Source organism: Flavobacterium solisilvae (genome assembly GCF_012911605.1).
In the GTDB taxonomy this organism is placed as follows: domain Bacteria; phylum Bacteroidota; class Bacteroidia; order Flavobacteriales; family Flavobacteriaceae; genus Flavobacterium; species Flavobacterium solisilvae.
The window spans coordinates 1-42711 of the sequence record NZ_JAAMPT010000192.1; the positions used below are offsets into that span (position 1 = coordinate 1).

The window sequence follows — 42711 nt, forward strand, 5'->3', positions numbered from 1 at the left end:
CCTAAAATCTCCGCTATTTTGGTCGTTAAATTGAAACTCTCATAACCTACTGCACCTGTGTAATCACATAAATGGTAATCTGTTGGCTCGGTCGCTTCTGGCGTTGGGTTGACGATTAATTCTAGTTCGACAACTTCAAAACAACCAGAAGTAGCAGATTCTACTCTAATATAGATTGTTTGATTCCATGGATTTATATTAGGATAACTCGTTGGACTTGGGATAATTGTTCCATCGATAATAGCATCTGTTTCGGTTTCGTGATAAGTTACTGTATAAGTATTACTTCCTATTATAGAAGAAATAGCACTTGTCAAATCAAAAACAGAAAAACCATCATTATTTGGATCACATAATTCTAACGGTAACGGATTTGGGTTAACTACAACATCATTTACAAATGGATTAACCACAAAGTTAAACGGTGCTGACGTACAATTTCCAACAGTTTGAATAGCAACAATAGTATGATTTCCTGCTGATAAATTATTAAAAACAGGGGAAATTTGAGGTGTTGAACCATCCAATGAATATACAAACTCATTTCCTAAAGGACTAGTTACAACAACTTGGTTTCCACTACAATTTTCGATAATATCAATAGCCACAACAGGTTCCGGTATAATTGTTACCTCAACGGGTTGAATAGTTGAACAACTTCCATTAGTCAATCGAATATAATAAGTTCCATCAGTATCAACCGCATTGGGGTTATTCAAAACCACTGTTCCAGCTGAATCTTGCCAATACGTTAGTGTTCCTGTTGAGCTTCCTGCGGTAACCGAAGCTACTGTTAAATCTACTGTTACAGGAGAACAAACGGTTGAAGGATTCGTAATTACCAAAGTTGGATTTGGATTAACCGTTACCACAACTGGTTGAATAGTTGAACAAATTCCATTAGTTAATTTAATATAATAAGTTCCATCTGCTGTAATTGCATTTGGATTATTCAAAACAGTGGTTCCTGCAGCATTTGTCCAATAAGACAATGTTCCCGTAGAACTTCCAGCTGTAACCGAAGCTAATGTCAAATCTACCGTTGATGGTGAACAAACCGCTGGTGGATTTGTGATTACCAAAGTAGAACTTGGATTAATAGTCACAACAACAGGCTGAATAGTAGAACAACTTCCATTAGTCAATCTGATATAGTACGTTCCACTACTTGTAACAGCATTTGGATTATTCAAAACAGTAGTTCCTGCTGAGTTTGTCCAATAAGTCAATGTTCCTGCAGAACTTCCTGCGGTAACAGAAGCAACTGTTAAATCTACTGTTGCAGGAGAACAAACCGCTGGTGGATTCGTAATAACTAAAGTTGGACTTGAATTAATTGTTACCTGAACTTGTTGAATAGTTGAACAACTTCCATTAGTCAATCGAATATAGTAAATTCCATCCGTTGCAATTGCAGTTGGATTATTCAAGACTATCGTTCCTGCCGAGTTTGTCCAATAAGTCAATGTTCCTGGAGAACTTCCCGCTGTAACCGAAGCTAATGTTAAATCTACAGTTGATGGTGAACAAATCGTTGGTGGATTTGTGATTACCAAGGTTGGTGAAGAAGTAACAACAATTGTCATTGAAGTTCTTGAAGCACACTGCTCAGGATTTGGTGTAAAAACATAGGTACCAGTATTCATATTATCAACAACAGCTGGCGACCAAGTACCTGTTTTACCATTCAAAGAAGTTAAAGGTAAGTTAGGTATAGTTTGTCCAGCACAATATGGTCCTAATTGAGTAAAAGTAGGTACTGTTGTAGATGCTGTTAATGAAGCACCGCAAACGCCATTCCATGTTAAAGAGAAAGTAACGGTTTGTCCTGGAGCAACTCCTGGAACAGAAAAATTTGAAGGTGAAACATGTGTTCCTATTACAGGTGTTCCACCATCTATAGAATACGAATAGGTAAAATTAGTTTGCCCTATATTATTAAAATCAAATGCTACACTGGTTGGAGTAGAATTAGCTACATCACAAAATAATTGTGGTGCTTGTGAAGGCGGTGTATTACTAACAATAACAACAATTGCTACCCTAGGACTTTCACATGCTCCAATAGTTTGACTTACATAATAAGTTGTTGTTCCATTAGCGGTAGTTGATGGAGTTGGCGCTGTACTTGAAACTGTTCCACCAGTAGCATTAGTTCCATACCAATTTAATGTTCCTCCTGCTGATGGAGTTGCTGTCAATGCTGATGCTGTAGCATTTTGACAATAAGTTATTGGTGATACAACAGTAGGTGTTAACGAAGTTCCAATACTAATTGTAACAGAAGAACTTATTGAAACATTACAAACATTCGTGGCTGTCAAAGTCAATGTAATAGTTCCAGTTGCTGTTGAAGGAACATTATAATTAGAATTTAGCGCTGTTGGCGCACTAAATGTTCCTCCAGAATCAGAAGTCCATTGTAATGACTGATATCCTTGCGCTGTTCCTGTCAAATTAACAACAGAACCTGGACTAACACATGATGTTGGAGAAGCAGTAGCATTAACTGTAAAAGGCGGAACTGGAGCAGTACATCCTTCGTTTACATAAGTTGGAACTCCCGAAGGACTAAAATTAACAGCAGCTCCATCTTGCTCCGCTAATGTTCCTCCTGAAACTCCAAAAATATTAACCAAATTACTTCTTTCATAAGTTACAGTATCTGAACAAGTTCCTCCAAATGATATCGACAATGTTCTAGTTCCTGGTGTTGGATTATAATTACCAAAATGACCTCCAGTTACTGAATTATTATTTTGAAAAATAATGTATAAAGTACTAGTTAATGAATTAAAAGAATTGTAGTTTATCGTAAAATTTTGACTAGTAACAAGTAAAACAGTTGAGTTGGCCGGTAAAACTCCACCTGTAGGTTCTAAAACTTGACCACAATTTCCTGCTGCAATAATAGAAGCATTTATTGAAGCTACTTTTGCCGCAGTTGTTGCATTTTGAATGACACCTGTCCATGCATTAGATGGCCAATTTACACTCAAATTAGCAACATTTAAAGGGTTTGGTCCTACTCTAAACCTAACCATCTCATTAAAACCTTCATCATTTGAAGGGGAAGTTGCAGAACAAGCATCAACCAAAATAGTTTGAATATCAACGCACTGAGCGTTTATATTTCTAACAAAAATTAAAAGTAATAATGTTATTAAATACTTTGAAGTAAATTTAATTTTCATGAAATTCATTATTTAGTGCTTTTTCTTCTATCGCGTTCTGCTTTCAACAAATTTAGTTCTCTGCTGGTTTGTCCAGCTACTGATGTATTTTCTTCAGCACGACGAATTAAATAAGGCATAACATCGCGAACTGGTCCAAAAGGTAAATATTTAGCAACATTATAACCGTTTTGAGCAAGATTGTAACTGATATTATCGCTCATTCCATATAATTGTCCAAACCAAATTCGATTATCATTTTTTGCAATATTCATTTTTTGCATTAAATCCATCAAATTATACGAGCTTTCTTCATTGTGTGTTCCTGCAAAAATGGACATCTTTTCTAAGTTTTCCATCATATAAATTACGGTTGTGTCATAATTTATATCGGTTGCTTCTTTTGAGGCACAAATTGGTGTTGGATAACCTTTTTCTTCCGCACGCTTATTTTCTTTTTCCATATAAGCACCGCGAACCAATTTCATTCCAATGTGGAAATTCTCGGTTTTAGCTATGTTGTGTAGTTTTTTCAAATAATCCAATCTATCCCAACGATATAATTGCAATGTATTGAAAACAATAGCTTTATCTTTATTGTATTTGCGCATCATATCGGTTACTAAATCATCGGCTGCATCTTGCATCCAACTTTCTTCACCATCAATTAATAATGCTACATCTTTTTCGTGAGCTGTTTTACAGACAATATCAAATCGTTCTACGACTCTATTCCATTCTACTTGCTCTTCGGGAGTTAACGGTTGTTTTTCTCCTAATTTTTCATAAAGATAAAAACGACCAAAACCTGTAGGTTTAAACACGGCAAAAGGAATAGCAAGTCGTTCTTTGGCAAACTCAATGGTTTTCAACGTCATTTCCAAAGCAGCGTCAAACTGTTCTTCTTCTTCTTTTCCTTCCACCGAATAATCCAAAACAGACGAAACGCCTTTAGTAAACATTTTATCTACAACAGTTAAACAATCATCTTCGGTCGTTCCGCCACAAAAATGATCAAAAACCGTAGCTCTAATCAATCCTTCAACAGGTAAATGTGCTTTTAAAGCAAAATTAGTTACCGCAGTTCCAATTCGAACAAGCGGTTCATTAGCAATCATTTTAAACAAAAAGTAAGCTCTATCTAATTCGGTATCAGTTTTTAGCGCAAAAGCAACTTCGGTATTATTGAAAATCTTTTCCATATTTGTATAATAATGCCGCAAATATAAATAGTATAAAGTGATAATAAATTAAAATTTACGTTATTTTTGGAGCATAATTTAAAGATAATGCAACACATAGAAGCAAACGGTTACTCCGTTTTTTTTAACGAAAAAGGATATACTTCTTTGAACCATTTTATCTCTCAAAGAAACTATTCCAATATTTTTATAATTTCGGATACCAATTCAAATGAAAATTGTTTGCCTAAGTTTCTTTCTTTGCTTGAAACGGACAAAAACAATGAGATTATTGAAATTGAACCAGGCGAAACCGAAAAAAACATCACAACTTGTGTTGAAATTTGGTCTATACTAACTGAACTTGGTGCTGACAGAAAATCGCTTCTAATCAATATTGGCGGCGGAGTTATTACAGATATTGGCGGATTTATTGCTTCTACATTTAAAAGAGGAATTGATTTTATAAATATTCCAACTACGCTTTTAGCTATGGTTGATGCGTCTATTGGCGGGAAAAACGGCGTGGATTTAGGCAATTTAAAAAACCAAATTGGCGTTATTAATGTGCCAAAAATGGTTATCATCGACACCGATTTTCTTTCAACTTTACCCCAAAACGAAATGCGTTCAGGATTGGCAGAAATGCTGAAACACGGATTAATTTTTGATGAAAAATATTGGAACGAATTCAAAGATTTAAACCAAAAAGATTTTGCCGATTTTGACCAATTAATTCATCGTTCGGTTGAAATTAAAAACGAAATCGTGATGCAAGATCCAACCGAAAACGGAATTAGAAAAGCACTAAATTTTGGTCATACACTTGGTCATGCTATAGAAAGTTATTTTCTTGAAAACGAAAGCAAAAAAACCTTACTACACGGCGAAGCTATTGCCATTGGAATGATTTTGGAAAGTTTTCTTTCCTATGAAAAAGAACTTATTTCAAGAGAAGAATATCAAGAAATAAAGTATGTTCTAAAAGAAATCTATCCATTTATAGAATTCGATAAAAATGATATTGAACAAATAATAAAACTATTATCTTTTGACAAAAAAAATGAATACGGGAAAATTCTTTTTGTTCTGCTTGACAAAATCGGAAACATAAAAATCAATCAACAAATCAACAACGAATCAATTTTTAAAGCATTCGAAGACTATCATTTATAAATCTCCTGTTTTATTACTTTCTATTTTAGAAAGCACAAAAAAATGCCTAACTTAAAATTAAGTTAGACACTTTCCTACTTATTAAGTAAACTTAACTATTGCTTAACAATTTTTTTAGTAAAAACTCCTCCGTTATTAGAGTAACTTTTCACAAAATAAACTCCTGAATTCAAATCAGAAATATTGATTTGAGGAATATTATCAGAAGAAGTTATGTGTTTTACAGTTCTTCCGTTAATATCTACAACAGAAATAATTTCTACATCTACAGAACTAACAATATTTAATACATCTTTTGTAGGATTCGGATACAACGAGATTTCATTTTTAATATTATTATCTATTCCTAAATCATCTACACAAGTAACCTGAGTCGGAATATTACTATTTGTTGTTGTACCATCTCCATTTCCTAATTGATATAGGTTATCTGTTCCCCAAGCCCAGATTGAAGTATCATCTTTTACAGCTCCAAAATGAAAACCACCAACTCTTAATGTTAAAGTTTTCCAATCATCATCTGTTCCTACTTGCTGTGGAGCTAAATCATTTGTATTACCAGCAGTTCCTCCTGTAATACCGCCATGATTAACACCAAAAGCATAAAGTGTATTATCACTTTTTATAACAGCAGAAGCATCCCAAGATGTAGCAATTTGCTTATAATTAGAAGCCGATTCTATAGCTTGCGGAGTTCTAAAATATTGTGCTCCAGCATCAACAATTCCTAATCTTCCATGTCCACTATATCCCCATCCAAAAAGCTTTCCTGTTGTTTTTAATCCTAAAACATGATAAACACCACAAGAAACATCACTCCAATTTGTGTCTGTTCCTATTTGAACAAAAACAGTAGATTCTCCACTTATAGCACCCGTTCCTGTTTGCCCTTCTATATTAGTTCCTGTAGACCATAATGTTCCATTTGTTTTAATTCCAAATGAGTTATAATATCCAGCAGATGTTTTTGACCAATCTGTAGAAAGAGAAGATTCCTGTTGCCAAGTATTATACCAACCTACACTTGTTCCCATACCTAGACAACCCCAGTCATTATAACCTGAACCCCACATTGTACCATCATTTTTAACAATCATTGTATGATGATAACCTGCAGAAAAAGATGATACGTTTGATTGCATCAAAACTGGAGAATACTGATCTATGTTGTTTCCGTTAGCCAAATTACCGTATTGGTTATCTCCCCAACCATAAAGATCATTATTAGTTTTTTTTGCTAGAACAAACCAACGCCCAACAGAAATATCCGTCCAATCTGTATCTGTTCCTATCTGTGTAGGATGTTGTACAATTGTTGTTACTCCTGATCCATTACCAAGAATCCCATTAATATTTTGTCCCCACATCCAAAGTGTTCCATCTTCTTTCAAAGCAACACTAAAAGTTTCTCCTTGTGAGAATTTTTTCCATCCTGAAATGGAACATTGTGCATTTGCATTTGTATATACAGTTGCAAATAAAACCATTGTTAAAACCAACTTAAATGTCTTAACTAAAGACAAAAAATAGTAAAAATGCTTCATAATTATAGGGTAATTTAAAAGTTAATACAACAAATTTAATTAGTCTCTACTCTACTTACAATCACAAAGCGTAAGGAATTACATAAAAAATAACAGTGGGGATTTATTCTTTTTTTATTACATTCTAAGTTTTAAAAGAAATAAAAACATCTATTAAAAAAAAGGATGAAATAACACCCAAAATATTAAAATACAAATAGTTAACTAAAAAAAATAAAGAGAGTAATTCATAATTAATTACATTTGATTTAAGGTATGCTTTATTCAAATCCCTACATTTACTCCTACAAATTTAATCTCATAATATGAAACGACATTACTTACTTACACTCTTTTCAATTTTTGTTTCATTTTATACAAACGCTCAGAAATCAACACAAGAAATTGATAAAGTATTACAAGAAATAACAAAAGAGAGTAATCTTTTAAAAAGAATTGAAGAAATAGAAAACATATTCAATATCTCACAAAAGATAGGATATACAGATGGAATGATTATAAGTGGAAGACTGTTGATGTTGAACGCATCTAGAATGAGTGATTATGAAAATGTGATAAAAACAGGAGATAAAATAAAAAACTTAAAACCTGTAACAAACAAAAATCTAAATGCTCCTTTTTCAGATATCTTTCGCATGAACGGGTTAGCTAAATCGTATTTAGGATTTAGTGATATTGCTTTTCAAGAATTTAAAAAAGCTTTGGAATATGGAAATAAAATAGAATCTTATAACTCTAGACATTACAAACTGTCTTTGATTTATGAAAATATCACGATCTGCTACGAAAACGAAATAAAAAAAGAAGACAGTATTAGGTATTATCTTGAAAAAAGTATTGAAAAATCAAAAATGATAAAAGATGATGGTATAGACATTTCTGTAAATCATAAATATGACGCAATCGCAAATACTTATAATTTACTAGGTGATTTCTATATGAAGGATGGAAAGCATAAAAACATAAAAAAAGCCGGGGAATATTACAAACTTTGTGTTAACCTTCATGAAAAATATGAAACTCTTTTGACAAATAAAATTTTCTCTCTGTTATCTTTAGGAGAATATTATCATAAAGTGGGTAAATATAAAGACGCAACTGAAACATTAGAAAAATCTTTACAATTAGAAAAAGGCGCTTCCAACCCTTTGAACAGACTATTGGCTTTTCGGATTCTAACAAAATCTTATATTGAGTTAAACCAACCTGAAAAATCCAAAAAGTTTTTAGATGATTATACCACACTCCGCGACAGTATTGAATACACAAAAAAAAAATCAATTAACAAAATTATTGATACTATTTCTTTAAAAGAACATGAAAAACATAAGACATCTTTAAACAATATTTTAATTACAAGTACAATATTTTTCCTTATATGTGGACTGATTATATTCATTTCCTGGAAAAGACATAATAAAAAACTACATAACAATTACAAAAAACTGATGAAAAAAATAAAACAGGAGAACAAATTTGACAAGAACAATTTATTAGATAACACTATTATTTCAGAAGGAGAAAATATAAAGAACAATATTTTTTCTATTAATAAAAAATCAAACCTATATTCAGGGAATTTCCAAAATAACACCACAAATATTGTAAATGAAACCGTTAACAGCATCTTAAAAAAACTGGAAAAATTTGAAAAACAAAAAAAATATATTAAAAAAGATGTCAACCTAGCAAGTCTTGCCACATATTTAGGTACAAATACAAAATACTTATCTGAAATTATCAAATTACATAAAGAGAAATCGTATAGTTCTTATATCAACGGTTTAAGAATAGATTATATTGTGTCTCTATTGTATGAAGAGCCAAAATACAGAGAATACAAAATTAGCTATTTGGGAGAATTATGTGGATTTGCTTCTCGGGAAGTTTTTAGTATAGTATTTAAAAAAGAAACAGGAATTACTCCATTTTATTTTATTGAAAATCTAAAAAAGAAGATATAGTAACATGTCTATAAAGTGATATTGAACAAATATAAAGCTATTATCATTCAACAAAAAATAATGCAAAAAAATCTAATTTGCTTTACTTACCAAAATCGAAAAAGAGGAAAACAACTAAACAATTAATAATCAAATAATTACATTCATTTTTAAAAACCATAAATCTTAATATATTTTTCATATCAATAGTTGTAATTCGATTTAATATTTTTTTACATTTGCCGTAATGAAAAAATCGGTTAAGACTTCTGATTACAACAACTACGAAAAAGAAATTAACATAAATTTCTCCGTTTTCATTACACATTTTTTTAGTGTAAAAAATGTTGTTAGTTCATTATGCTCAGAAATTGCTTTCCTTTTTAATGAAAAACTACCCATTATCTATGCAAACATTAGAGTTTGAATAATGGATTATTTTGTTTTATTAAAATATCATAATCCTTTAAAAAATTCAAATTACACTAATGAATACTAAATATTTTGACCTTATCAACCAAACGTATTATTTTCCACAAGAAGAATTTACATTAAATAAAGATAGTGCGTTACTTTTTCACAATATCGATTTAATGAAATTGGTTGAACAATATGGAACACCATTAAAATTCACTTATTTACCTCAAATTTCCAATAACATAAAAAAAGCCAAAAATTGGTTTAGAAATGCTATGGAAAAAAATGCTTATGAAGGTAAATACTACTACTGTTATTGCACAAAAAGTTCTCATTTTGAATATGTCATGAATGAAGCTTTCAAAAACAATATTCACGTAGAAACATCATCAGCATTTGACATTAATATTGTTGAAAATTTACTCGAAAACGGTAAAATCAACAAAAGCACTTATATTATTTGTAACGGTTTTAAAAGAGATCAATACATTACCAATATTGCTCGATTGATAAACAATGGTCATAAAAATACCATTCCAATTATCGATAATTATGAAGAACTTGATTTGCTTCAAGCGGAAATTAAAGGAAAATTTAAAATTGGAATTAGAATTGCAGCCGAAGAAGAACCAAAATTTGAGTTTTATACTTCTCGTTTAGGAATTGGTTACAAAAACATTTTAGCTTTTTACAAAAAACAAATTCAGGAAAATGATAATTTGGAGTTGAAAATGCTTCACTTTTTTATCAACACCGGAATAAACGATACGGCTTATTATTGGAACGAATTGGTAAAATGTATTAAAGTTTACATCCAATTAAAAAAAGAATGTCCTTCGCTGGATGGTTTAAATATTGGCGGCGGATTTCCAATAAAAAATTCTTTGGCTTTTGAATATGATTACCAATATATGATTGACGAAATTATCAATCAAATAAAAATTGCGTGTGAAGAAGCAGAAGTTGATGTTCCAAATATTTTTACCGAATTTGGTTCCTTTACCGTTGGCGAATCAGGCGGCGCAATTTATCAAGTTTTATATCAAAAACAACAAAATGATAGAGAAGCTTGGAACATGATTGACAGTTCATTTATCACTACTTTACCTGATACATGGGCAATTAACAAACGATTTATCTTGCTTGCTATTAATAGATGGAACGATACGTATGAACGCGTTTTATTGGGTGGAATGACTTGTGATAGTGATGATTATTACAATTCTGAACAAAATATGAATGCTATTTATTTGCCAAAATACAACAAAGAAAAACCTTTATACATTGGATTTTTCAATACTGGTGCTTATCAAGAAACGATTGGTGGATACGGTGGTTTACATCACTGTTTAATTCCACAACCCAAACATATTTTGATAGATAGAGACAAAAACGGAATTTTAGCAACCGAAGTTTTCTCTGAACAACAAACTGCCGATGATGTGTTAAAAATATTAGGTTACAACAAAAAATAATTCATTAAAAAACTATTATTTTTAACAGAATTAAATTAAAAAAACTGTTTGCGGTTATAGAAAAAAAGATTTTCTTTGAGCCATAAACTAAAAACATCCGAAGCAATCCTAATAAATTAGAATACAACGGAATAAATAAAAAGAAGATGAGTAAAGGACCAATTAGTCAGTTTATAGAAAAAAATTACCTTCATTTCAACGCTGCGGCTTTAGTTGATGCGGCAAAAGGATATGAAGAACATTTGCTTGACAACGGAAAAATGATGATTACATTGGCTGGAGCAATGAGTACAGCCGAACTTGGAAAATCATTAGCCGAAATGATACGTCAAGACAAAGTGCATATTATTTCGTGTACAGGAGCAAATTTAGAAGAAGATATCATGAACCTTGTTGCTCATAATTCTTATAAAAGAGTTCCAAATTACAGAGATTTATCGCCTCAAGAAGAATGGGATTTATTGGAAAACCACTATAATAGAGTTACCGATACCTGTATTCCAGAAGAAGAAGCTTTCCGTAGATTACAATCACATTTATATGACATTTGGAACAATGCCGATTCAAAAGGAGAACGCTATTTTCCACATGAATTTATGTACCAAATGATTAATTCAGGCGTTTTACAACAATACTACGAAATCGATCCAAAAGATTCATGGATGGTTGCAGCAGCCGAAAAAAATCTACCAATTGTAGTTCCAGGATGGGAAGACAGCACAATGGGAAATATTTTTGCTTCCTATTGTATCAAAGGCACTTTCAAACCTACTACAATGAAAAGCGGAATTGAATACATGATGTGGTTAGCTGATTGGTACACAAACAATTGTGAAGGAAAAGGAATTGGTTTCTTCCAAATTGGTGGTGGAATTGCAGGTGATTTCCCAATTTGTGTTGTTCCAATGCTTTACCAAGATATGGAAATGCACGATGTTCCATTTTGGAGTTATTTTTGCCAAATTTCCGATTCAACCACAAGTTATGGTTCTTATTCTGGAGCAGTTCCAAATGAGAAAATCACATGGGGAAAACTAGATATTACAACACCCAAATTCATTGTAGAATCTGATGCAACAATCGTTGCACCATTGATTTTTGCATACATACTAGATTTATAAAAGATTTTTTTATGAGAAGAATTATTGTAGATTATGCTAAACTAACTGGTGATATTCTTAACCTATTAGTAGAAAAATTTCCAGAAGGATATGACGATTCAGATATCATTCGTTTTAGAAATGCACAAAACGAATTGATTGAAGCTGTTGAAGTTAGAACCGAAGACACTATTTATTTAGTAAAAGTAAGTACTAAATTGGCAAGCCGAATGGAAAAATTTGATGAAGAAGACGATCTTGATTCAGTAGTGGAACCAATCGAACCAATCAAAGGATTAGATCTTGATGACGACGATATGGCTTCTGACGATGATGATGTGGAAGTTGATCCGTTAAAAGACAAAGGCGGTTCTGATGACGACGATGACGATGCCGATGATGATGATTTTGCTGATAGCGACAATTTTGACGACGAAGACGACGAAAAATAAACGTTAAAATTCTAATATTTTAAATCCCAAATTCCAATTGATAATTTCTTGGAATTTGGGATTTTTATTAACCTAATTTTGGAGTTTGGAATTTATTTTTTGGAATTTCACAAAAGATATCTTTCTTCAAAAACCTTTTGATGATGATTTTGATGACCAATAATAATAAATCCCAAAGCACGAACTGACATTGGATTATTGGACGCAATTCCTTTTCGCAGCAATTGTTCTCCCGAAAAAGATTTAAACAAAGACAAACTAGCATGTCGAACAACCAATAATTCAGTTAACAAATCCTGAATGCTTCTTTTATTGGCATTCGCTTCATCAACATAACTATTTTCTTCAAAACCTGGCAATTCGGTTTTATCGTTTCGGGCAAAACGCAAAGCTCTGTAGGCAAAAATTCGTTCGGCATCAATTAGATGTAACAATATATCTTTGATAGTCCATTTTCCTTCAGCATAGCGGTAATCAAATTTGTCCATAGGAATTTCTCGAACAAATTTCACCAATCGATGTACCGAAATTTCGAGTTCTTCAACTAAAGTATATTCATCTGAAACTTGTGCTAAATAATTAGCATAAAACTGACCGTATTCGTTAGGTTGTAATTGGGATATTTTCATAAATTAAATTTTAAGCCGAATTTCTACTCGCATTTGTATTTCCAAATAACGAACGTGTTACTAACTTTTCATAAACTTCATTCAACGCTGCGTTGTTTCCATTGCGGATTTGAGTTAAAGCATATTGCTGTATCGTCAATAAAGGTCGGACAATTTGTTCTCGCATAACAATAGAAGCTTTTCCATCTGGATAGTTTTCCATCAATTCTTGATGACCAGCAATTTTGAGTAATAATCGTTTGGTTTCCAAAAACTCATCATAAATAATCTGCCAAAAATCACCAAAAACAGCGTCATCTTTCATGTATGAAGTCAATGGAAAAAATGATTTTGCCAAAGACATCATACTGTTTTCCAATAGTGTTTTAAAGAAAAGTGAGTTATCATACAACGACTGAACTTTTTCCCATTGATTGGTTTCTTCAAAATGTTTTAAAGCCGTTCCAACACCAAAAAATCCGGGAACATTTTGTTTTAATTGGCTCCACGAACCCACAAAAGGAATAGCACGCAAATCAGCAAAATCTAATTTATCATCTGCGTTTCGCTTTGATGGACGACTTCCAATATTGGTTTTTGAGTAATATTTCAGCGTACTCATTTGCTCCAAATAAGGCAAAAACTTCGGATGGTTTTTAAAATCAATATATTTTTGATAACCAATAGTTGCCAATTCATCAATTATTGCTTTATCAGAAATAGATAAATTATTTTCGTCTTTGTTAAAAATTTGATTAGTAACTCCAGCACTTAAAAGATTTTCCAAATTGTGTCGGCACGAATCCAATGTTCCAAAATTAGAACTAATCGTTTGACCTTGAACCGTTAACTGAATTTCTTGATTTTCAATCGTTGAACCTAATGAAGCGTAGAATTTATGCGTTTTTCCACCACCGCGAGCTGGCGGTCCGCCGCGACCATCAAAGAAAATTACTTTTATACCATATTTTCGAGAAACTTCGGTGATGGTTTCTTTGGCTTTAAAAATACTCCAATTCGCCATCAAATAACCGCCATCTTTTGTCCCGTCTGAAAAACCTAACATCACTGTTTGTTTGTCTCTTCGTTGTTTCAAATGATTGCGATAGCTTTCATTGGTATAAAGTTGTTCCAAAACCAAATGTGCTTTTTGCAAATCATCCACCGATTCAAAAAGCGGCACAATATCAACCGAAGGATTTTGCCAACCCGACAGTTTGAACATCGCAAAGGTTTCCATTACGTTCAAAGCACTTTCATTATTGCTGATAATGTAACGATTTGCGCCAAGTTCGCCATTTTTTTCCTGAATAGTTTTTATTGCTCGAATGGATTCTAAAGTAGAAATAGTCAATTCATCCTGAAAAGCATTCGGCTGTAAATCGCAATTTACTTTTTCTAAAACCTGAAACTTTTCGGTTTCATTCAATTCAGAATAATTACTCGGAAAATCACTTTTAGCATTGGTAACAAAATGATTTACAACATCTTTAAAAACTTTGTTGTGAATTTTACTATTCTGACGAATGTCAAGCGATGCAAAATGAAAACCAAAATTATTCACTTTTTGCAACAACGAATTCACTTCATCAATATACAACGATTGATGATGATTGATGATGATTTCTCGTATTTTAAACAGCTTGCTTTTCAATTCATTAATCGTGATAAATATTTCGCCTTGTGAGTAAAAAACCGAACGATACAATTTGTTTTCCAGTTCAAAAACCAAAGTATCAACACCATTAAATGTCAATTTTCTTCTTAAACTTCTAATTTCAAAATAGTAACATTTCAAAATAGATGTTCGAAGTCTTTCGGCAACTTTTAGTGTAATTTCGGTCGTTACAAACGGATTTCCATCGCGATCACCACCAGGCCAAAAACCCAAACTAATGATTGAATTATCTATAATTTTGTTGTCGTAAATGTTCTTTTGCAAATATTGCATCATTTCGCCAACAGTTTTATAAAACACGTTTTCAAGATACCAAATCAAACTCACCGCTTCATCAAAAGGCGTTGGTTTTTCTTTTTTAATAAAAGGAGTTTTTCCTAATTGTGCCAAAAGCTGCTTGATTTCAATTAAATCATTTCGGCGAACGGCTTCGGTTAAATCAGTGATAATTCCAAGAACTGAACCAGGATAGAACTGCGTTGGATGTGCTGTTAAAACCGTTCGAACTTTAAAATCTTCAAGAAAAGTGATTAGTTCTTCACGTTTATTTTTGGCTTCCGTTTTTTCTTTTACATCTCGAAGCGAACCTCGACCTTCCATATTATTCACGACAGGAAAAGCGGCATCTTCAATCGCATCAAAAAGTACAATTTGTCGTTCTACATATTGTATAAAACGAAACATGAGATTGATTTTTTCTTCTTCGGAAGCGTTGTCCAAATATTTTTCGGCAAAAAAATCTACTATTTGCTTTGGTGTCCAATTATTCTTAAAACCATTGTCGCAAACTTCTGCAAACAACGGTAGCAAAACTCCGGTATTATCAATAGCATCAAAAGGCAATGTGATAAATACACTATTGTAAATATGATATTTAGACAATACATTCTGATTGAAACGCTCGATTTTTGGTAACGTGTACATGGAAAATAATTTTGGCTTAAATTAATAAAAAAATCAATACTTATAGGTTTAAAGTTTGTTGTCGAAAACATTTTTTAACCACATAGATACATAGTTATAATTTTCTTAAAAATCGTTTTACTCTACATAGAAATATACAGTATGAAAAACGAGATTTCTATATGTCTTAAAATAAAAAAACTCCCAAGCTTTCACTTGGGAGTTTTGTATATTAATTGTACATTTTCTTTCTCAATTCTTGAACTTTTTCATCTTCAAGATATTCATCAAATGTCATATATCTATCGATAACTCCGTTTGGTGTTAGTTCCAAAACTCTATTAGCAACGGTTTGCGCAAACTCGTGATCGTGTGTTGTAAACAAAACCGAACCTTTGAAGTTTTTTAACGAATTATTAAACGCTGTGATGGATTCCAAATCTAAGTGATTGGTTGGTTCATCAAGCATTAAAACATTGGCACGAATCATCATCATACGAGATAACATACAACGTACTTTTTCTCCTCCGGAAAGAACGGTACATTTTTTCAACGCTTCTTCTCCAGAGAAAATCATTTTTCCTAAAAATCCACGAACGTAAACTTCATCGCGTTCTTCTTCGGTTTTCACAAATTGACGTAACCAATCTACTAAATTCAAACTTCCGTCTGTAAAAAACGAACTGTTATCATTTGGTAAATAAGACTGTGTTGTGGTAATTCCCCAATCAAATGTTCCTTCGTCAGCAGTCATATTTCCGTTTAAAATTTCATAAAAAGCTGTTGTTGCACGAGAATCTTTGGAAAAAACAACCACTTTATCGCCTTTTGCCATATTCAAATCTACATTTTTGAACAATACTTCGCCATCAACAGATGCCGCCAAGTTTTGCACATGTAGAATTTGATCTCCAGCTTCACGTTCTACATCAAATATAATCGCTGGATATCTTCTACTTGACGGTTTAATTTCATCAAGATTTAATTTTTCAATCATTTTTTTACGAGAAGTCGCTTGTTTTGACTTTGCCACATTCGCACTAAAACGACGAATAAACTCTTCCAATTCTGCCTTTTTTTCTTCTGCTTTTTTGTTCTGTTGTGCTTTTTGACGCGCTGCTAATTGACTTGACTCGTACCAAAAAGTATAGTTTCCAGAGTAATGATTTATTTTTCCAAAATCGATATCAGAAATATGCGTACAAACCGAGTCTAAAAAGTGTCTGTCGTGAGAAACTACAATTACTGTGTTTTCATAATTTGCCAAGAAATTTTCTAACCAACTGATGGTTTCAAAATCCAAATCATTTGTTGGCTCATCCATTACCAATACGTCAGGATTTCCAAAAAGCGCTTGTGCCAAAAGTACACGAACTTTCATTTTTCCTTCCATTTCACTCATTAAAGTATAATGAAAATCAGGAGAAATTCCAAGATTTGATAACATTGCTCCAGCTTCAGATTCAGCATTCCAACCGTTCATTTCTTCAAACTGCACTTGCAACTCACCTATTCTATCGGCATTTTTATCATCATAATCGGCATACAAAGCATCCATTTCTGTTTTTACAGCATACAAAACTTTGTTTCCCATCATAACCGTTTCTAAAACCGTATGTTCGTCAAACATATTGTGATTTTGGTTTAAAACCGACATACGTTTGCCTGGTTCAAGAATAACTCGTCCCGAAGTTGGATCAATATCACCAGCTAGAATTTTTAAGAAAGTAGATTTTCCGGCACCATTTGCACCAATAACTCCATAACAATTACCTTGCGTAAAGGTGGTGTTAACTTCGTCGAACAAAATTCTTTTACCAAATTGTACCGATAAATTAGAAACTGTAAGCATGAATAGTAATTTTATTAAATTTGGTGCAAAAGTAAGCATTAGTGATTAGTTTTTAGTGATTAGCGATTAGTTTTTTTAGGTTAATTTGTGACTTATGCTATATAACTTTAACTAATGATTAACAGTAAAATCCATTTGGTCTGGATATTTTTGTTTACTTGAATCTATTGGAATGAAAATTGATTTTCTTAAAAAATATTTGTGTTTCACCACGATACTAGCAAGTTTAATTTCTTGCAACAGTAATAAAGAAGGCGAATATGTTGCCTATTTTGGTGGTGAAATCATCAATCCAAATAATCCTTATGTACTTTTTTGTAAAGACAATGAAGTCATTGATTCTATTAAATTAGATGATAACAATCGTTTCTTTATAAAATTTGATTCGTTGGCACCAGGATTATACAGTTTCAAGCATGAACCAGAATACCAGTATGTCTTTTTTGATAAAAACGACAGTATTATGGTTCGAGTAAATTCAAGAGATTTTGACAATTCGGTTGCATTTTGTGGTCGCGGTGATTTAAAAAACAATTTCCTGATGGATTTGTATTTAAAACAAGAAAAAGACAGAAATAGCACTTTTGATGCTTTTGATTATGATTTGAATAAATTCAGTGAAACAGTTGATTCTTCTTATGAAAAAATGCAAGTTTTCTATAGTAATAAGAAAAATGAAATCAAATGGAGTGATGAATTTGATGTAATTGCAAAAGCTGCCGTTGATTTTAACTATTATTCTAAAAAAGAATTATATCCAATGATTCATAAAATCAGAACTGGAAATGATGCTTATGAATCTATTCCGAAAGATTTTTACAATTTTAGAAAAAACATAGATTTTAACACCGAAACTTTATCGAGTTATTCGCCTTTTGTAATGTATTTGTCTCACATGTTGAACAACATGGGAACAATTAATTATCATAATCATTTTACCGAAGCTGATTTGGCTTTAAAAACCAATATCAACAAACTAAATATTGCCGATACGTTAATTAAGAACGAAAAACTAAAAAATGTTATCCTAAACAATATTGCTTTTACTTATTTATTGGAAGATCAAAATATGGCGTACAACCAAGAATTTTTGAAAACCTACCACAAATATTCTACCGATAAAAGTCAGAAAAACGAAATCAATAAAATTGGAAATGCCATCCAATCTTTGAAAGTTGGAAATGATTTACCCGAAGTTGAATTACTTGATGCCAATGGAAAAGTAGTTTCTTCTAAAAACTTTGCAGCAAAAAACACCGTAATTTTCTTCTGGACTTCAAGGGCAAAATCTCACTTTGAAGCTGTTCACAAAAAAATTGTAAATTTCAACAAACAATATCCTAACTATCAATTTATTGCTATTAATCTAAATGACTCGGAAGAACAATGGAAAAAAATACTTTCAAGTTATAAATTCGTTGGAACAACCGAATTACACGCTTCAGATTTTGAAAACATAAAATACAAATGGGCAATCAACAAAATTCATCGAACCATTATTTTGGATAAAAACGGTAAAATTAAAAATGCGTTTGCCAATATATTTGATTCTCAATTTGAAGATAATTTGAAATAACATTATCATTTTATATAAAAAAACGGCTTCCAAAATTGAAAGCCGTTTTTTTATTTATAATTATCTTATTATTGATTTCCTTTAGCATAATCAGCTAAAAACTGAGCTAATCCAATATCAGTTAAAGGATGTTTTAACAATCCTAGTATTGATGATAATGGTCCAGTCATAACATCAGCACCTATTTTTGCACAATTTACAACGTGCATTGTATGACGAACAGAAGCTGCTAAAATCTGCGTTTCAAAACCATAGTTATCATAAATATCTCTGATTTCTTGTATCAAATTCAAACCATCGGTAGAAACATCATCTAATCTTCCTAAAAATGGAGAAACATAAGTTGCTCCAGCTTTTGCAGCCAATAATGCTTGACCAGCAGAAAACACCAAAGTAACGTTGGTTTTAATTCCTTTATCAGAGAAATATTTACATGCTTTTACACCTTCTTTTGTCATTGGTAATTTAACCACGATTTGCTCGTGCAATTCTGCCAATTCTTCACCTTCTCTAATCATTCCATCAAAATCGGTAGCAATAACTTCAGCACTTACATCGCCATCTACAATATTACAGATGTCAACATAATGTTTCAGAATGTTATTTTTTCCTGTAATTCCTTCTTTAGCCATCAACGAAGGATTTGTTGTTACGCCATCCAATACACCAAGTGCTTCTGCTTCTTTAATGTCATTCAAATTGGCTGTGTCAATAAAAAATTTCATAGTTTGTATTTATATAAAAGTTGTGTTTACGTTTTTTAACGGTGCAAAGTTATGAATTTTAAATTCCAATATCAAAATACCAAATTCCAATATTAATATTAAAAACTAATCACTATTTACTATTCACTAATTACTTCAATCCATAATGGTTCATCAGCATTTTTTCATAAATTCTATCGGGTAAAACACGTTTTAGAACAATAGAAAACTTCTGCATAAAAGCACCAACTTTGTAATGCAGTTTTGGGTCTTTATCGTTGATAATTCGGTAAATTGCCATCGCCATTTCATCAGGATTACTTCCACTATCAACGTGTTCGTCCATTTGTTGTAGCGTATTTCCATACGGAATTTCATAAGCCGAACCTTGAATAACTGGCGCATGATAACGTCCAGAAGCAATATTGGTAGCAAAATCGCCTGGAGCAACATTAACTACGTTAACACCAAAGTTTTTCACTTCCATACTAATCGCTTCGGTGATGATTTCAAGCGCACCTTTTGACGCTGAATAAACGCCGCGATAAGGCAAACCCATATAACCCGCAATGGAAGTAATATTGATTATCAAACCTGAGTTTTGCTCACGCATTTGTGGTAAAACCGCTTTGATAACTTCAATTGGCCCAAAGAAATTGGTTTCAAAATTATTTTTGATTTCTTCTGATGGAATTTCTTCAATTGGTCCAGTTATTCCAACACCAGCATTGTTGATCACAACATCAATTCGCTTAGAAATTGAAATTACTTTTTCAACCGCATGAACGATACTTTCAGTATTTCGAACATCCAATGCTATCAAAGGAAATAACGAATTGGCTATTTTTTCGGGATTTCTACTCGTTCCATAAACGGTAAAACCTTTGTGAAACAAAAACTCACCAATGGCTTTTCCTATTCCGGATGAACCGCCTGTAATTAAAACTACTTTACTCATAAAAATTGTGTCATATCTTGCCCAAATTGAAGCATATATCCGTTATTATCATAAATGGCAAACTCTCTCATTCCCCATTCAAATGTTTCTATCTCGTAACAAACTTTTACATTATCCTTCAATGAATACCAAAGTTTATCCACATCATCAACTTTTATATAAAATGAACCCGAAAAAAACGGTTTATCAAATGGTGTATGTTCATTAGGATTAGCAATCATTATTTCGCAATCATCTTTATGCAAAGATGCCCATTTCCAATCATTATTCCTTTCACCACAAATGAATCCCAAAGTTGTACAATAGAAATCAATCGTTTTATCAATTTTATGTGTCCAGATTATGGGTGTTATCGGTTGAAATTTCATTATAAAAATTTAAAGTGTAAAGATAACTTAGTAACCGAAACGAAAGTAGTAAAAACAAAAAAATCTTCCTTTATTTGGAAGACTTCGTTTTATAAAAAAATGGCAAGCGACCTACATCGCACCGCTCAACCACATACCTTTGCTATGTTCCCATCCTGGAGGATTTTGCAGGAGCTGGTCGTGTAGGACTTGCCGGTGCAAATATACAATCTTTTTATTTTTTTGCAAGAATTTAAGAGCTTTATAAATATATTTGTGTGGATTAAATTATTTAACAAAAAATGAAAAAACATAACCTACTAATAACCATTTTATTAGGATTAACATTAGCCAATTGTGGCGATGACCGAAAAACAAAAGAAGGTTATTTTAGCTTCAACGAAACCACTTTAAAGCCAAAATATACCCAAAACGACAAGGTTGATTTAGAAATTTTAAATGCCAAAGAAAAATCGATTGATAGCATTATCTTTTATGCTAATGATGAAAAAGTTTTTTCGGTAAAAGGAAACACAAAATCACAATTGGATTTAAGCGGAAAAAAATTGGGTTATCAGCACTTGAAAGCTTTAATTTATTTTGAAGGCGACACTATTTCTACCAAAACGCGTATTGAATTGGTTGCTTCAAATGCTCCAAAACTATTAAAATATGAAATTGTTAATACCTTTCCACATGACGTTGGCGCGTTTACACAAGGGTATGAATTCTACAAAGACACTTTGATTGAAAGCACTGGTCGAGAAGGAACTTCTTATGTGGCAAAAACCGATTTTAAAACGGGAAAAGTTTATAAAAAAGTAGATTTAGACCAACGTTATTTTGGCGAAGGAATTACGGTTCTTAATGACAAAATTTATCAGTTAACATGGCAAAATGTTGAAGGTTTTATTTATGATGCAAAAACGATGAAAAAAATAAAATCGTTTCAATATGATAAAAAAATCGAAGGTTGGGGTTTGACCAATGATGGAAAATATCTTTATCAATCGGATGGAACAGAGAAAATTTGGAAAATGGATCCAGAAACCTTAAAACTGATTGATTATGTTAACGTTTACACGAATGACAGTAAAATAAAAAGCGTAAACGAAATTGAATGGATTAACGGAAAAATCTATGGTAATATTTGGCAAAGAGATGCAATTGCTGTGATTAATCCATCAAATGGTGCTGTTGAAGCGGTTTTGGATTTATCAGCTTTACGTGCAAAAACATCCGCTAAAATTGAGGATGTCTTAAACGGAATTGCCTACAATCCAAAAACTAAAACTATTTTCGTTACTGGAAAAAATTGGGATAAAGCATTTGAGATTAAGGTTAGTGAGTAATTTTTCTGTTTAGAACACAGATAACACTGATTTAAAAGATTGTCACAGATTTTCATAATAAAAGTCCCGAATTTCAACAGTTAAATTCGGGACTTTTTTATTCATTATTTTTAATTTCTATTTCTTTTTCTTAGCATCAACAAATTCTTGTTTTGCAACATCATACGTCCATTTATTTTCTTGGTTTTTACTTTTTTGCGTAACCGAACCATCAGGATTTAAAACAAATTCAAAACCTTCTCTTCTCACCTTTTCCTGTGTTTCAGAAGCGGTTTTGTTTCTATCTAAAAAAACTTTCTCAACAATATTAGTCGTTTTTTGATAGTTTGAAAATACTTGTTTTTTATTAGGAATTTCATAAATAACCGAATAAATCATCGTGATATCTTCTGTTTTCAAATCGGTTTTAGTATTACTTTTCTCTGTCCATTGCAATAAATACAACTTCGTTCCATTAGCTGTAAATCCGGTTAATTTTATATCTGTTGGTTTTACATCATCCGTCAATTCTTTTACCGTGATTGCATCGGCGGCTTTTCCTTTTTCGGCAATGGTCAGTTGAAATGTTTTTCCTTTGATTTCGGCAGTAAGGTTATCCACTTTAGCTGTTGAAGATGTCGTAGCGGTTTTGGTCGATTTTACTGGTGCTTTTTTCTTTTGTGCAAAACCTGTAGTTGTTGATAATGCAATGGCTAAAAGAATTAGTAGTTGTTTCATAAATGGTTTTTATTTTAATAGGTTGCCAATATACAAAAATATCTTTTCGACTATTGTTAAAAATTTATTCTGTTCTAGACTGCGCTAAAACTGACATAAATTTTAGAAATAAAAAAACCGAAAACATAATGTTTTCGGTTTTTGCCTATTATCTAAAAGTCTATTTTCTTTTATCTAAAAAAATTATTTTACTTCTTCAAAATCTACATCTTGAGTTTGATCTCCTGAAGCATCAGCTTGTGGTTGAGCTTGTTGTGCACCAGCATCACCTTGAGCATACATTGCTTCTGTAGCCACTTTCCAAGCCGCATTTACATTGTCAAGACCTTTTTGAATTGCTTCTAAATCTTGATTTTGATGTGCCATTCTCAATTCGGTTAAAGCCGCTTCGATACCAACTTTATGGTCATCAGACAACTTATCACCTAATTCTTTTAATTGGCTTTCCGTTTGGAAAATCATACTGTCAGCTTCGTTGATTTTATCTGCTTTTTCTTTAGCAATTCTATCATTTTCAGCATTCATCTCAGCATCTTTTTTCATTCTTTCGATTTCTTCTGGAGTTAAACCAGATGAAGCTTCGATACGAATATCATGAGATTTTCCTGTTCCTTTATCGGTTGCAGAAACTTTGATGATACCATTGGCATCGATATCAAAAGTTACTTCAATTTGAGGAACACCTCTTGGTGCTGGCGGAATTCCATCTAAGTGGAAACGACCGATTGTTTTATTATCTGCAGCCATCGTTCTTTCACCTTGTAACACGTGAATTTCCACGCTTGGTTGATTGTCCGCAGCTGTTGAGAATACTTGCGATTTTTTAGTTGGAATTGTAGTGTTAGACTCGATTAATTTAGTCATTACATTACCCATAGTTTCAATTCCTAACGATAAAGGTGTAACGTCAAGTAACAATACATCTTTTACATCACCAGTTAAAACACCACCTTGAATTGCAGCTCCAATCGCTACAACTTCATCAGGATTTACTCCTTTTGATGGTTTTTTACCAAAGAATTTTTCTACTTGTTCTTGAATAACTGGAATACGAGTTGAACCACCAACTAAGATTACTTCATCAATATCAGAAGTTGACAAGCCTGCATCTTTCAACGCTTTTGCAACTGGTTCCATTGAACGTTTCACTAAAGTTTCAGCTAATTGCTCAAATTTTGCACGAGTTAAAGTTTTCACTAAGTGTTTTGGTCCAGAAGCCGTAGCGGTTACATAAGGCAAGTTGATTTCTGTTTGTGTGGAAGAAGACAATTCGATTTTTGCTTTTTCAGCAGCTTCTTTTAAACGTTGTAATGCCATTGGATCTTTACGTAAATCAACACCTTCTTCAGCATTAAATTCGTTTGCCATCCAATCGATGATTACTTGGTCAAAATCGTCACCACCTAAATGAGTATCACCATTTGTTGACAATACTTCAAAAACACCATCACCTAATTCAAGTACAGAAATATCAAAAGTTCCACCTCCTAAATCGTAAACAGCTATTTTTTGATCTTTACCTTGTTTGTCCAATCCATAAGCCAAAGCCGCAGCAGTTGGTTCGTTGATGATACGCATTACTTTTAAACCTGCAATTTCCCCAGCTTCTTTAGTAGCTTGACGTTGAGCATCATTAAAATATGCTGGAACAGTGATAACTGCTTCAGTAACTGTTTGACCTAAATAGTCTTCAGCTGTTTTTTTCATTTTTTGAAGTGTCATTGCTGACAATTCTTGTGGTGTGTAAAGTCTTCCATCGATATCAACACGTGGTGTATCGTTGTCACCTTTTACCACTTTATATGCTACAGTTGATGCTTCTTTTGCACTTTCTGTATATTTATTTCCCATGAAACGTTTGATTGACGCTATGGTTTTTGTTGGATTAGTCACAGCTTGTCTTTTTGCTGGATCACCAACTTTGATTTCGCCACCTTCTACAAACGCAATTACAGATGGTGTTGTTCTTTTTCCTTCTGCATTAGCAATTACAACTGGTTCTCCACCTTCCATAACTGCTACACAAGAATTGGTTGTACCTAAGTCGATACCAATAATTTTTCCCATTTTTATGTTCTCCTTTTTAATTTTATTTTTGATTATTCCTCTACGAGTGAATAGTACATTGTGTTGTACGGTTTCGTTTATGACAACTTTTGTGCCAATAAGGAAATCCTAAAAAAATGTCAGTTTTTGATAAAATCAGTATGACAAGATGACATTTTTGAAATTAGAATTCAGAATTTAGATTTTAGAATTATTTCTAACGGATTACTTTTCTCTTAAACAAAACTCTTTCGTTAAAAATAACAATCGAAATCAGAATTAAAACATAAGAAACAATATGTGCCGAAGTGATTTTTTCATGAAAATAGAATATTCCTAAAAAGAAGTTAATCAACGGATTGGTGTACATTAAAATTCCAACTGTTGACGAATTCATTCCTTTTAAAGCATATAAATTCAAGAATAACGGAATGATGGTAAACAAAACCACAATGACAATCATTAAAATGTAAAATAATGATGCGCTTGGAGTTGTTCCGCTGTAAACTGGGAAAAATGGTGCTAAAACAATCGACGCAATCACCATTTGAATAGAAAGCACGATGAATTTATCAAACAAATTATTTTTTCGCTGACTAATTAAATACAAAGCAAATGTTGTTGCAATAATCAAACTGTAAATCAATCCTGTCAAATCGCCATAAGACAATATTGCACAACTGATTAAACACAAAACCACCGAAAACCATTGCCAAAAACTCAGCTTTTCTTTTAGTATAAAAAAAGCCAAAATAGTCGTTACAATTGGGCAAATTAAATAGGCAAACGAAGCCGAATTCAAACTCACATGATTTACGGCAAACATAAAAAGATACCAATTCAAGACTAATAAAAATCCGCCGAGAATGGTTAGCGATAAAAATCGGGTTTTCTCTTTTTTACTCAGTGATTTGAAAATAGTGAGATTTGTTTTTAGTATATCAAAGCGAATGGAAACATTGATGACCAAAAGTAAAGCCGTTGCCAAAAAAACTCGGTAAAACAAAATATCCAACGATGGATAATCGTGAAGCGGTTTTAGCGCCAAACTGAAAAATCCCCAAATGATAAAAGCCGATAATGCCGAGAGATAATATTTATTGATTTGCACAGAGTTAATTTTGGTGCAAATGTAAAGATGAAAATATTGATTAATGATAAATTTATACTAAAAAAAATCCCAACCGTTAAGCTGGGATTGTATCTTTAATCATTCATCGAAATTAAGAACTCTTCGTTGTTTCGTGTTTTCTTGATTTTATCATTTATGGTATCCATTGCTTCTACTGGGTTCATATCGGCAAGGAATTTGCGTAAAATCCACATTCTTTGAAGTGTTTTCTCGTCAAGAAGTAAATCATCACGACGCGTACTTGAAGATGTTAAATCGATTGCAGGGAAAATTCTACGGTTAGCAATTTTTCTATCTAATTGTAACTCCATGTTTCCTGTTCCTTTAAATTCTTCAAAGATAACTTCGTCCATTTTGGAACCTGTTTCGGTTAAAGCTGTGGCAATGATGCTTAACGAACCGCCATTTTCAACATTACGCGCAGCACCAAAGAAACGTTTTGGTTTTTGTAACGCATTGGCATCAACTCCACCCGAAAGTACTTTTCCTGATGCGGGTTGAACTGTATTGTAAGCTCTTGCTAAACGCGTAATTGAATCTAAAAGAATAACCACATCGTGACCACATTCTACCAAACGTTTTGCTTTTTCCAAAACAATATTGGCTACTTTCACATGTCGATCTGCTGGTTCGTCAAAAGTTGAAGCAATCACTTCACCACGAACGCTGCGTTGCATATCAGTAACTTCTTCTGGACGTTCGTCAATTAGTAAAACTAACAAATATACTTCCGGATGATTAGCCGCAATTGCATTGGCTATATCTTTCAGCAACATGGTTTTACCCGTTTTTGGTTGTGCTACAATCATTCCACGTTGACCTTTTCCTATTGGCGAAAACAAATCAATAACTCGTGTTGAAATGCTAGCTTGTTTATCGGCAATGTTGAATTTTTCTTGTGGAAATATTGGCGTCAAATGTTCAAATGAAACTCTATCGCGAACGACTTGTGGATCATGACCATTAATTTTCAAAACTTTTACTAATGGAAAGAATTTTTCACCTTCTTTTGGCGGACGAACAACACCTTTTACAGTGTCACCTGTTTTTAAACCAAATAAACGAATTTGTGATGTTGATAGATAAATATCATCTGGCGAAGCCAAATAGTTATAATCAGAAGAACGAAGGAAACCATAACCATCGGGCATCATTTCAAGAACGCCTTCGCTTTCAATAATTCCGTCGAATTCATAATCGGCATCGCGGAAATTATTGTTCTTTTTTCCTTTATAGTTTGGGTTATTGATATTCGCATTGTGATTGCCGTTACCATTTCCATTGCCATTTTGGTGTTTTGGTTTTGGCTCGCGATTATTTTCGGTATTTTGATTGTTTTTTGTTTCAGAAACAGTTGCTTCTTCGGTAGTAGTTGAAACAGTTGCAATTTCTTCTGTTGCAATTTCTTCTGTTGCAGTTTCTTCTGATGCAATTTCTTGCTTGGTTGGTTCAGGAGTATTTTTGTTCTTTTTTTCGAACGGTTTCTTGAACTTTGGATTTTTATTTTGAACTGGTTGCTTTTCTTCTTCAGCTACTTCAACTTTTGCTGGTTCTGGAGTTTCGGCTGCAAATAAATCGCTTTGATTATTTTCTTTACTTTTCGCAGGAACAATTCGTGTTCTTTTACTTTTATTTTCCGCTGGTTTTTCAACGGCAGTTTTTGGAGTTTCTTTTTTCTCTTCTTCAAGAGATTTGTTTTGGTGTTCCAAAATTTGGGCAATTAATGTATCTTTTTTGGCACCAGTAACTTTTATGGTTTTTGCTAATTTAGCAATTTCTTGAAGCTCAGCAAGCTTCATTTCCTTTAACGCAGAAATATCAAACATGTATAATAAATGTGACTTTTAATTTGGGTTGAGAAATTAAAATAATGTGTGGAAAAATTTTTAATTGAAATAGTCCGAAGAATGAAGTACTTACGGATTTGTTATGCAATAATACAAATAAATTTTTATCATACAATAGTAATTTAAAAAAAGAAACTATATTTTTGTGCATCAAATTTTGAAAATGTTTAGACCACAGACCTATTATTTAATTGTATCGCTGATAATTTCAGGAATAGTGCCGTTTTTCGCTCCGTTGTGGAAAGATGCTTCGGGTACTTCTTTTTATTTTATGATGGATATTGTTTACGTAGCTTTATTTGGTTTGAGCGCAACTTTGTCGCTATTAAGCATTTTATCACACGCAAAAAGACAACAACAATTTGTCATGGGCAGATTGAATATGATATTGAATTTAATTTTATTAGGATTATTTGTGTATCGAACGCTAAACGCATCTGGAGAAACAGCTATTTCTGAGAAAGGTGTTGGGATGTTCTTACCTATTTTTTCTATCGTATTTTTGGTTTTGGCCAACAAAGCCATCAAAAAGGACGAAGATCTCGTAAAATCTGTGGATCGATTACGATAAACCTATAAACTTAGTTTTTTAGTGCTGCAAAAAACCCATCCGCTTAGCGTGATGGGTTTTTTATTTTTGAGTTTTAATCAATTTTTTAAATAAAAAATTTTATAATAAAGTTTTGGCATAAATTAAAACCTACTTATATCAAGGTTCAGCTTTCTTCTCTTGTGACAATTTTATAAAGTTTATTGGAGGTAATAAAATAGGACTTATGTTAGCTTTCAATGACGTTGTTGCAACATGTTCTCTAATAAAAGGAAAAATTATTGCTGGCCCATTTGCTTTTGAAAACTTATCAACTGGTAAGTCATTTGTATCTCCAATCTCGAAAAGTCCTACAAATTTATTAAAAAATCTATATTGAACTTCCTTATCTATTTTCCCTTCAACAGTTAACGATAATGCTATAATAAGCTTGTCATCAACAATACTATCTTCAACATCAATATCAACATGATTCTTTAATTCTTCCGATTCAAAATTAATGTTTGAAGCTCTATTGAATTCACTATTAATCAATGTAATAGACAATAGTTTATAATTTTTTTTTTCCATTACGCAGCCATTAATTCGGTTTTTTCTACATCTTCTATTTCAAAAGATGGTAAAGCTTTATTATTATTTACAAATTCATTTAACTTCGAATTCCTACTAATATCTATTTTATAGTCAAATGTGTTTGTTTTTAATTCCGACAAATACTGTTCGAAATCTAACTGTAAATCTATTTTGTATTCAGCTAATAATCTTTTAATATTAAAATGTAAAAGATTAGTAGTTTCTTTAGAATAACTATAATTTTCCAAAAGAACTTGACTAACTGTTAATATAGGTTTTGTCTCTAAAATAAACTGAGGATTTTCAACCCTAGTTCTTGAATTTTCCGATACAAAAGCTAAACTTTCATTTGGAAATTTATCATAAAATTCTTTTTTAATTATTATTTCACATTCAATATAATCATCCGATTGAAAAACATCATAAGGAAAAACTTCAATTATATGAGTATTAATATCAAAATCATGTTCATAATAAATTTTAATTTCCGGAAATTTATTATGTAATTCTTTTAATTTATAAATTAAAAATTCTTTTGCTGTATTCATGGTAAAAATGTTGATTTTAACAATCTTATAACTCTATTACTTATTCTTAAAGCTTCATCACTATCGTCAGGAACAATAATTTCGTCCTTGTAATCTGATTTTTTTCTTAATATCTTCAAATCATTAAGATCTCTATCTAAATCATTTGCTTCACGAGCTGTTTTACCTTTTTTCTTAAATTCATCACAACACAATCGTATCAAAAAAATATGAGAATCTTTACCTTTACACATATTATCCAAATCACTATAGCTTATCCCAAGATGATTTTTTAATGAATACATAATACGCTGAAAACTTCCATAATATGAACAATGAACACTGGATGAGTGTAACCCTTTTGCTATTAACAATTCTGCTGCATCAATATTATTATCAGATTTATCCCTTATTTTCAACTCTGTATACAATATTTGTTAAAGATAGTAAACTATTCCAGTATATAATACTAAAAGCAAAGGTTTAATATATAAGTACTTCGAAACAAGACATCAAATATAATAATTTTACAATACAAATAAAGTTTTAGAAAAATATTCTCTTTCTTTTAAAAAAATTGTAAACAGATTTAGTAAATCTCATATTATTTTAAAAACAAATCCTACTTCTTCCCTATTTCAATAATCTCCAAATTTTGGATTTTATCGCCGACGATTTCAAAGCGAAGCATCGTTCGTACTTGGTGAAAGCCATAAATACCACAAGCTCCGGGATTCATGTGCAATAAATTTAAGGTTTTATCAAACTGTACTTTTAAAATATGTGAATGTCCGCAGATGAAAAGCTTTGGCGGATTTTGTTGAATTTCTGTGCGAATGGCTTGGTTGTATTTTCCAGGATAACCGCCAATATGCGTTATCCAAACCTCCACATTTTCACAAAAAAAACGATTGTTCAACGGGAATTCCATTCGGGCTTTGTCGTCATCAATATTTCCGTAAACCGCGCGAAGTGGTTTTAGTTTTTTTATCGCATCGGTTACAGCCAAATCGCCAATATCTCCAGCATGCCAAACCTCATCAGCTTGGTTGACATATTTTAAAATGGTATCATCAATATGACTATGCGTATCGGAAAGTAAGAGGATTTTGGTCAAAACATTAATTTATATTTTGCTAAATTATGGTATTGAAAGCAAAAATTATTACTTTTGAAAAAATTTTGTTTTAATGAGAAAAATAATACTTCGTTCCTTACTTTTACTATTTCCTATTTTACTACAAGCTCAGATTAAATCTGAAATTAAACCAAAATACATCATAGGTTTTAATGCTATTTTAAATTATTCAGACATTTATGGAAAACATCAAATGGCTAAAGATTTTGGAGCTACTTTTAACTATTCAGCTGGAATTTCATTTGAATATAAGCTTGCTAAAAATTGGTCTTTATTAACCAATATTAATTATGACCGAAAATTTACAAAGTATAATTTCAAAGGAAATCCTTTTCAATCATCATACAAATCTGAGCTTAATTTAGAATATATTTCTGTACCGATATTAGCAAAATATTACTTTCCAAATACTTTTATTTATGCTACTGGAGGTTTTTATTATAGTAAATTACTTCAAGCAAAAAACTATAATGACGGAGTTTTAAACGATATTGATTTTAAAGATGTTTTTGAAAAAGATGATTTTGGTGTAGTAACTGGAATTGGTTTACAATTTTATGAAAATGAAAAGGAAACAAATGCCATGAACATTGAAATACGAAACAATTTTGGTCTTAAAGATATCGGTGGTTATTTTTCTGGAATAAAAACAAATTCAGTATACTTAATGCTCAATTATACTATGGAATTATAAAAAAAATCCGCCATTCAGCGGATTTTAAACTATTGTTTTAGTAATTCTAGCAATGCATCTTTAATATGTAATAGTTGAGCTTTCTTTTCATGAGCAAAATCATCTGAAGTTGATTCTATTCCTGTATTAATTCGATGAATTTGATGCTCTAACTCGTGGTATTCGTCAAATAATTTTCTGAAATGTACATCAGAAACTTTTAACTCATGAATTCGCTCTTGATATTCTGGGAATTCGTGTAATAAATCGTGTCTTTCCATATTTTGTTTTTATTAATTTTTAATGACAATTTGGATTGGCTTGAACAAACAAACTTTGTTCTGCCGGAGAAATAAATGGTATTCCAAGTGACAAACCTCTGAGAATAAATAATATCCCAATTCCGATAGTTATGATAGGAATTATTCGTTGCAATTTACTTCGTAACGGAACGCTCATAAATCCCGAAGCATAAACCACAACACTCATCAACGGAATGGTTCCAATGCCGTAAAGCAACATATAAGCAACGCCTAAAACTTCATTTTGCATGGCAATTGCGCCGAATAATGCAGCATAAACTAATCCGCAAGGTAACAATCCGTTTAGAAAGCCTATTGAAAATAGTGCGTCGAATGTTTTTCGTTTGAACTGATTTCCTAAACTGCTTTTGATAGACGAAATGACTTTGTAAATTGGTTTTGAGAAATTATATTGAGCAAAAACTTTTTCGGGAACAATGGCAATAATAATCATCAAAACACCAACTGCTATCGAAATATTTTGCTGAAATCCGGCAATAAAAAGTCCCTTTCCTAACAATCCAAAAGCTAATCCGAGAAAACCATAAGCGGTTAATCTTCCTAAGTGATAGGTTAAAATTTGTAGTGCTTTTTTGGTTGGATTTTTATGGTCAACAGGAAGCATCATTGCAATTGGTCCACACATTCCAATGCAATGTAAACTACTGATTAAACCAAAAAATAGTGCCGAAAAAAGCATATTCAACTTTATAAATTAACCGTTTCTTTGTTTAAATAATCTACACCATCATAACTCCAATCTACAGAAATGTCCCAACGACCGTCAGCCAAATTATTTTTAGGTATGAGCAAATAAGGACTGTTCAACGAAATCGGAATTTCGAAGTCCAGCTTTTGACTTGACGGTCTGTATAAGGACACTTTTCCTTGAATTTTTGTAAAATCATATCCTTTTGGAAACGTAACTTTTATAGCTGTTGCCTCATTGGATACGCTAATTCCTTCGGTCAGATTTTGAGCGTTTTGCTCTTTTTTCATCTCTTTTTCGAAGGTTAGTTCTTTTTGATAATATTTTTCAACTACCAATTCGTTATCATATTTGTCATTGGATTGTACTTTGAAAACGAAGTACAAAATAAAGCTCATGAACAATACAAAAGCAATGACAATTCCGGTTCCCCAATTTATTTTCATAATTTTTTTCTTTTAGTCAAAACTTCTCGGACCAGTAAAATTGGTCGTTGTTGTTTCTATTAATTTATCGTTATTGTAAACCTCAATTTTAAGCACTGTTTTTTCACCGTCGAGTTCGTTTTCAGGCAATTTCACAAACAATGCACCTTGTGTAATGCCTTGTTTTGGTACTTTAGTAAACGGATTTCCAACAAGTTTTATTTCGCCATTAGGTTCAACCAATTTGAAGGTTACGTTGTTGAATCCAGCTGTTGTTTTGTTTATAATTTTATAATTATACAAATTCACAATTTTGTTTTCTTCGTGTTGAAATAATTGTCCTGGTGCATGAAGAATTGTAACTTCGACATCATTTCTTAGAAACAACATTCCGATGAAAACTCCAATTAAAATGGCTAAAACTGCTATGTAACCTTTCATTCTTGTTGTAAGTTTGAATGGTTCTTTTTTGACAATTTCGTCTTCACTGGCATAACGAATAAGTCCTTTTGGCAAGCCAACTTTTTCCATGATTGTATCGCATTCATCAATACAAGCGGTGCAATTGATACATTCTAATTGAACTCCGTTTCGAATGTCAATTCCTGTTGGACAAACGTGAACGCAGACTTTACAATCGATACAATCGCCTTTACCGGATGCTTTTCGGTCTTCATTTTTATTGAATTTTCCTCTTCCTTTTTCGCCTTCGCCACGAACGTGATCATAAGCAACATTAATGGTTTTATTATCAAGTAAAACACCTTGCATTCTACCATAAGGACAAGCGATGATACAAACTTGCTCACGAAACCAAGCATAAATAAAATAGAAAACCGCAGTAAAAATTAGTAACGCAATTAACGTACTTTTATTCTCAATTGGTCCTTCTTTAATAAATTGAATTAGTTTATCGCTACCAATTAAATAAGCCAAAAACACATTGGCAATAAGAAACGAAATGATAAAAAAGATAAACCATTTGGTCAAACGTTTTCTAATTTTTTCGGAATCCCAAGCTTGTTTTTCTAAACGCATTTGTTGTGCTCTATCGCCATCAATCCAAAATTCAATTCGGCGAAAAACCATTTCCATAAAAATGGTTTGCGGACAAAACCAACCACAAAATATTCTTCCAAAAGCAACCGTAAACAATGCCAATCCTACAACTCCAATAATCATCGAGATTACAAAAAGATGAAAATCCTGTGGCCAAAACGGAAAGCTGAAAATATTGAAACGTCTTTCTAAAACATTGAACATCAAAAATTGATTGCCGTTGATTTTAACAAAAGGCGCAGCAATTAAAAATGCCAGTAAAAAATAGCTCAGTAATTTTCGTTTATCATAAAAACGTCCAAAAGGCTTTTTCGGGAAAATAAATACACGTTTTCCTTTGGCATCAATAGTTGAAATGCTATCTCTGAAACTTTCATCATGTTGATTCTCTTCCATTTTGTTTCTTTTTATATTGGACAAGAAAGGTTTTGAATAATACTCCAAAACCTTCCATACTTAATTATTTTGCAGCTACTTTTGAACTATCCGTTACCGTTGCAGCTGTTTCGGCTGGTGCAGCTTCTTCAACCCATTTTTCACCTTCGGCAGGTTTAGCTCCGGCAGGTTTTGTTCCTTGAAGACTTAGCACATAACTGGCAACTTTTTGAATATCGGTAGATTCTAAGGTTTTGTTCCAAGCTACCATTGATGGATTGTTTTTACTTCCTTCAGATATTAATTTGAATACATTTTTAATTCCGCCACCGTTAATCCAATATTCATCGGTTAAGTTTGGTCCAACAATTCCTCCACCATCGGCTTTATGACAAGCAGCACAAGCATTGGTAAAAATTTCTTTTCCTTTGGCTAAACTCGCTTCATCCGTAAGCAATACCACTTTGTCTAAAGTGATTTCTTCTTTAGGCGAATTGGCCTTCATTTTTTCCAACTCAGCATTGGCTAATTGTACTTCTTGTTCAAACTCTTCGGCTTGCGTATAAGCATCCATTACATGGAAACGAACCAAATAAATCACCCCGAAAATAATCGTTGCATAAAACAAATTCACCCACCAAGGCGGCAATACGTTATCCAATTCTTTAATACCGTCATAATCGTGATCCAGCATTAACTCGCCTTCTTGTTCGATTGGTTTTGAACGGGTTAATTTGCTTACTAGATTTTGAACAAACTTACTATCCGTAAAAGAAACCGATTGTGCTTCTTCCAATTGTTTACGTTGTTCATCTGTTAGCAAATGATACGTTACTCTGTCCACAGCGCTAACTACAATTTCGATAGCTACCAATAGAAACAGAAATACAAACAGGAAAACCGAAACCATTGGATACTCAATAAAAGCGGGTTTGTCTCCTGAGTCGATGAAGTATTCCATTCCGCCAAAAACGATGGCGAAAATCAGTGGAACTCTTACGTATGATGGAAATAATTTTTTCATTTTTATAAATTTTAGTTTTACTAATTAGTCTTGCAAAGGCAAATCACTTACTTTCTCTATGGTTTCTTTGCTGTATGTCATTGCCCAAACAGTGAACAAAACAAAAGCAGTAAAGAAAATAGTAAGGGAGATTATCGGGTAGATTTCTACGTCGGTAATACTTTCTAAATTGTGTTTTACAAACTTTAACATGACAATTATTTTTTAGCTTTAACTTGAGTATCGGTTCCTAAACGTTGCATATAAGCAATTAACGCTACCACTTCTCTATTCTTTAACGGAACAGCAGTTTCATTACCAAAAGCTTTATTGATTTCGGCATTAGACAGTAATTTGGCTTCAATTTTAGACGCTTGCTCATCAGCCAATTTTAAGGCATTGGTAACTTCATCATCTGAATAAGGAACGCCAAGTTTCACCATAGTTTTCATTTTTTCTTGCAAGGTTGAATTGTCTAATTCATTTTTAATCAACCATTGATAACGTGGCATAATTGAACCCGGAGAAATACTTTGCGGATCATAGAAGTGATTGAAATGCCAAACATCATCACGACCACCATTGAAAGGTTTTCCGGCAACACCTTCACGAGCTAAATCAGGTCCAGTTCGTTTTGAACCCCAAAGGAATGGATGATCATATACAAATTCTCCTGATTTTGAATAATCGCCATAACGTTCAACTTCAGAACGGAAAGGTCTAATCATTTGAGAGTGACAACTCACACAACCTTCACGGATATAAATATCACGACCTTGTAATTCTAATGGTGTATAAGGTTTTACCGCAGAAATAGTTGGAATATTAGATTCTACAAAAATCGTTGGTAGAATTTGAACTGCACCACCAATTACAATTGCAATTGTAGTATAAATTGAGAATTGAACCGGTTTTCTTTCCAACCAAGAGTGCCATTTTTCACCTTTTAATCTTTTTGGACTAATTGGAGCCAATGCCGGAGCTTGAGCTGCATCGTCTTGAATTGCTGAACCTTGTCTTACTGTTTGGATAATATTGTAAACCAATACCAAAACACCAACTAAATATAATGTTCCACCAATAGCACGCATCCAATACATTGGCATGATTTGAGTAACCGTTTCAAGGAAATTTCCATATTCAAGACTTCCTGTTCCTGGTTTGAACTGTTTCCACATAGAAGCTTGAGTAAATCCGGCAACATACATTGGTAACGCATATAAAATGATACCTAATGTTCCAATCCAAAAGTGGAAATTTGCCAATTTATCAGAATACAATTTGGATTTCGTTAATCTTGGAAGTAACCAATAAATCATACCAAACGATAAGAAACCGTTCCAAGCCAACGCACCAACGTGAACGTGAGCAATAATCCAATCGGTGAAGTGAGCAATCGCATTTACATTTTTCAAGGACAACATCGGACCTTCAAACGTTGCCATACCATAACCCGTAATTGCCACAACGTAGAATTTTAAAACGGCATCGGTACGAACTTTATCCCAAACACCACGAAGTGTCAACAATCCGTTGATCATTCCACCCCAAGATGGTGCAATCAACATTACTGAAAATACAACACCAAGGTTTTGTGCCCAATCGGGTAAGGAAGAATATAATAAGTGATGTGGTCCAGCCCAAATGTAAATGAAGATTAATGACCAAAAGTGAATAATTGAAAGTCTATAAGAATACACCGGACGATTGGCTGCTTTTGGCACAAAATAATACATCATTCCTAAGAAAGGTGTTGTTAAGAAAAAGGCAACCGCATTATGACCATACCACCATTGAACCAACGCATCCTGAACTCCGGCATAAACCGAATAGGATTTCATTCCTGAAAATGAAACAGGTAATTCTAAACTGTTGAAAATATGAAGCACTGCAACCGTTACAAACGTAGCTATGTAGAACCAAATGGCTACATAAATGTGTCTTTCACGTCTTTTAATAATAGTTCCAATCATGTTGATACCAAAAACTACCCAAATCAAAGCAATGGCAATATCAATTGGCCATTCTAATTCGGCGTATTCTTTTGATGTTGAGTAACCTAATGGTAAAGTTACTGCTGCTGCTACAATGATTAATTGCCAACCCCAAAAATGTAGTTTACTTAAAAAGTCACTAAACATTCTGGCTTTTAGCAATCGCTGCATTGAATAATAAATACCAGCAAACATTGCGTTACCTACAAAGGCAAAAATCACTGCATTGGTGTGCAATGGTCTAAGGCGTCCAAAACTTAGGAAGGAAATTCCGCTGGTAACATTGGGAAATAAAAACATAAATGCTAGTATTAACCCAACTAACATACCAACCACACCAAAAACGATGCTGGCATAAATGAAGTTCCTTACAATCTTGTTATCATACTGAAATTGTTGCATTTCCATAATTATAATTGTTTTTCTTCGGTTATATTAATTTGATTTTTGTTAGTTTCTTTTTTTACTAATTCATCTTCAAAAAGCATTCTGACTGATGGTGTATAATCATCATCATACTGTCCGCTTCGTACTGCTTTTATAAAAGCATACAAAAAGAAAACAGCAACGAATATACTGATTGATATTAAAAAATAGATGACACTCATACCTCTAATTTGTGTTAGACAAAGTTACTTTCACGTTTCTTCATAAAATATGACATTTGTCATACTTCCTATTTATTTTCTGTTGGCAAAAACATTGCTCATTATCGTTACAAAACTGACAATCGTTACGGTACTCAACGGCATAATTATCGCCGCAACCAATGGCGATAAATTTCCCGTTACAGCATAACTCAATCCTACAACATTATACAATAGTGAAATCCCGAAACTCATGTAAATGGTTTTCATAGCATTTTTAGCATATCGCATAAAGAAGGCTATTTTTCCAAATTGAGATGCGTCCAGAATTCCGTCGCAAGCTGGTGAAAACACATTCACATTTTCCGAAATGGAAATCCCAACATTACTTTGTGCCAAAGCTCCGGCGTCGTTCAAACCGTCGCCAATCATCATTACATTTTTACCATTTTGTTGTAAACTATTGATGTAAGCCAGTTTTTGCTCGGGTTTTTGATTGAATACTAAAGTGGTATTCGCAGGAAGCATTTTTTCCAGAATTTTTCGTTCACCATCATTATCGCCTGATAAAACATAGAGATTGTATTTTTTGGATAAATCCTCGAATAATTGCTCCAACTCTTTTCGATACTGATTGTTAAACACATAACTTCCTTTGTAAATTCCGTTGATTTCAACATGAACTTTGGTTTTCTTATGTGTGTTTTCCGTCATGGTTTTCAGGAATTGTGACGAACCTAACTTTATTATATTTCCTTCTATTTCTGCAAAAATTCCTTTTCCGATAACTTCTTCAAAACTAGAAACCTCCATTCTTTCCTGATTTGGAATAAAATCATATAATCTTCGGCTCAATGGATGATTGGAACCTCGAAGTACATTTTTCAACAGTTTGAATTCAAAGTCGTTGAGCTCGCTTCCTTCATAAGTAATAGACGTTTTTTCGTTGGTTGTAATCGTTCCTGTTTTGTCAAAAACGATGCTGTTCACTTTGGCTAATTGTTCTACAACCAAAGCATTTTTTAGGTAAAACTTCCTGCTTCCTAAAATTCGTAGCACATTTCCAAGTGTAAATGGCGCAGTCAATGCCAAAGCACACGGACAAGCGACAATCAAAATCGCAGTAAAAACATTGAAAGCCGTAGTCACATCAATAAAAACCCAATAGAAAAACGAAACGAATGCCAACAGCAGTAATGCCGGAGTGAAATAGCGACTGATTTTATCGGTAATGGTTTTATGTTGCTGTTCTACCTTTTTCTGAAATACATCGTTGCTCCAAAGTTGCGTCAGGTAACTTTGGGAAACCGAAAACAATACTTCCATTTCAATGACTTTTCCCAATTGTTTTCCGCCGGCAAAAAGTTTATCGCCCGATTTTTTTTCAATCGGAACGGCTTCTCCGGTAACGAAACTGTAGTCAATCGATGCTTTTTGGGAAATTAAAATACCATCAACCGGAATAAGTTCTTGGTTTCTAATAAGTAATCTGTCGCCTTTTTGAATGTCATACACTTGAACCGCTTCTTCATTTCCATCGGGTAAAACTTTGGTAACTGCAATAGGAAAATACGATTTATAATCGCGTTCAAAAGACAGAAAATCATAGGTTTTGATTTGGAATAATTTTCCCAAAAGCATGAAGAAAATCAATCCTGCCATGCTGTCAAAAAAACCTTGTCCGTAATCAAAAACAATATCAACCGTACTTCGGATAAACATTACCACAATTCCTAAAGCAATAGGAATATCAATGTTTAAAAGTCCTGATTTGATACTTTTCCATGCCGAAACATAATATCCCGAAGCCGAATAAATAAAGGTAGGCAACGATAATCCGAAAATCAACCAACGGAAAAAGTCGCGATACTGATTAATCCAATATTCTTCTACTTCAAAATATTCGGGAAAGGAAAGCAACATGATGTTTCCAAAACAGAAAAACGCTACTCCAATTTTGTAAATCAAGGTTCGGTCAACTTTCTTTTTGCCTTCATCAAAATTTTCCAAACTGATGTAAGGTTCGTAACCAATAGAACATAACATTTCGACTATTTTCTTTAGCGAAGTTTGCTCGGGATTGAACGTTACACGCACTTTTTTCTCAGGAAAATTAACCTGAGACGTAACTATTCCTTGTTGAAGTTTTTGTAAATTCTCCAAAATCCAAATACACGAACTACAGTGTATATGAGGAATGTAGAGTGAAACAATGTGAGTTGAATTCTCTTGGAACTCAAGAAGCTTTGAAACAATTTCTTCATTGTCTAAAAAATCATATTTTCCTTGTATATCTTGTGGTGTTGCACCTGGCGATGCTTGAAAATCATAATAACACGTTAAGTCATTTTGACTAAAAATTTCGTAAACCGTTTTACAACCGTTACAACAAAATCGTTTTTCATCAAAAATTACCTCATCTTTTTGTATAATTTCATTACCACAATGGAAACAATTTGCTGTGTCCATAATTTGCTCATTTTACCTGTAACAAAGGTCACACAACGGGTAAAATTAAAATATGATATTTGTCATACTTTGAATATATTTGTATAGTCCAAAAAAAAACTTCCCTATGAGTAAATGTGAACAGTGCATCGTTAGACAATTCAGTTCGTTAAAAGCCTTAACGAAAGACGAATTACTTAAAATGGCCGATTGTAAAACTTCTTATACCATTAAAAAAGGAGAAACTATTTTTGAAGAAGGGGAAACAACCAATGGTATTTACTGTATAAAAGACGGTGTTTGCAAGATGACAAAACTCAGTGCAAACGGAAAAGATCAAATTGTAAAACTGGTAAAACCAGGAGAATTACTTGGACAACGTTCTACCATTAGCGAAGAACCAGCCAATCTGAGTGCTGTAGCTCTGGAAGATATGGAAGTGTGTTTTATTCCAAAGAACGAAGTTCTGCAATTCTTTACGCAGAATAATCAGTTTTCGATGAACGTGATGAAAACCATTTGTGGCGATTTAAAAGAGGCCGATGATCACATGGTTTCTATGGCGCAAAAAAGCGTTAAAGAACGATTGGCTGAAACGTTACTCTATTTAGAAGATACTTTTGGAAAAAATGACGATAATACACTAAAACTTCAATTATCGCGGGAAGAACTTGCCGGAATGATTGGAACGGCTACTGAAAGCTGTATTCGGTTATTATCTGAATTGAACAAAGCCGGATTGATTGAACTTATCGGAAAAAAAATAGCCATCAAAGACCGAAACAAACTTCGCAGAATGGCGGAGTGATTAATTTTTAATGATTAATGATTAGTGTTTAATGATTAGTGATTGATGATTAGTGATTTATTTCGAGTTTCTATAATTTATGAAAACAAAATTCTATATTTTTATTTTTTTATTCTTTATTGGTTTTTTGCCTGCTTTTTCGCAGACGCAAGCCGAGATGAACCAAACCGCACTGAATGACTATAAAGTTGTTGACCAAAAGCTCAATAAAATATATCAGGAATTGATTAAAAATCTTCCTCCAAAAGAAAAAGCATTATTAATCAAAGCACAAAAAAACTGGATTGCTTTTAGAGATAGTGATTGTGAATTTGCCATTTCAGCATATGAAGGTGGAAGCATTCAACCTTTGATAAAATACACTTGTCTTACTGAAGCTACCCAAAAAAGAATTGAAGAGTTAGAAAACTATCTCAAAGAAAACTAAAACCTTATGCAAACTAAACAACGACACGGCTGTTTAACGGCTTGGCTTATCTTGATGATGATAGGTAATGCTGCCACTGCTTTATTATACCTTTTTGCTGAACCAAAACAACTGCCTAACTCGCCTATTGAGTTGAACCGAACGACGATGGTATTGCTTTGTCTTTTGTCTGTAATTAATCTTTCTTTTGCTGTTGGGTTATGGTATTGGAAAAAATGGGCTTTCTTTGGTTTTACATTAACGGCTGTGCTGATGTTTTTTACTAATCTTAATATGGGAATAGACATTGCTAGTGCTGCTCTGGGATTAATTGGAATAGTATTTCTTTATTTGGTTTTACAAATTAAACATAACGGTATAAGCGGCTGGGATAATCTTGAATAACCGTTGTATTATCAATTTATTACTTCTATTAAGGTAAAAACGGTTATTTATAAGGGATTACTAGCGTGTCACTTGCCATTACTAGTGTGTCACTTGCCATTACTAGCGTGTCATTTGCTATTACTGGTGTGTCACTTTGCATTACGTCGATGTCATTTGCGAATATTTCGTTTTTTTTTTTTTGGAGTTGGGAGTTGTGAATTAGGAATTAGGAATTACGAAATGTAAGTTGGGAGTTAGGGTTTGTGGTGGTTTGTGGTGCTGTGTTTTTTTGCGCTTTGCTTGTTTTTTTTTCCGCAGATTGCACTGATTTTCACAAATTATTTGGATTGTGGTGGTGGTTTGTGGTGCTGTGTTTTTGCGCTTTGCTTGGTTTTTTTGCCACAGATTGCTCTGATTTTTATCGGATTGATTGCGTTGCATGGTAACGTCGAGTTCTATTCTTTTTTCTGATATGATACCGACTTGACGGTTTGTGGTTTCAAAATCTACTCAAGAGAAGATAAGGTTATACAGACTGCTTTTTAAACTTGTCAGGTCAAGTGCAA

39 protein-coding genes and 1 other RNA gene are annotated in these 42711 nt (G+C 32.8%); 13 read left to right on the top strand and 27 right to left on the bottom strand.

Annotated elements, in window-relative coordinates:
- The coding region (locus G6042_RS01960) for an immunoglobulin domain-containing protein (RefSeq protein WP_169522580.1) at positions 1 to 3194 on the bottom strand (3194 nt) is incomplete at its 3' end.
- 8 nt (positions 3195 to 3202) lie between these two features.
- Entirely contained in the window at positions 3203 to 4375 is a 1173-nt protein-coding gene (locus tag G6042_RS01965) for a proline dehydrogenase family protein (RefSeq protein ID WP_169522581.1), read from the bottom strand.
- Positions 4376 to 4462: 87 nt separating this feature from the next.
- Here G6042_RS01965 and aroB point away from each other — a divergent pair, with 87 nt between their 5' ends.
- On the top strand, positions 4463 to 5530 hold the full coding sequence (gene aroB, locus G6042_RS01970) for a 3-dehydroquinate synthase (protein WP_169522582.1): 1068 nt from the start codon (positions 4463 to 4465) through the stop codon (positions 5528 to 5530).
- Positions 5531 to 5625: 95 nt separating this feature from the next.
- Here the strand turns inward: aroB and G6042_RS01975 are convergent, their stop codons facing one another.
- Positions 5626 to 7017 (bottom strand): T9SS type A sorting domain-containing protein, encoded by a 1392-nt coding sequence (locus G6042_RS01975; protein WP_169522583.1) that lies wholly within the window; start codon positions 7015 to 7017, stop codon positions 5626 to 5628.
- A gap of 362 nt (positions 7018 to 7379) precedes the next feature.
- On the opposite strand from G6042_RS01975, the gene G6042_RS01980 reads away from it, so the two are divergent.
- The 5 genes from G6042_RS01980 (at position 7380) to G6042_RS01995 (ending at position 12461) form a co-directional block, all read left to right on the top strand.
- Entirely contained in the window at positions 7380 to 9038 is a 1659-nt protein-coding gene (locus G6042_RS01980) for a hypothetical protein (protein WP_169522584.1), read from the top strand.
- A gap of 226 nt (positions 9039 to 9264) precedes the next feature.
- Positions 9265 to 9444 carry a hypothetical protein gene (locus G6042_RS14185; RefSeq protein ID WP_211161616.1) on the top strand — a complete coding sequence of 60 codons (180 nt, stop codon included), beginning with the start codon at positions 9265 to 9267 and terminating at the stop codon, positions 9442 to 9444.
- Between the two features lie 61 nt (positions 9445 to 9505).
- A complete protein-coding gene (locus G6042_RS01985; protein ID WP_169522585.1) occupies positions 9506 to 10909 on the top strand; it encodes a type III PLP-dependent enzyme domain-containing protein in 1404 nt (467 codons plus the stop codon).
- A gap of 146 nt (positions 10910 to 11055) precedes the next feature.
- Positions 11056 to 12030 (top strand): deoxyhypusine synthase family protein, encoded by a 975-nt coding sequence (locus G6042_RS01990; RefSeq protein ID WP_169522586.1) that lies wholly within the window; start codon positions 11056 to 11058, stop codon positions 12028 to 12030.
- A gap of 11 nt (positions 12031 to 12041) precedes the next feature.
- Positions 12042 to 12461, top strand: coding sequence for a DNA primase (locus G6042_RS01995; RefSeq protein ID WP_169522587.1), 420 nt, complete (start codon positions 12042 to 12044; stop codon positions 12459 to 12461).
- 107 nt (positions 12462 to 12568) lie between these two features.
- Here the strand turns inward: G6042_RS01995 and G6042_RS02000 are convergent, their stop codons facing one another.
- The 3 genes from G6042_RS02000 to G6042_RS02010 form a co-directional block, all read right to left on the bottom strand.
- Complete coding sequence (locus G6042_RS02000) at positions 12569 to 13090, bottom strand: DinB family protein (protein ID WP_169522588.1); 522 nt, start codon at positions 13088 to 13090, stop codon at positions 12569 to 12571.
- A gap of 10 nt (positions 13091 to 13100) precedes the next feature.
- The gene (locus G6042_RS02005; RefSeq protein WP_169522589.1) at positions 13101 to 15671 is read right to left on the bottom strand and encodes a phosphoenolpyruvate carboxylase; all 2571 of its coding nucleotides are present in this window, start codon (positions 15669 to 15671) and stop codon (positions 13101 to 13103) included.
- A gap of 211 nt (positions 15672 to 15882) precedes the next feature.
- Entirely contained in the window at positions 15883 to 17502 is a 1620-nt protein-coding gene (locus G6042_RS02010) for an ABC-F family ATP-binding cassette domain-containing protein (protein ID WP_169522617.1), read from the bottom strand.
- Between the two features lie 172 nt (positions 17503 to 17674).
- Between G6042_RS02010 and G6042_RS02015 the strand changes: the two genes are divergently transcribed.
- A complete protein-coding gene (locus G6042_RS02015) occupies positions 17675 to 19078 on the top strand; it encodes a TlpA family protein disulfide reductase (protein WP_169522590.1) in 1404 nt (467 codons plus the stop codon).
- A 68-nt stretch (positions 19079 to 19146) separates the two neighbouring features.
- Here the strand turns inward: G6042_RS02015 and fsa are convergent, their stop codons facing one another.
- From fsa to ffs, 4 genes are all read right to left on the bottom strand, one after another.
- Entirely contained in the window at positions 19147 to 19803 is a 657-nt protein-coding gene (gene fsa, locus G6042_RS02020; protein ID WP_169522591.1) for a fructose-6-phosphate aldolase, read from the bottom strand.
- 130 nt (positions 19804 to 19933) lie between these two features.
- Positions 19934 to 20740: an SDR family oxidoreductase gene (locus G6042_RS02025; protein WP_169522592.1), complete on the bottom strand. Its 807-nt coding sequence runs from the start codon at positions 20738 to 20740 to the stop codon at positions 19934 to 19936.
- On the bottom strand, positions 20737 to 21108 hold the full coding sequence (locus tag G6042_RS02030) for a VOC family protein (protein ID WP_169522593.1): 372 nt from the start codon (positions 21106 to 21108) through the stop codon (positions 20737 to 20739). Before G6042_RS02030 ends, G6042_RS02025 begins: the two co-directional genes overlap by 4 nt.
- Before the next feature lie 97 nt (positions 21109 to 21205).
- Positions 21206 to 21303, bottom strand: an RNA gene (gene ffs / locus G6042_RS02035) — signal recognition particle sRNA small type.
- Between the two features lie 86 nt (positions 21304 to 21389).
- On the opposite strand from ffs, the gene G6042_RS02040 reads away from it, so the two are divergent.
- The gene (locus G6042_RS02040; protein ID WP_169522594.1) at positions 21390 to 22439 is read left to right on the top strand and encodes a glutaminyl-peptide cyclotransferase; all 1050 of its coding nucleotides are present in this window, start codon (positions 21390 to 21392) and stop codon (positions 22437 to 22439) included.
- Between the two features lie 117 nt (positions 22440 to 22556).
- Here the strand turns inward: G6042_RS02040 and G6042_RS02045 are convergent, their stop codons facing one another.
- From G6042_RS02045 to rho, 4 genes are all read right to left on the bottom strand, one after another.
- Complete coding sequence (locus G6042_RS02045) at positions 22557 to 23156, bottom strand: hypothetical protein (protein WP_169522595.1); 600 nt, start codon at positions 23154 to 23156, stop codon at positions 22557 to 22559.
- A 183-nt stretch (positions 23157 to 23339) separates the two neighbouring features.
- Complete coding sequence (dnaK, locus tag G6042_RS02050) at positions 23340 to 25223, bottom strand: molecular chaperone DnaK (protein WP_169522596.1); 1884 nt, start codon at positions 25221 to 25223, stop codon at positions 23340 to 23342.
- Positions 25224 to 25419: 196 nt separating this feature from the next.
- Entirely contained in the window at positions 25420 to 26313 is an 894-nt protein-coding gene (locus G6042_RS14545; RefSeq protein WP_169522597.1) for an EamA family transporter, read from the bottom strand.
- 95 nt (positions 26314 to 26408) lie between these two features.
- A complete protein-coding gene (gene rho / locus G6042_RS02060; RefSeq protein WP_169522598.1) occupies positions 26409 to 28160 on the bottom strand; it encodes a transcription termination factor Rho in 1752 nt (583 codons plus the stop codon).
- A 184-nt stretch (positions 28161 to 28344) separates the two neighbouring features.
- On the opposite strand from rho, the gene G6042_RS02065 reads away from it, so the two are divergent.
- Positions 28345 to 28752 (top strand): DUF4293 family protein, encoded by a 408-nt coding sequence (locus tag G6042_RS02065; RefSeq protein WP_169522599.1) that lies wholly within the window; start codon positions 28345 to 28347, stop codon positions 28750 to 28752.
- 138 nt (positions 28753 to 28890) lie between these two features.
- On the opposite strand, the gene G6042_RS02070 is transcribed toward G6042_RS02065, so the two are convergent.
- The 4 genes from G6042_RS02070 to G6042_RS02085 form a co-directional block, all read right to left on the bottom strand.
- Positions 28891 to 29301 (bottom strand): protein-export chaperone SecB, encoded by a 411-nt coding sequence (locus G6042_RS02070; protein ID WP_169522600.1) that lies wholly within the window; start codon positions 29299 to 29301, stop codon positions 28891 to 28893.
- Positions 29301 to 29852, bottom strand: coding sequence for a hypothetical protein (locus G6042_RS02075; protein ID WP_169522601.1), 552 nt, complete (start codon positions 29850 to 29852; stop codon positions 29301 to 29303). Before G6042_RS02075 ends, G6042_RS02070 begins: the two co-directional genes overlap by 1 nt.
- Entirely contained in the window at positions 29849 to 30262 is a 414-nt protein-coding gene (locus G6042_RS02080) for a hypothetical protein (protein WP_169522602.1), read from the bottom strand. The genes G6042_RS02075 and G6042_RS02080 overlap by 4 nt, the downstream gene beginning before the upstream one ends.
- Before the next feature lie 191 nt (positions 30263 to 30453).
- A complete protein-coding gene (locus tag G6042_RS02085) occupies positions 30454 to 30948 on the bottom strand; it encodes a metallophosphoesterase family protein (RefSeq protein ID WP_169522603.1) in 495 nt (164 codons plus the stop codon).
- A gap of 73 nt (positions 30949 to 31021) precedes the next feature.
- Here G6042_RS02085 and G6042_RS02090 point away from each other — a divergent pair, with 73 nt between their 5' ends.
- Positions 31022 to 31663 carry a porin family protein gene (locus tag G6042_RS02090; RefSeq protein ID WP_169522604.1) on the top strand — a complete coding sequence of 214 codons (642 nt, stop codon included), beginning with the start codon at positions 31022 to 31024 and terminating at the stop codon, positions 31661 to 31663.
- A 29-nt stretch (positions 31664 to 31692) separates the two neighbouring features.
- On the opposite strand, the gene G6042_RS02095 is transcribed toward G6042_RS02090, so the two are convergent.
- From G6042_RS02095 to G6042_RS02135, 9 genes are all read right to left on the bottom strand, one after another.
- A complete protein-coding gene (locus G6042_RS02095; RefSeq protein ID WP_169522605.1) occupies positions 31693 to 31923 on the bottom strand; it encodes a YdcH family protein in 231 nt (76 codons plus the stop codon).
- Between the two features lie 19 nt (positions 31924 to 31942).
- Positions 31943 to 32644, bottom strand: a complete 702-nt coding sequence (locus G6042_RS02100) for a sulfite exporter TauE/SafE family protein (RefSeq protein ID WP_169522606.1) — start codon at positions 32642 to 32644, stop codon at positions 31943 to 31945.
- 8 nt (positions 32645 to 32652) lie between these two features.
- Positions 32653 to 33099: a FixH family protein gene (locus tag G6042_RS02105; RefSeq protein ID WP_169522607.1), complete on the bottom strand. Its 447-nt coding sequence runs from the start codon at positions 33097 to 33099 to the stop codon at positions 32653 to 32655.
- 12 nt (positions 33100 to 33111) lie between these two features.
- Positions 33112 to 34533 (bottom strand): cytochrome c oxidase accessory protein CcoG, encoded by a 1422-nt coding sequence (gene ccoG / locus G6042_RS02110; RefSeq protein WP_169522608.1) that lies wholly within the window; start codon positions 34531 to 34533, stop codon positions 33112 to 33114.
- 64 nt (positions 34534 to 34597) lie between these two features.
- Positions 34598 to 35536, bottom strand: coding sequence for a cbb3-type cytochrome c oxidase N-terminal domain-containing protein (locus tag G6042_RS02115; RefSeq protein WP_169522609.1), 939 nt, complete (start codon positions 35534 to 35536; stop codon positions 34598 to 34600).
- A gap of 24 nt (positions 35537 to 35560) precedes the next feature.
- Positions 35561 to 35728, bottom strand: a complete 168-nt coding sequence (locus G6042_RS02120) for a CcoQ/FixQ family Cbb3-type cytochrome c oxidase assembly chaperone (RefSeq protein WP_169522610.1) — start codon at positions 35726 to 35728, stop codon at positions 35561 to 35563.
- Between the two features lie 5 nt (positions 35729 to 35733).
- Positions 35734 to 37917 (bottom strand): cytochrome-c oxidase, cbb3-type subunit I, encoded by a 2184-nt coding sequence (ccoN, locus tag G6042_RS02125; protein WP_169522611.1) that lies wholly within the window; start codon positions 37915 to 37917, stop codon positions 35734 to 35736.
- Positions 37918 to 37919: 2 nt separating this feature from the next.
- Positions 37920 to 38117: a cbb3-type cytochrome oxidase assembly protein CcoS gene (gene ccoS / locus G6042_RS02130; protein ID WP_169522612.1), complete on the bottom strand. Its 198-nt coding sequence runs from the start codon at positions 38115 to 38117 to the stop codon at positions 37920 to 37922.
- A gap of 72 nt (positions 38118 to 38189) precedes the next feature.
- Positions 38190 to 40565 (bottom strand): heavy metal translocating P-type ATPase, encoded by a 2376-nt coding sequence (locus tag G6042_RS02135; protein WP_169522613.1) that lies wholly within the window; start codon positions 40563 to 40565, stop codon positions 38190 to 38192.
- A 106-nt stretch (positions 40566 to 40671) separates the two neighbouring features.
- Here G6042_RS02135 and G6042_RS02140 point away from each other — a divergent pair, with 106 nt between their 5' ends.
- The 3 genes from G6042_RS02140 (at position 40672) to G6042_RS02150 (ending at position 42163) form a co-directional block, all read left to right on the top strand.
- Positions 40672 to 41352 carry a Crp/Fnr family transcriptional regulator gene (locus tag G6042_RS02140; protein WP_169522614.1) on the top strand — a complete coding sequence of 227 codons (681 nt, stop codon included), beginning with the start codon at positions 40672 to 40674 and terminating at the stop codon, positions 41350 to 41352.
- A 79-nt stretch (positions 41353 to 41431) separates the two neighbouring features.
- A complete protein-coding gene (locus tag G6042_RS02145; RefSeq protein WP_169522615.1) occupies positions 41432 to 41779 on the top strand; it encodes a lysozyme inhibitor LprI family protein in 348 nt (115 codons plus the stop codon).
- 6 nt (positions 41780 to 41785) lie between these two features.
- Complete coding sequence (locus G6042_RS02150; RefSeq protein WP_169522616.1) at positions 41786 to 42163, top strand: hypothetical protein; 378 nt, start codon at positions 41786 to 41788, stop codon at positions 42161 to 42163.
- The last annotated feature ends 548 nt before the right edge of the window (positions 42164 to 42711 follow it).

Bases quoted from the DNA above. Each gene is read 5' to 3' on its own strand.
- G6042_RS01965 (WP_169522581.1), bottom strand. From the start codon at position 4,375: ATGGAAAAGATTTTCAATAATACCGAAGTTGCTTTTGCGCTAAAAACT.
- aroB (WP_169522582.1), top strand. From the start codon at position 4,463: ATGCAACACATAGAAGCAAACGGTTACTCCGTTTTTTTTAACGAAAAA.
- G6042_RS01975 (WP_169522583.1), bottom strand. From the start codon at position 7,017: ATGGTTTTATTTGCAACTGTATATACAAATGCAAATGCACAATGTTCC.
- G6042_RS01980 (WP_169522584.1), top strand. From the start codon at position 7,380: ATGAAACGACATTACTTACTTACACTCTTTTCAATTTTTGTTTCATTT.
- G6042_RS14185 (WP_211161616.1), top strand. From the start codon at position 9,265: ATGAAAAAATCGGTTAAGACTTCTGATTACAACAACTACGAAAAAGAA.
- G6042_RS01985 (WP_169522585.1), top strand. From the start codon at position 9,506: ATGAATACTAAATATTTTGACCTTATCAACCAAACGTATTATTTTCCA.
- G6042_RS01990 (WP_169522586.1), top strand. From the start codon at position 11,056: ATGAGTAAAGGACCAATTAGTCAGTTTATAGAAAAAAATTACCTTCAT.
- G6042_RS01995 (WP_169522587.1), top strand. From the start codon at position 12,042: ATGAGAAGAATTATTGTAGATTATGCTAAACTAACTGGTGATATTCTT.
- G6042_RS02000 (WP_169522588.1), bottom strand. From the start codon at position 13,090: ATGAAAATATCCCAATTACAACCTAACGAATACGGTCAGTTTTATGCT.
- G6042_RS02005 (WP_169522589.1), bottom strand. From the start codon at position 15,671: ATGTACACGTTACCAAAAATCGAGCGTTTCAATCAGAATGTATTGTCT.
- G6042_RS02010 (WP_169522617.1), bottom strand. From the start codon at position 17,502: ATGCTTACAGTTTCTAATTTATCGGTACAATTTGGTAAAAGAATTTTG.
- G6042_RS02015 (WP_169522590.1), top strand. From the start codon at position 17,675: ATGAAAATTGATTTTCTTAAAAAATATTTGTGTTTCACCACGATACTA.
- fsa (WP_169522591.1), bottom strand. From the start codon at position 19,803: ATGAAATTTTTTATTGACACAGCCAATTTGAATGACATTAAAGAAGCA.
- G6042_RS02025 (WP_169522592.1), bottom strand. From the start codon at position 20,740: ATGAGTAAAGTAGTTTTAATTACAGGCGGTTCATCCGGAATAGGAAAA.
- G6042_RS02030 (WP_169522593.1), bottom strand. From the start codon at position 21,108: ATGAAATTTCAACCGATAACACCCATAATCTGGACACATAAAATTGAT.
- G6042_RS02040 (WP_169522594.1), top strand. From the start codon at position 21,390: ATGAAAAAACATAACCTACTAATAACCATTTTATTAGGATTAACATTA.
- G6042_RS02045 (WP_169522595.1), bottom strand. From the start codon at position 23,156: ATGAAACAACTACTAATTCTTTTAGCCATTGCATTATCAACAACTACA.
- dnaK (WP_169522596.1), bottom strand. From the start codon at position 25,223: ATGGGAAAAATTATTGGTATCGACTTAGGTACAACCAATTCTTGTGTA.
- rho (WP_169522598.1), bottom strand. From the start codon at position 28,160: ATGTTTGATATTTCTGCGTTAAAGGAAATGAAGCTTGCTGAGCTTCAA.
- G6042_RS02065 (WP_169522599.1), top strand. From the start codon at position 28,345: ATGTTTAGACCACAGACCTATTATTTAATTGTATCGCTGATAATTTCA.
- G6042_RS02070 (WP_169522600.1), bottom strand. From the start codon at position 29,301: ATGGAAAAAAAAAATTATAAACTATTGTCTATTACATTGATTAATAGT.
- G6042_RS02075 (WP_169522601.1), bottom strand. From the start codon at position 29,852: ATGAATACAGCAAAAGAATTTTTAATTTATAAATTAAAAGAATTACAT.
- G6042_RS02090 (WP_169522604.1), top strand. From the start codon at position 31,022: ATGAGAAAAATAATACTTCGTTCCTTACTTTTACTATTTCCTATTTTA.
- G6042_RS02095 (WP_169522605.1), bottom strand. From the start codon at position 31,923: ATGGAAAGACACGATTTATTACACGAATTCCCAGAATATCAAGAGCGA.
- G6042_RS02100 (WP_169522606.1), bottom strand. From the start codon at position 32,644: ATGCTTTTTTCGGCACTATTTTTTGGTTTAATCAGTAGTTTACATTGC.
- G6042_RS02105 (WP_169522607.1), bottom strand. From the start codon at position 33,099: ATGAAAATAAATTGGGGAACCGGAATTGTCATTGCTTTTGTATTGTTC.
- ccoG (WP_169522608.1), bottom strand. From the start codon at position 34,533: ATGGAAGAGAATCAACATGATGAAAGTTTCAGAGATAGCATTTCAACT.
- G6042_RS02115 (WP_169522609.1), bottom strand. From the start codon at position 35,536: ATGAAAAAATTATTTCCATCATACGTAAGAGTTCCACTGATTTTCGCC.
- G6042_RS02120 (WP_169522610.1), bottom strand. From the start codon at position 35,728: ATGTTAAAGTTTGTAAAACACAATTTAGAAAGTATTACCGACGTAGAA.
- ccoN (WP_169522611.1), bottom strand. From the start codon at position 37,917: ATGGAAATGCAACAATTTCAGTATGATAACAAGATTGTAAGGAACTTC.
- ccoS (WP_169522612.1), bottom strand. From the start codon at position 38,117: ATGAGTGTCATCTATTTTTTAATATCAATCAGTATATTCGTTGCTGTT.
- G6042_RS02135 (WP_169522613.1), bottom strand. From the start codon at position 40,565: ATGGACACAGCAAATTGTTTCCATTGTGGTAATGAAATTATACAAAAA.
- G6042_RS02140 (WP_169522614.1), top strand. From the start codon at position 40,672: ATGAGTAAATGTGAACAGTGCATCGTTAGACAATTCAGTTCGTTAAAA.
- G6042_RS02145 (WP_169522615.1), top strand. From the start codon at position 41,432: ATGAAAACAAAATTCTATATTTTTATTTTTTTATTCTTTATTGGTTTT.
- G6042_RS02150 (WP_169522616.1), top strand. From the start codon at position 41,786: ATGCAAACTAAACAACGACACGGCTGTTTAACGGCTTGGCTTATCTTG.